54 protein-coding genes (1 of these 54 only partly in view) are annotated in these 56,148 nt (G+C 63.4%); 27 read left to right on the top strand and 27 right to left on the bottom strand.

All coding sequences use genetic code 11. From position 1 onward, the window contains the following. Positions 1-196: 196 nt before the first annotated feature. Together hrcA and J2X54_RS24450 are read right to left on the bottom strand one after the other, a co-directional pair. Positions 197-1,213: a heat-inducible transcriptional repressor HrcA gene (hrcA, locus tag J2X54_RS24445; protein WP_310184389.1), complete on the bottom strand. Its 1,017-nt coding sequence runs from the start codon at positions 1,211-1,213 to the stop codon at positions 197-199. An 11-nt stretch (positions 1,214-1,224) separates the two neighbouring features. Further along, a complete protein-coding gene (locus J2X54_RS24450; RefSeq protein WP_070249189.1) occupies positions 1,225-1,959 on the bottom strand; it encodes an HAD family hydrolase in 735 nt (244 codons plus the stop codon). Between the two features lie 227 nt (positions 1,960-2,186). Between J2X54_RS24450 and J2X54_RS24455 the strand changes: the two genes are divergently transcribed. Continuing rightward, positions 2,187-2,792: a hypothetical protein gene (locus tag J2X54_RS24455; protein ID WP_310184390.1), complete on the top strand. Its 606-nt coding sequence runs from the start codon at positions 2,187-2,189 to the stop codon at positions 2,790-2,792. 34 nt (positions 2,793-2,826) lie between these two features. Next, positions 2,827-3,462, top strand: coding sequence for a hypothetical protein (locus J2X54_RS24460; protein WP_310184391.1), 636 nt, complete (start codon positions 2,827-2,829; stop codon positions 3,460-3,462). A 200-nt stretch (positions 3,463-3,662) separates the two neighbouring features. On the opposite strand, the gene rsmA is transcribed toward J2X54_RS24460, so the two are convergent. The 4 genes from rsmA to J2X54_RS24480 form a co-directional block, all read right to left on the bottom strand. Then, on the bottom strand, positions 3,663-4,439 hold the full coding sequence (gene rsmA / locus J2X54_RS24465) for a 16S rRNA (adenine(1518)-N(6)/adenine(1519)-N(6))-dimethyltransferase RsmA (protein ID WP_310184392.1): 777 nt from the start codon (positions 4,437-4,439) through the stop codon (positions 3,663-3,665). Positions 4,440-4,451: 12 nt separating this feature from the next. Then, on the bottom strand, positions 4,452-5,546 hold the full coding sequence (gene pdxA, locus J2X54_RS24470) for a 4-hydroxythreonine-4-phosphate dehydrogenase PdxA (protein ID WP_310184471.1): 1,095 nt from the start codon (positions 5,544-5,546) through the stop codon (positions 4,452-4,454). Between the two features lie 62 nt (positions 5,547-5,608). Continuing rightward, positions 5,609-7,054, bottom strand: a complete 1,446-nt coding sequence (locus tag J2X54_RS24475) for a peptidylprolyl isomerase (protein WP_310184393.1) — start codon at positions 7,052-7,054, stop codon at positions 5,609-5,611. Between the two features lie 145 nt (positions 7,055-7,199). Beyond that, the gene (locus J2X54_RS24480; protein WP_070249194.1) at positions 7,200-9,473 is read right to left on the bottom strand and encodes an LPS-assembly protein LptD; all 2,274 of its coding nucleotides are present in this window, start codon (positions 9,471-9,473) and stop codon (positions 7,200-7,202) included. Positions 9,474-9,572: 99 nt separating this feature from the next. Here J2X54_RS24480 and J2X54_RS24485 point away from each other — a divergent pair, with 99 nt between their 5' ends. The 4 genes from J2X54_RS24485 to J2X54_RS24500 are packed head-to-tail and all read left to right on the top strand — an operon-like array spanning position 9,573 to position 13,795. After that, a complete protein-coding gene (locus tag J2X54_RS24485) occupies positions 9,573-10,616 on the top strand; it encodes a phosphotransferase (RefSeq protein ID WP_310184394.1) in 1,044 nt (347 codons plus the stop codon). Positions 10,617-10,626: 10 nt separating this feature from the next. Beyond that, positions 10,627-11,373: an N-acetylmuramate alpha-1-phosphate uridylyltransferase MurU gene (gene murU / locus J2X54_RS24490; RefSeq protein ID WP_310184395.1), complete on the top strand. Its 747-nt coding sequence runs from the start codon at positions 10,627-10,629 to the stop codon at positions 11,371-11,373. Positions 11,374-11,375: 2 nt separating this feature from the next. Beyond that, entirely contained in the window at positions 11,376-12,614 is a 1,239-nt protein-coding gene (locus J2X54_RS24495; RefSeq protein WP_310184396.1) for an aminopeptidase P N-terminal domain-containing protein, read from the top strand. After that, a complete protein-coding gene (locus J2X54_RS24500; protein WP_310184397.1) occupies positions 12,611-13,795 on the top strand; it encodes a UbiH/UbiF/VisC/COQ6 family ubiquinone biosynthesis hydroxylase in 1,185 nt (394 codons plus the stop codon). Before J2X54_RS24495 ends, J2X54_RS24500 begins: the two co-directional genes overlap by 4 nt. A 13-nt stretch (positions 13,796-13,808) precedes the next feature. Here the strand turns inward: J2X54_RS24500 and J2X54_RS24505 are convergent, their stop codons facing one another. Genes J2X54_RS24505 through J2X54_RS24515 form a run of 3 tightly spaced genes read right to left on the bottom strand, consistent with a single transcriptional unit; the run spans position 13,809 to position 16,715 of the window. After that, positions 13,809-15,278 (bottom strand): NAD(P)(+) transhydrogenase (Re/Si-specific) subunit beta, encoded by a 1,470-nt coding sequence (locus J2X54_RS24505; protein ID WP_310184398.1) that lies wholly within the window; start codon positions 15,276-15,278, stop codon positions 13,809-13,811. Continuing rightward, the gene (locus J2X54_RS24510; RefSeq protein ID WP_070249200.1) at positions 15,275-15,589 is read right to left on the bottom strand and encodes an NAD(P) transhydrogenase subunit alpha; all 315 of its coding nucleotides are present in this window, start codon (positions 15,587-15,589) and stop codon (positions 15,275-15,277) included. The genes J2X54_RS24505 and J2X54_RS24510 overlap by 4 nt, the downstream gene beginning before the upstream one ends. Positions 15,590-15,602: 13 nt before the next feature. Next, complete coding sequence (locus tag J2X54_RS24515) at positions 15,603-16,715, bottom strand: Re/Si-specific NAD(P)(+) transhydrogenase subunit alpha (protein WP_310184399.1); 1,113 nt, start codon at positions 16,713-16,715, stop codon at positions 15,603-15,605. Between the two features lie 312 nt (positions 16,716-17,027). On the opposite strand from J2X54_RS24515, the gene J2X54_RS24520 reads away from it, so the two are divergent. Next, positions 17,028-17,525 carry an NUDIX hydrolase gene (locus J2X54_RS24520; protein WP_070249202.1) on the top strand — a complete coding sequence of 166 codons (498 nt, stop codon included), beginning with the start codon at positions 17,028-17,030 and terminating at the stop codon, positions 17,523-17,525. 16 nt (positions 17,526-17,541) lie between these two features. Continuing rightward, complete coding sequence (gene mnmA, locus J2X54_RS24525; protein WP_310184400.1) at positions 17,542-18,645, top strand: tRNA 2-thiouridine(34) synthase MnmA; 1,104 nt, start codon at positions 17,542-17,544, stop codon at positions 18,643-18,645. Here mnmA and J2X54_RS24530 read toward each other — a convergent pair whose 3' ends face one another. Next, a complete protein-coding gene (locus J2X54_RS24530; RefSeq protein WP_310184401.1) occupies positions 18,646-19,086 on the bottom strand; it encodes a response regulator in 441 nt (146 codons plus the stop codon). 1 nt (position 19,087) lies between these two features. Beyond that, positions 19,088-19,864 carry a 5'-3' exonuclease H3TH domain-containing protein gene (locus J2X54_RS24535; RefSeq protein WP_310184402.1) on the bottom strand — a complete coding sequence of 259 codons (777 nt, stop codon included), beginning with the start codon at positions 19,862-19,864 and terminating at the stop codon, positions 19,088-19,090. 122 nt (positions 19,865-19,986) lie between these two features. On the opposite strand from J2X54_RS24535, the gene J2X54_RS24540 reads away from it, so the two are divergent. Together J2X54_RS24540 and J2X54_RS24545 are read left to right on the top strand one after the other, a co-directional pair. Next, positions 19,987-20,211: a hypothetical protein gene (locus J2X54_RS24540; protein WP_310184403.1), complete on the top strand. Its 225-nt coding sequence runs from the start codon at positions 19,987-19,989 to the stop codon at positions 20,209-20,211. Further along, positions 20,208-20,603: a type II toxin-antitoxin system VapC family toxin gene (locus tag J2X54_RS24545; RefSeq protein ID WP_310184404.1), complete on the top strand. Its 396-nt coding sequence runs from the start codon at positions 20,208-20,210 to the stop codon at positions 20,601-20,603. Before J2X54_RS24540 ends, J2X54_RS24545 begins: the two co-directional genes overlap by 4 nt. An 11-nt stretch (positions 20,604-20,614) precedes the next feature. On the opposite strand, the gene J2X54_RS24550 is transcribed toward J2X54_RS24545, so the two are convergent. From J2X54_RS24550 to J2X54_RS24565, 4 genes are all read right to left on the bottom strand, one after another. Further along, the gene (locus J2X54_RS24550) at positions 20,615-21,286 is read right to left on the bottom strand and encodes a glutathione S-transferase family protein (protein ID WP_070249208.1); all 672 of its coding nucleotides are present in this window, start codon (positions 21,284-21,286) and stop codon (positions 20,615-20,617) included. A gap of 85 nt (positions 21,287-21,371) precedes the next feature. After that, the gene (locus tag J2X54_RS24555) at positions 21,372-21,677 is read right to left on the bottom strand and encodes a DUF6587 family protein (protein ID WP_310184405.1); all 306 of its coding nucleotides are present in this window, start codon (positions 21,675-21,677) and stop codon (positions 21,372-21,374) included. 1 nt (position 21,678) lies between these two features. After that, a complete protein-coding gene (locus tag J2X54_RS24560; protein WP_310184406.1) occupies positions 21,679-23,580 on the bottom strand; it encodes a ferrous iron transporter B in 1,902 nt (633 codons plus the stop codon). Positions 23,581-23,586: 6 nt separating this feature from the next. Further along, complete coding sequence (locus tag J2X54_RS24565; protein WP_056138224.1) at positions 23,587-23,853, bottom strand: FeoA family protein; 267 nt, start codon at positions 23,851-23,853, stop codon at positions 23,587-23,589. 258 nt (positions 23,854-24,111) lie between these two features. On the opposite strand from J2X54_RS24565, the gene J2X54_RS24570 reads away from it, so the two are divergent. Together J2X54_RS24570 and J2X54_RS24575 are read left to right on the top strand one after the other, a co-directional pair. Further along, positions 24,112-24,333, top strand: coding sequence for a bacterioferritin-associated ferredoxin (locus J2X54_RS24570; protein WP_070249211.1), 222 nt, complete (start codon positions 24,112-24,114; stop codon positions 24,331-24,333). 37 nt (positions 24,334-24,370) lie between these two features. Continuing rightward, positions 24,371-25,060: a TonB family protein gene (locus tag J2X54_RS24575; protein WP_310184407.1), complete on the top strand. Its 690-nt coding sequence runs from the start codon at positions 24,371-24,373 to the stop codon at positions 25,058-25,060. On the opposite strand, the gene J2X54_RS24580 is transcribed toward J2X54_RS24575, so the two are convergent. Beyond that, positions 25,061-25,594 carry a pyridoxamine 5'-phosphate oxidase family protein gene (locus tag J2X54_RS24580; protein WP_070249212.1) on the bottom strand — a complete coding sequence of 178 codons (534 nt, stop codon included), beginning with the start codon at positions 25,592-25,594 and terminating at the stop codon, positions 25,061-25,063. 261 nt (positions 25,595-25,855) lie between these two features. Here J2X54_RS24580 and bfr point away from each other — a divergent pair, with 261 nt between their 5' ends. Next, positions 25,856-26,329, top strand: a complete 474-nt coding sequence (gene bfr / locus J2X54_RS24585; RefSeq protein WP_070249213.1) for a bacterioferritin — start codon at positions 25,856-25,858, stop codon at positions 26,327-26,329. A gap of 30 nt (positions 26,330-26,359) precedes the next feature. On the opposite strand, the gene J2X54_RS24590 is transcribed toward bfr, so the two are convergent. The 6 genes from J2X54_RS24590 to J2X54_RS24615 all read right to left on the bottom strand — a co-directional run bounded on the left by J2X54_RS24590 (position 26,360) and on the right by J2X54_RS24615 (position 34,948). Beyond that, positions 26,360-27,682: an MFS transporter gene (locus J2X54_RS24590; RefSeq protein WP_070249214.1), complete on the bottom strand. Its 1,323-nt coding sequence runs from the start codon at positions 27,680-27,682 to the stop codon at positions 26,360-26,362. Next, complete coding sequence (locus J2X54_RS24595) at positions 27,679-28,659, bottom strand: PfkB family carbohydrate kinase (protein WP_310184408.1); 981 nt, start codon at positions 28,657-28,659, stop codon at positions 27,679-27,681. The genes J2X54_RS24590 and J2X54_RS24595 overlap by 4 nt, the downstream gene beginning before the upstream one ends. Before the next feature lie 57 nt (positions 28,660-28,716). Next, positions 28,717-30,582: an alpha-amylase family glycosyl hydrolase gene (locus J2X54_RS24600; RefSeq protein WP_310184409.1), complete on the bottom strand. Its 1,866-nt coding sequence runs from the start codon at positions 30,580-30,582 to the stop codon at positions 28,717-28,719. Positions 30,583-30,600: 18 nt separating this feature from the next. Continuing rightward, positions 30,601-32,931: a TonB-dependent receptor domain-containing protein gene (locus J2X54_RS24605; protein ID WP_310184410.1), complete on the bottom strand. Its 2,331-nt coding sequence runs from the start codon at positions 32,929-32,931 to the stop codon at positions 30,601-30,603. A gap of 310 nt (positions 32,932-33,241) precedes the next feature. Continuing rightward, entirely contained in the window at positions 33,242-34,300 is a 1,059-nt protein-coding gene (locus J2X54_RS24610; RefSeq protein ID WP_310184473.1) for a LacI family DNA-binding transcriptional regulator, read from the bottom strand. A 39-nt stretch (positions 34,301-34,339) separates the two neighbouring features. Further along, on the bottom strand, positions 34,340-34,948 hold the full coding sequence (locus J2X54_RS24615) for a glutathione S-transferase N-terminal domain-containing protein (RefSeq protein WP_310184411.1): 609 nt from the start codon (positions 34,946-34,948) through the stop codon (positions 34,340-34,342). Between the two features lie 145 nt (positions 34,949-35,093). Here J2X54_RS24615 and purB point away from each other — a divergent pair, with 145 nt between their 5' ends. From purB to J2X54_RS24640, 5 genes are all read left to right on the top strand, one after another. After that, positions 35,094-36,470 (top strand): adenylosuccinate lyase, encoded by a 1,377-nt coding sequence (purB, locus tag J2X54_RS24620; RefSeq protein ID WP_070249220.1) that lies wholly within the window; start codon positions 35,094-35,096, stop codon positions 36,468-36,470. Positions 36,471-36,621: 151 nt separating this feature from the next. Next, positions 36,622-37,149 carry a cytochrome b gene (locus J2X54_RS24625; RefSeq protein ID WP_070249221.1) on the top strand — a complete coding sequence of 176 codons (528 nt, stop codon included), beginning with the start codon at positions 36,622-36,624 and terminating at the stop codon, positions 37,147-37,149. 24 nt (positions 37,150-37,173) lie between these two features. Continuing rightward, positions 37,174-37,725 carry a YceI family protein gene (locus J2X54_RS24630; protein WP_070249222.1) on the top strand — a complete coding sequence of 184 codons (552 nt, stop codon included), beginning with the start codon at positions 37,174-37,176 and terminating at the stop codon, positions 37,723-37,725. A gap of 44 nt (positions 37,726-37,769) precedes the next feature. Then, the gene (locus J2X54_RS24635) at positions 37,770-38,342 is read left to right on the top strand and encodes a YceI family protein (protein WP_070249223.1); all 573 of its coding nucleotides are present in this window, start codon (positions 37,770-37,772) and stop codon (positions 38,340-38,342) included. A 120-nt stretch (positions 38,343-38,462) separates the two neighbouring features. Further along, a complete protein-coding gene (locus tag J2X54_RS24640; RefSeq protein ID WP_310184412.1) occupies positions 38,463-40,622 on the top strand; it encodes a S46 family peptidase in 2,160 nt (719 codons plus the stop codon). Between the two features lie 53 nt (positions 40,623-40,675). Here J2X54_RS24640 and J2X54_RS24645 read toward each other — a convergent pair whose 3' ends face one another. Beyond that, complete coding sequence (locus J2X54_RS24645) at positions 40,676-41,404, bottom strand: GAF domain-containing protein (protein WP_310184413.1); 729 nt, start codon at positions 41,402-41,404, stop codon at positions 40,676-40,678. A gap of 148 nt (positions 41,405-41,552) precedes the next feature. Here J2X54_RS24645 and J2X54_RS24650 point away from each other — a divergent pair, with 148 nt between their 5' ends. After that, positions 41,553-43,205 (top strand): methyl-accepting chemotaxis protein, encoded by a 1,653-nt coding sequence (locus J2X54_RS24650; protein WP_310184414.1) that lies wholly within the window; start codon positions 41,553-41,555, stop codon positions 43,203-43,205. A gap of 71 nt (positions 43,206-43,276) precedes the next feature. Here the strand turns inward: J2X54_RS24650 and J2X54_RS24655 are convergent, their stop codons facing one another. Together J2X54_RS24655 and J2X54_RS24660 are read right to left on the bottom strand one after the other, a co-directional pair. Next, positions 43,277-44,317 (bottom strand): patatin-like phospholipase family protein, encoded by a 1,041-nt coding sequence (locus J2X54_RS24655; protein WP_310184415.1) that lies wholly within the window; start codon positions 44,315-44,317, stop codon positions 43,277-43,279. A 9-nt stretch (positions 44,318-44,326) separates the two neighbouring features. Next, the gene (locus J2X54_RS24660; protein WP_310184416.1) at positions 44,327-44,815 is read right to left on the bottom strand and encodes a hypothetical protein; all 489 of its coding nucleotides are present in this window, start codon (positions 44,813-44,815) and stop codon (positions 44,327-44,329) included. A gap of 158 nt (positions 44,816-44,973) precedes the next feature. Here J2X54_RS24660 and J2X54_RS24665 point away from each other — a divergent pair, with 158 nt between their 5' ends. After that, positions 44,974-45,540, top strand: a complete 567-nt coding sequence (locus J2X54_RS24665; protein WP_070249229.1) for an NADPH-dependent FMN reductase — start codon at positions 44,974-44,976, stop codon at positions 45,538-45,540. Here the strand turns inward: J2X54_RS24665 and J2X54_RS24670 are convergent, their stop codons facing one another. Next, the gene (locus J2X54_RS24670) at positions 45,541-46,293 is read right to left on the bottom strand and encodes a hypothetical protein (RefSeq protein WP_310184417.1); all 753 of its coding nucleotides are present in this window, start codon (positions 46,291-46,293) and stop codon (positions 45,541-45,543) included. It lies immediately after the preceding gene. A 196-nt stretch (positions 46,294-46,489) separates the two neighbouring features. Here J2X54_RS24670 and J2X54_RS24675 point away from each other — a divergent pair, with 196 nt between their 5' ends. The 3 genes from J2X54_RS24675 (at position 46,490) to J2X54_RS24685 (ending at position 50,846) form a co-directional block, all read left to right on the top strand. Beyond that, positions 46,490-48,178 (top strand): M14 family zinc carboxypeptidase, encoded by a 1,689-nt coding sequence (locus J2X54_RS24675; RefSeq protein WP_310184418.1) that lies wholly within the window; start codon positions 46,490-46,492, stop codon positions 48,176-48,178. Positions 48,179-48,270: 92 nt separating this feature from the next. Next, positions 48,271-50,415, top strand: coding sequence for an FUSC family membrane protein (locus tag J2X54_RS24680; RefSeq protein ID WP_310184419.1), 2,145 nt, complete (start codon positions 48,271-48,273; stop codon positions 50,413-50,415). 188 nt (positions 50,416-50,603) lie between these two features. Further along, positions 50,604-50,846 carry a hypothetical protein gene (locus J2X54_RS24685; protein ID WP_070249233.1) on the top strand — a complete coding sequence of 81 codons (243 nt, stop codon included), beginning with the start codon at positions 50,604-50,606 and terminating at the stop codon, positions 50,844-50,846. A gap of 310 nt (positions 50,847-51,156) precedes the next feature. Here J2X54_RS24685 and J2X54_RS24690 read toward each other — a convergent pair whose 3' ends face one another. Then, positions 51,157-52,635: an amino acid permease gene (locus J2X54_RS24690; RefSeq protein ID WP_310184420.1), complete on the bottom strand. Its 1,479-nt coding sequence runs from the start codon at positions 52,633-52,635 to the stop codon at positions 51,157-51,159. 276 nt (positions 52,636-52,911) lie between these two features. Here J2X54_RS24690 and J2X54_RS24695 point away from each other — a divergent pair, with 276 nt between their 5' ends. The 4 genes from J2X54_RS24695 to J2X54_RS24710 form a co-directional block, all read left to right on the top strand. Then, the gene (locus J2X54_RS24695) at positions 52,912-53,052 is read left to right on the top strand and encodes a hypothetical protein (RefSeq protein ID WP_167359070.1); all 141 of its coding nucleotides are present in this window, start codon (positions 52,912-52,914) and stop codon (positions 53,050-53,052) included. Between the two features lie 143 nt (positions 53,053-53,195). Further along, the gene (locus J2X54_RS24700) at positions 53,196-53,726 is read left to right on the top strand and encodes a sigma-70 family RNA polymerase sigma factor (protein ID WP_310184421.1); all 531 of its coding nucleotides are present in this window, start codon (positions 53,196-53,198) and stop codon (positions 53,724-53,726) included. A gap of 69 nt (positions 53,727-53,795) precedes the next feature. Further along, complete coding sequence (locus tag J2X54_RS24705; protein WP_310184422.1) at positions 53,796-54,854, top strand: FecR domain-containing protein; 1,059 nt, start codon at positions 53,796-53,798, stop codon at positions 54,852-54,854. Positions 54,855-54,943: 89 nt separating this feature from the next. After that, a protein-coding gene (locus J2X54_RS24710; RefSeq protein ID WP_310184423.1) for a TonB-dependent siderophore receptor crosses the window boundary here: on the top strand, positions 54,944-56,148 show its beginning. It continues 1,231 nt past the right edge of the window; 1,205 of the gene's 2,436 nt are visible here — the first part of the coding sequence; the start codon lies at positions 54,944-54,946; its stop codon lies off the right edge, out of view.

Consider the following 56,148-nt stretch of genomic DNA (forward strand, 5'->3'; position numbering starts at 1 on the left):
CCGCCCGCGGGGACGTTTTCCACCCCCTGTTCCTCGAGAGGGCCGGCGGGGGGGGCCCGGCCCGCGCCCCCGCCCCCGGCCCGGCCCCCCGCCCGCCCCCCCGTCCCCCCCCCCCGCGCGCCCCCCCGCCCCCCCCCCGGCCCCCGGGGGGGGCGCCCCCCGCCGGGGCCCCCACCCCAGGGTTGCAGTGCGGGTTTCAGTTATGGCTCAGCGCGTTCGATAACAGCTTGGCCGTAATATCCACGATCGGTATCACCCGCTCGTACGCCATGCGGGTGGGGCCGATCACTCCCAGCGTACCGACGATCTTGCCATTGGCCGTGTACGGCGCGGTCACCACGCTCATTTCGTCCATCGGCACCAGGCTCGATTCGCCGCCGATATAAATCTGCACGCCGCTGGCCTTGCTCGACATGTCGAGCAGCTGCAGCAAGCCGGTCTTTTGCTCGAACATGTCGAACATCTGCCGTAGCGACGACATATTGCTCGACAGGTCGCTGACCGACAGCAGGTTGCGCTCGCCCGAAATCACCATGTCGTCCTTGTCGTCAGCCATCGCTTCGCTGCCCGCTTCCACCGCCACCTGCATCAACCGGCTCATATCGTCGCGCAACTGGCGTACTTCGCCCGCCAGGCGGCGGTGCACTTCGTCGAGCGACAGGCCGCCGTAGTTCTGGTTGATGTAATTGGCCGACTGCACCAGCTGCGACGGACTGTAATCGACATCGGTGAGCAGCATGCGGTTCTGGACGTCGCCGGTCGGGCCGACGATGACCAGCAAGATGCGTTTTTCGCCCAGGCGCAAGAATTCGATCTGCTGGAACACCGATTCGCGGCGCGGGCTCAGTACCACGCCGGCAAACTGCGACAGCGACGACAACATCTGCGCCGCATTGGAAATCATTTTTTGCGGCTGCGGCGCCTGCAGGCGCATGCGCGACTCCACCGACTGCTCGTCGAACGGCTGCACAGTGAGCAAGGTATCGACAAAGATGCGGTAGCCGCGCGGCGTGGGCACGCGCCCGGCCGACGTGTGCGGACTGGCCACGTAGCCGAGGTCTTCCAGGTCGGCCATGATGTTGCGAATGGTGGCCGGCGACAGGTCGAGGCCGGAGATCTTAGACAGGGCGCGCGAGCCCACCGGCTGGCCGTCCGCAATATAGCGTTCGACCAGGGCTTTGAGCAGGGTTTGGGCGCGGGTGTCGAGTTGCATGGTGATTATCTTCAGTGTCCCTTGGGTTCTTGATCTTCATTATGCCGCATCTGCGCCTTCACCCACACCAGCAGTTCGTCGAAACTGGCGCAGATGGCGTCCGGCACGATGCCGGCCTCGAGATGGGCGCTGCTGCCGCTGCGGTTGATCCACACCGCGCGCATGCCCACCGCCTGCGCACCCTGCACGTCGAGCCGCAAGTCGTCGCCCACATAGATGGCGTGCTCGGGCGCCACGCCCAGCGCCGTGCAGGCAGCCAGGAAAATCTCGGGGGCCGGCTTGGCGCGGCCGAAGCTGTGCGAGGCCAGCGCCACTTCAAAGTGGTGGTGCAGGCCGATGACTTCAAGGTCGGCGTTGCCGTTGGTGATCACGCCCAGGCGCAGCATGGTGCGCAGCTCTTCCAGCACGGGCAGCACATCGTCGAACATGGTGACGGCGTTGCGCAGGGTATGGAAGTGGGCCATGGCGCCGTCGATATGGGTACTATCGGCGCCGGTTTCGAGAAACACGGCTTCGAGCGCGGCGCGGCGCAATTTGTACAGGTCAGCCACCATGTCGGGCTGGCGTTCGAGCAGCGCCATGCGCAGCGCGCGCAATTGCTCTACCGTATATTTGTCGGTCACCACCGGCGCGCGCTCGGCCAGCCAGGCATGCCAGCCCAGTTCGGCCGCAGCGATCACCGGGCCGATCGGCCACAGGGTGTCGTCGAGGTCGAACAGCAGGGCTTGCGGGGGACGGTGGTTCATCATGGCAGCGTTATGTATAGGGGGGAAGCCGCTATTGTCGCACCGATCGCACCGATCGCACGCAGAGCCGCAAGCGGTACTAACACGCTGTTACATCCGTGGCGGCGACCGCTGTTACCAAATGCACTAAAATACCGTCCAAACCCGTGTAAGATGCTGCACCCGTGCGGCCCGCGTGCCACCGTTGTGCAAGCTGCCGGCCCCTATTCGTTTTGGAGAAAGATCTGATGAAAAATACGACTCTGCGCTCGAGCCTGGCGCTGCTGTGCGGCGCCATCCTGAGCGCCTGCGGCGGCAGCGATGGCAGCCTGCAAATTGCCGGCAGCATCAACGGTTATACCAAGACCGGCTTACAACTGATTAACAACGGCAACGGCGAAACCTTGGACGTGGCGACCGGCGCCGTCAACTTCAACTTCACACGCCAGGTATCGGTTGACGACAACTTCGACGTACAGATCAAAAACCAGCCGGCCAATGCCAAGTGCGTCGCGACCAACAACCAGGGCAAGGCCAATGTCTACAATGCCTATTCTGTCGTGATCACCTGCACCAACACCCCCCGCACGCTGGGCGGCAAGGTCGCTGACCTGACAACCGATGGTTTGGTGGTAGCCAACGGCTCGGACACGATAGCCGTACCCCGCGGTGCAACCTCCTTCGTCTTCCCACGCACGGTGGGGGATGGCTCCAACTACGGCATCAGCGTGCTGAGCCAGCCAACCGGACAGACCTGCACGATCCCGGCCGCTACCAGCACCGGCAACATCACTGGTGGCGATCGCCTTGATGCAGTGACGGTCTCGTGCGTCAACACGTCCAGCGGCCAATAGTCGGCACGCAACCATTTAAAATCCGGAGAACTACATGAAATTTTCGTACGTGGGCGCGCTGGTCGCGCTGACCCTGGCCAGCCTGCTCACCGCCTGTGGCGGCAAAGCCCAATACACGGTGCAAGGTTCGGTGTCAGGCGTGACCGTGGATGGCCTGGTCATCTCGAACGGCGGCAATACGCTGACCGTGCCCAAGGGCGCCACCTCGTTCGCCTTCCCCCAGCAGATCGACTACGGCTCGGAGTACAACATCACGATCACCCAACAGCCCGAATTCTTCACCTGCGAGGTGCTGGGCCCCAAGGGCACGGCCGGTTACACGGTCACGATCGCCGCAGGGATCAGCTGCACGCCAACGGCGTTCACGGTGGGCGGCAAGTACTCGGGACTGGTGTCGGTGGAAAAGCAAAGGCTTGAAGGTGCAACGGTTGACACCGACGTCCCTAACATAGTTACCCTGATCAACGGCAGCGGCACTCAGGTACAGCTGAGCAGCGCCACCGCCACCAGCGGTGACTTCGCCGCTGCGAGCCTAACCAACGGACAGGTGTACAGCATCAGTATCCTGACACAGCCGAAAAACCTGGTGTGCACCTTGACGAACCCGAGTGGCGTGATCCGTGGCGCATCGGTCACCAACCTGGTGCTTACCTGCGCCCCACCGGCCTGAGTAACAATGCAAGGAACGGCACAGCCAAACCGGCTGTGCCGGCATGGACGAGGTGACATTCACATTGATGATGTTGGATATGTGAAAAATAAAGTAGCATGATATGCCGCGACGCAGCATACTGCACTTGTCTCCTCCACTTCTTGCAAAGGAATTGGATTTAGCCCGCTCCCTGAGCGGGCTTTTTTTTGCCTGTGGTGTTAAACCGGCTTGAGGATATTGGCCAGCGCCACGTACTGCGCCAGGCCCACCACTTCCGGGCGGTGGGTAGGATCGATGCCGGCGGCGATGATCTGTTCTTCGGTAAACATGCCAGCCAGGCAGTTGCGGATCACCTTGCGGCGTTGCGAGAACGCTTTTTGTACCACCGCTTCCAGCGTCTCGCCGTCGCACGGCAGTTGCTCGGCGACCGGGATCATGCGCACGATGGCCGATTCCACCTTCGGTGGCGGATCGAACGCTTCCGGCGGCACCACGAACAGCAGCTTCATGTCGTAACGCCATTGCAGCATCACCGACAGGCGGCCGAAGGTCTTGCTGCCCGGCTCGGCCACCATGCGCTCCACCACCTCTTTTTGCAGCATGAAGTGCTGGTCTTCGACCACGCTGGCAAACTCGGCCAGGTGAAACAGCAGCGGGCTCGAGATGTTGTACGGCAGGTTACCGACGATGCGCAGCTTTTTGCCGGCCGGTACGGGAATCGCGCCGAAATCGAATTTCAGGGCGTCGCCGGCGTGGATGGTCAGCTGTTCGCGCGGAAAATCCTTCTCCAGCCGGGCGACCAGGTCGCGGTCCAGTTCCACCACGTGCATGTGCTTGAGCGTGCGCAGCAGTCCCTTGGTCATGGCCGCCAGGCCGGGGCCGATCTCGACCATGGTATCGTCTGGCGCCGGGCCGATGGCCGAGGTGATGTCTTCCAGAACGTATTTGTCGTGCAGGAAATTCTGGCCAAAGCGTTTGCGGGCTACGTGTTTCATATTGTTCTATCTTTAAGTCGAAGTGTGGGAGCGGGCATGGCGCACCGCATCGGCCATGCCGAGCGCAGCGGTGATGGCGGCGTCCATGCTGCCGCAGTCGGCGTGGCCAAGGCCGCGCGCAGCCAGGTCGAGCGCGGTGCCGTGATCGACCGAGGTGCGGATCAACGGCAGGCCCAGCGTGATGTTGATGCCATGGCCGAAGGTGGCGAACTTGAGCACCGGCAGGCCCTGGTCGTGGTACATGGCCAGCACGCAGTCGGCGTCTTGCAGGTACTTGGGCTGGAACAGGGTGTCGGCCGGGTACGGGCCCAGGGCGTCGATGCCGCGCGCGCGCGCCGCGTCCAGCGCCGGGGTGATGGTGTCGATTTCCTCGCGGCCCAGGTAGCCACCCTCGCCCGCGTGCGGATTCAGGCCGCACACCAGGATGCGCGGCGCGGCGATGCCGAACTTGGTCTTCAAGTCACGGTCGATGATGTCGAGGATGCGGCCCAGGCCGTCCTGGTTCAGCGCGGCCGGCACATCTTTCAAGGCCAGGTGGGTAGTGGCCAGCGCCACCCGGAACTGCTGCCCGGCCTGCCCAGCTTGACTGAAGGCGACCGGCATCGGCCCGGCCAGCATCATTACCACCTGGTCGGTGCCGGTGCGCTCGGCAAAGTATTCGGTATGGCCGGAAAACGCCACGCCGGCGTCGTTGATCGTGCTTTTTTGCAGCGGCGCGGTGACCACGGCCTCGAACCAGCCGGCCTTGACGCCCTCGATGGCGGCGTCCAGCGTGGCCAGCACGGCGCGGCCGTTGTCGCGGTTCAGGGTGCCTGGCACCACGTGGGCGCCCAGTGGCACGTCGATCACGCTGATACGTTCGGGACCGAAATGCGGCAGGCCGCCGTTGCGCACCGCCATCAAGGACAGCGCGGAGACGCGAATCTCGGGATCGATGGCGGCGGCCGTCATGGCTAGGAATGCGGCGTCGCCGAGCAGCACGCAATTGACTTCGTGCCGCCGCGCCCAGGCGGCGCGCAGCGCGATCTCGGGGCCGATGCCGGCCGGTTCGCCCACCGTCACGGCAAGCGCCGGACGGCTGCGCCGTGGCGGGGTGGAAGGCGGCAGGCCGGTGTGCGCAGTATGCGCGGTGTTCGCATGTGCGCTCACGGATGCTCCTGGTTGAATGATTATTTCGGCGGGGTGGCGACGGTGCCGTCTTCGTTGCGGAACTCGACGAAGGCGCGGTCGCGCACTTCGCGCTGCCAGCTCTCGGTCGCTTCTTCCAGCTTCTGGTCGCGCAGGGCCTGGCGGGCCATGTTGCGCTCGCGTTCCTTGGAGGCGTCGTCCGATTTACGTTCGAGCACTTCGATCAGGTGCACACCGAAGCTGGTTTCCACCGGGTCGCTGATTTCGCCGATTTTCAGGCCGTTCATGGCCGACTCGAATTCCGGCGTCAGGTCGCCCGGGTAGAGCCAGCCGATGTCGCCGCCCTTGGCGGCCGAGCTGTCGTTGGAGAACAGGCGCGCCAGCTCCTCGAAGGTGGCGCCCTTGTTGACCAGGCGCTCCTTGAGTTCGGCCAGCTTGCGCTTGGCGTCGGCCGCGCTCATGGTGGGCGTGACCTTGATCAGGATGTGGCGCGCATGGGTTTGCTGCACGACGGCGGCCGCTTGCGCTTCGGCCACGCTGCGGCGATCGACGGCTTTCAGGATGTGGAACGCGCCCACGCTCTTGATGATCGGCGTCACCTGGCCCGGGGTGAGCTTGGACAGCGCTTCAGCAAACACCGGCGGCAGCCGCTCGGGCTGGCGCCAGCCCACCGCGCCGCCCTGCAATGCATCGCTGGCGTCGGAATAGGTGGCGGCGGTCTTCGCGAAGTCGGCGCCGGTGCGCAGCTGGCGCATCACTTCTTCGGCGCGCGCGCGGCGCTGGGCGATCACCTCGGCGGTGGCATTGTCGGGGATGCGTACCATGATTTGCGAGATGTTGATCTCGTACTGCTGGGCAGCAGCAGCCTTCTGGGCGGCCAGGTAGCTGTCCACTTCGGCATCGGAAATCTGGATCTTGGCATCGACCTCGTGCTCGCGCAGGCGCTGCATGATGATTTCTTCGCGGATCTCTTCGCGGAATGCGGCGAACGGCGTGCCGTCCTTCTCCATCTGGTTGCGCAGGTCTTGCACCGTGGCTTTTTGCGCCTCGGCAATCCGGGCGATGGCGCGGTCGAGCTGGTTGTCGTCCACGCGCACGCCCATTTCCCTGGCCAGTTGCATTTGCGCGCGTTCGACGATCATGCGCTCGAGCAGCTGGCGCTCGAGATCGACGGCCGGCGGCATCTGCACGTTCTGCTGCTTCATGCGGGCGGTCACGGTCTTGATGCGGTTGTTCAGTTCACGGCGGGTGATAACGTCGTCGTTGACCACCACCACGATCGAATCGATCGCCACGTTGCTCGACGAACCAGGCGGCACGAAGCCGGAACCGTCGGCCTTGGCCACCGGCTTGGCGGCCGGCTTGGCGACGGGCGCGGCAGCGGCTGCCGGTGCGGCCGGGACGGCTGGCGCCGGCTGGGGCTTTTTCGAGAACAGGCTGCAACCGCTCAGGGCTACGCTGCACAGCAAGACGGCGAGGACTTTCATTTGGTACGCATTACGCATGGGGGAACGCTCATGAGTCAGGTAGTAAAAATCACGCGGCGCAAACAAGCTACGCCGCGTGCCTTGCTGGAAAATATCGCAAAGCGCATCATACCGTGCGCTTTGTTACATCTGCTTAAGTTGAACTTTATCTGCCCTCGTTCAGGCGCTGGTAACCGGGAATGCTGTTCTTCATGGCATCGAGCGGACTGCCCACGCCCAGGTGCGACAGGCCGTTGAGTTCGAGCTGGAAGAAGATCGGCGTGGACGCCTTGGTCGAGGTGGTCACGAAGCGCTGCGCGCCCATGCGGAACACCCAGCAGTCATGGCTGTACTCGAGGCCGATCAGGCTTTCGAGGATCTTCTTGTCCTGGGCCGAATAGCTGACGCGGCCCACGCCGTACCAGCGCTTGAACAGCGGCCACTGGCTCGACAGCTCGATATTCTTGAAGCTGTTGCGCAGGTAGCGGTAGCCGAGGTTGAGCACTTTCTTTTGCGCCGGCGTCCACTGGAACGTATAGCTTTGCGACGACACCTGGCTCAGGCTCGGATTGTATTGCACCGCGCTGTCGAAGGTCCAGTGCTCGGAAATGCGGCCGCTGGCGGCGAGCAGGATATCGGAGTGGGCATCGACCACCGGCGTGGACGAATCGAGCTGCACGCGCTGGTCTTCGAAGTAGAAGCGCTGGCCGAACGACAGGCGCAGCTGCTCGGCGCCCGAGCTGTCGAGGAAGCGCGACACCAGCGCGGCGGTCAGCTGGTTGGCGTCGCCGATACGGTCGGAGCCGACGAAGCGGTTTTCGCTGAAAATCTGGCTGAAGTTGAACGTGGCCGCGTCGGTGTCGAAGGTGGGGAACCGGGTCTGGTCGCGGTACGGCGTGCGCACGTAGAACAGGCGCGGCTCCAGGGTCTGGGTCATTTCCTTGCCGAGGAACTTGGCGTCGCGCTCGAACACCAGGCCCGAATCGATCGACACCGTGGGAATCGCGCGCGACAGGTTTTGCGAACCGCCGCCGGCCTGGTTGTCGAGCTGGTAGCTGGCCGCGTTGAGCATCACCTTGGGGGTGATGAAATAGCTGGGTCCGATGATCGGGTAGCTGATCTGCGGTATACCCACCAGGCGCGTGCCATTGAGCAGGGTCGGATGGTGGAAGCGCGTGAGTTCGCTGTCGAAGGCCCAGTCGAAGCCGCCCATCACGTCGTACTGCGCGGCGTGGAAGTTGATCGCCGGCAGGCGGTCGTACGGCCGCGAGACGAACAGCGACGGATCGATGCCCGCTTCCGGATCTTGCAGCACCTGGTACTTCTGCACGCGCGCAGTCAGGGTCCAGAAGTCGCCGTGGTAGTCGGTGCGCAGCTCGCGCAACAGTTGCCGCTCGGTCGAGCTCGATACCGACTTGGAGAAATCGTTGGGATAATTGTTATCCGACGAAGCGCGGACATTCCAGCCATACGACCAGTCTTCCGACAAGGCCTGCTTGTGCACCGACTTGATGGTCCAGCGGTCGGTGGAGTCGCCCGGGTCGACCGGCACGTATTTTTTATCGTGCGGCAGGTATTCGAGGTAGGTTTCGCCGGCGTACAGGCCGCCATCGGTTTCGCCCATGTAGCGGCCCTTGGCGCCCATTTGCAGGCCGCGGCGCAGGATCACTTTCGGGTACAGGGTCAGGTCGCGGTTCGGTGCGATGTTGACATAGTACGGCACCAGCAACTCGGCCTCGCCCTTGGAGCCGAAGCCCGGCGTGGGCGACAGCCAGCCCGAACGGCGCGCGCCCGACAGCGAGAACGACAATGCCGGCGTGCCCAGGATCGGTATGTCCTTGAAGTAAATCACGGTATGGCCGGCGGTGCCGACGTCGCGCCCGTTGTCCAGGTTGAGCGTGCTCGAACGCAAATACCAGTCGGGATCGTCCCCCTGGCAGGTGCTGTAGGTGCCGTTGACAACTTGTGCTTCGTCGGCGTTGATGAAGTTGATGCGCTCGGCCTTGCCCTGCGCATTGTTGGCCTCCATCTTGTAGGTCGGGTTGAGCATATAGCCCTTGCCGCTGTCCATGTTCAGCTTGAGCTGGTCGCCGGTGAAATAGTCGCCGAAACGCCAGATCTTGACGTTGCCATCGGCTTCCACTTCATTCTCCACCTGGCGGAAGCAGGCCGAGTCCGATTGCACCTTGGTCTGGTCCTTGACGATTTCGGCGTCGCGCACGAGGTTCAGTTCACGCTCGGGGCGGCCATTGATTTCCTCGGCCTTGACGATGGTGGGGGCGTTGACATCCTCCACCCGCGGCACGCGCTGCTTGCCCGGCACGGCAGGCTGAACCTGGGCTTGAGCCTGGGCGTAAGTAGGCACTGCGGAAACAGTGACGATGGCAGTCAGGGCAGAGGCCCAGCGGTGCGAGGGTGTGGGGGGCAGAAGCCAGCGCATGCAACTCATGAAAAGAAGGGTGGAAACACCGGGCGATTTGAAATTAATCCCTTATTATATGGGAATCTATCCTCAACGCCGGTTTCAACCGCTCGCTTCATGTCTTTATTACAGAATTTAACTCCCGACCTTCGTCTCGAGGCACTTACCGCCTGGCTCGCCACCCTCAACGTCGTCGATGCCGCCTCCGCGCGCCCGGCATCAAGCGATGCCAGCTTCCGCCGTTATTTCCGTGTCAACGTTTTACCCGAGCACCAGGCCAGCCTGGGCGCCACCCTGGTCGTGATGGACGCCCCGCCCGAGCGCGAAAACGTGCTGGGCTTTGTTAAAGTTGACGAAATGCTCACCCATGCCGGCGTCTCCGTGCCGCGCATCGTCGCCACCGACTACGAACGCGGCTTCATGCTGATGTCCGACCTCGGCAACACCACGTACCTGCAGGTGCTCGACCACGACAACGCCTCGGCCATGTACGCCGATGCACTCGAAGCGCTGGTCAAGTTCCAGCTCACCAGCGAGCCGGACGTGCTGCCCGAGTACGACCGCGCCTTCATGGAGCGCGAGCTGGGCATCTTCACCGAGTGGTACCTGGGCCGCCACCTGAAGGCCACGCTCAACGACAAGCAGCAGGCCGAACTGAAGTCCGTGTTCGACGCCATCCTGGCCAACGTCACGGCTCAGCAGCAGGTGTATGTGCACCGCGATTTCCATTCGCGCAACCTGATGCAGATCGACGCCGGCAATCCCGGCGTGCTGGACTTCCAGGATGCGCTGTACGGCCCGATCACCTACGACGTCGTCTCGCTGCTGCGCGACGCGTACGTGCAGTGGGACGAAGAGCTGGTGCTGGACTGGGCCATCCGCTACTGGCAGCACGCCAAGTCGGCCGGTCTGCCGGTCAACAAGGACATCGACAGCTTCTACCAGGACTTCGAGTACATGGGCCTGCAGCGTCACCTGAAGATCCTCGGCATCTTCTGCCGCCTGCACTACCGCGACGGCAAGGACCAGTACCTGGCCGACCTGCCCACCGTGATGGACTACGTGCGCAAGACCGCCGGCCGCTACCGCGACCTGAAACCGCTGGTGCGCCTGCTCGACCTGCTGGAAGACGTGCAGCCGCAAGTCGGCTACACGTTCTGAGGCCGGGCTGATGAAAGCCATGATCTTTGCCGCCGGACGCGGCGAGCGCATGCGTCCGTTGACGGACACCTGCCCCAAGCCGCTGCTCAAGGTGCGCGGCCGCCCGCTGATCGTCTGGCACATCCTCGCTCTGGTGCGCGCCGGCATCACGGAAATCGTGATCAACCACGCTCACCTGGGTGACCAGATCGAGCAAACGCTGGGCGACGGCAGCAAGTACGGCGCAAAACTGCTGTACTCGCGCGAAGAGACCGCGCTGGAGACGGCCGGCGGCATCGCCAACGCCCGCCACCTGCTCGGCGATGCGCCGTTCGTGGCGATTTCGGGCGACATCTATTGTCCGCACTTCGACTTCGAACAGGTCAAGGACGTGCTGCACGACGAGGACATGTGGGGCAACCCCTATCCGGCCGACCAGCGCGACATCTGCTGGCTGTACCTGGTGCCGAACCCCGACTTCCACCCGGAAGGCGACTTCGGCCTGTCGATGTACACGCTCAATAACGACGGCGCGCCGAAATTCACCTTCGGCAATATCGGCGTGTACCGGCCCGAGATGTTCGACACCATCACGCCCGGCGCGCGCGCCAAGCTGGGCCCCTTGCTGCGTGAATTCATCGACAAAAAACTCGTCGGCGGCGAGGTGTACGAGGGCGAGTGGCACAACCTGGGCACGGTGCAGCAGCTCGAGTTGCTCAATGCGCCGAGGGCCGCACTTGCTCACCCGTTGGCACCCGGCCCCAAGGCTGCGCAGTGACGATGGTGGCTGCTTGCGCAAACCGGCGGACACGCCTGCTGGCGCAGCTGCCGCCCGGCGCGGTGGCGGTGCTGCACACGGCGCCCGAGGTGGCGCGCAACGGCGACAGCCACTATCCTTACCGCTACGACAGCGCGTTTTACTACCTGACCGGTTTCACCGAGCCGGAAAGCGCGCTGGTGCTGGTTGCCGCGCGCGGTGACAAACCGGCACGCAGCATCCTGTTCTGCCGCGCCAAAAATCCTGACCGTGAAATCTGGGATGGCTTGCGCCATGGGCCGCAGGCTGCGCGTGCCGCCTTTGGCTTCGATGAGGCCTACCAGATCGAAGAACTCGATAGTTCCCTGGTGCGGTTGCGCGACCACGCACCGTCCGGGATTGACCTGCTGCCGCTGCTGGCCGAGATGCGCCTGGTGAAGGACGATGTCGAGCAAGCCACCATGCAGCGCGCCGCCACCATCTCGGCGCTGGCCCACGTCCGGGCGATGCAGCACGCGCGCGCCGGCCTGCATGAATACGAAATCGAGGCGGAACTGCTGTACGAATTCCGCCGCCACGGCGCCCAGGGCCAGGCGTATCCGCCGATCGTGGCGGCCGGCGCCAACGCCTGCGTGCTGCACTACAGCGCCAACAACGCCCTCGCCCGCGACGGCGACCTGGTACTGATCGACGCCGGCTGCGAGCTCGATGGCTACGCCTCCGACATCACCCGCACCTGGCCCGTCAACGGCCGCTTTACCGCGCCGCAGCGCCAGCTGTACCAACTGGTGCTGGCTGCGCAAGGCGCCGCGCTGGACGCCGTGGTGCCGGGCCGGCCGTATGCCCGCATCCACGCCGCAGCGCTGGACGTGCTGGCGCAGGGCATGCTGGACCTGGGCCTGCTCGATCAAAACACCTGTGGCAGCGCGGCCGACGTCATCGCCGACAAGCGTCACCTGCAGTTCTACATGCACGGCACCGGCCACTGGCTGGGCCTCGATGTGCACGACGTGGGCGCGTATCGTCACACGGGAAACGCGCAGGCCGCCGACCAGCCCCAGCCCTCACGCGCGCTGCAGGCGGGCATGGTGCTGACGGTGGAGCCGGGCATCTACGTACGCCCGGCGCCCGGCGTGCCCGAACAATACTGGAACACCGGCATACGCATCGAAGACGATGTGCTGGTCACCGCAACCGGCCATACGATATTGAGCGCAGCCGCGCCCAAGTCCGTGGCTGACATCGAAAAGCTGATGCAATGACCGACCAAGACACCCCGCCCCCACCAGTTACCCTGTCCTGCGATGTGGCCATCTGCGGCGCCGGCCCGGCCGGCATGGCGCTCGCCGCCCTGCTGGCCAAGCGCGGCATTCCCGCCCACCGCATCGCCCTGATCGATGCCAAGACGCTGGCCCAGTCCAGCGCCGACCCGCGCTCGCTGGCGCTGTCGTGGGGCAGCCGGCAAATCCTCGAAGACATCGGCGCCTGGCCGGTGGCCGGCACGGCGATCAACGAAATTCACGTCTCGCGCCGTGGCCAGTTCGGCCGCAGCATGATCACCAGCGCCGAGCAGGGCGTGCCGGCGCTGGGCTACGTCACGCGCTACGGCGACATCGTCAAGGCGCTCGGCAGCGTGGTGAATGCGGCCGGCATTGCCACCCAGCGCCCGGCGCGGGTGGCGGCGCTCGACGAACTCGATAACCAAGTAGTGCTTACCATTACCGACCTGGCCACCGGCGCGGCGCGCGCGCTGCACGCAGGCGTGGTGGTGCAGGCCGAAGGTGGCCTGTTCAACGAACAGCAGGACCGCGCCCGGCGCCGCGACTACGGCCAGACCGCGATCATCGCGCAGGTGCGCAGCAACCGCCCGCAGCCACAACGCGCCTACGAGCGCTTCACCGACGAAGGCCCGCTGGCGCTGCTGCCGCAGGGCGAAGCCCAGCTTGGCGAATACTCGATGGTGTGGTGCGTGCGCCCGGCGCGCGCCGAGCAGTTGCTGGCGCTGGACGATCAGGCATTTTTGGCGCAACTGGGCGAGGCGTTCGGCGACCGCGTAGGCCGGTTTACCTATGCCTCACCGCGCCTCGGTTTCCCGCTGGGCCTGAACGCCGATGCGCGTGCCACCGCGCGCACGGTCGCCATCGGCAACGCCGCGCAAACGCTGCACCCGGTGGCTGGCCAGGGCTTGAACCTGGGCCTGCGCGACGTGACGGTGCTGGCGCGCCTGCTGGCGCAAGGCGCCACGCCGCAAATGCTGGCGCAATTTACCGCCGCGCGCCAGCAGGACCGCAGCACCACGGTGCGCCTGACCGACACCATGGCCCGCGTGTTCGCCAACAACTCGCCGGCGCAGGCGCTGCTGGGATTGTCGCTGGCGGCGATCGATGTGGTCGGACCGGCGCGCAGCGTGCTGGCCGAGTTGATGATGTACGGCCGGCGCTAGTTATCCCACCGCTTTACTCGACCGCCTTCACCATGTCCTCGATCACCTTCTTGGCGTCGCCAAACACCATCATGGTATTGGCCTGGTAAAACAGCTCGTTGTCGAGCCCCGCATACCCGGACGCCATCGATCGCTTGTTGACGATGATGCTCTTGGCTTTATACGCCTCCAAAATCGGCATGCCGGCAATCGGCGAGCCCGGATCCTTGGCGGCCGGATTGACCACGTCATTGGCGCCCAGGATCAGCGCCACGTCGGCCTGGCCGAATTCGCCGTTGATGTCCTCCATCTCGAACACCTGGTCGTACGGCACCTCGGCTTCGGCCAGCAGCACGTTCATGTGGCCCGGCATGCGCCCGGCCACCGGGTGGATCGCGTATTTCACCGTCACGCCCTTGTGGGTCAGTTTCTCCACCAGTTCCTTGAGCGAGTGCTGGGCGCGCGCCACGGCCAGGCCGTAGCCGGGCACGATGATCACGCTCTCGGCGTTGGCCATGATGAACGCGGCATCGTCGGCCGAACCGGATTTGACCGGCCGCTGCTCCTTGGCGCCGCCGGCGCTGGTGTCGGCCGGGGCGCCGCCAAAGCCGCCCAGGATCACGTTGAAGAACGAACGGTTCATGGCCTTGCACATGATGTACGACAGGATCGCGCCGGACGATCCGACCAGCGAGCCGGCGATGATCAGCATGGCATTGTTGAGCGAGAAGCCGATGCCGGCCGCCGCCCAGCCGGAGTAGGAGTTCAGCATCGACACCACTACCGGCATGTCGGCACCACCGATCGGGATGATGATCAGCACCCCGAGCACAAAGGCGATCGCGGTCATGATCAAAAACGGCGTCCAGGCAGGCGCCACGCCGTCGGCCAGGCAGAACGCCAGCCCCAGGCCCACCATCAAGATCGCCAGCGCCAGGTTGAGCATGTGCTGGCCGGGAAAGCTGACCGGCGCCCCCTGGAACAGCCGGAACTTGTATTTGCCCGACAGCTTGCCAAACGCGATCACCGAGCCCGAGAACGTGATGGCTCCCACGAAGGTACCGATGAACAGCTCGATGCGGTTACCGAACGGCAGCGGCTCGCCGGTGGCGGCAATGCCGAACGCGTGCGGCTCGGACACGGCTGCCACCGCGATGCACACGGCAGCTAAGCCAATCAGCGAGTGCATGGCTGCGACCAGTTCCGGCATCTTGGTCATCTCGACCTTTTTGGCCAAAATGGCGCCAATCGCCCCGCCCACCACCACGCCCACCGCGACCAGCGCCAGTCCCATGCCACCGTTGAGGCCCGCCTGCAACGCCTCCTCGCGCAGCTTGAGGATCAGCGCCACGGTGGTAATGAAGGCGATGGCCATGCCGGCCATGCCGAAGGCGTTACCCGAGCGCGCAGTGGCCGGCGACGACAACCCTTTGAGCGCCTGGATGAAGCACACCGAGGCGACCAGGTACATCATCGTCACCAGGTTCATGGTGATGAAGCTCATGGCTGGTCTCCCTTCTTCGCCTTGGGCTCTTTTTTACGGAACATCTCGAGCATGCGCTGCGTGACCAGGAAACCGCCAAACACGTTGACCGCTGCCAGCGCCACGGCCACCGTGCCGGCGATTTGCCCGACCAGCCCTTCGGTGAGCGCGGCGGCCAGCATGGCGCCGACGATGATGATCGCCGAGACGGCGTTGGTAACGGCCATGAGCGGCGTATGCAGCGCCGGCGTCACGGTCCAGACCACGTGGTAGCCGACATAGATGGCCAGCACGAAGATGATCAGGTTGATGATGGTGTGGCTCACTTCCATGGCGGGTCCCCTCTTATTGTCGTAACAGTTGGCCGTCCGCGCACAGCAGCGTGGCCTTGATGATGTCGTCCTCGCGGTCGATGACCAGTTGCTCGTCCTTGTCGATGATCAGCTTGAGGAAGTCGAGCACATTGCGCGCGTACAGCGCCGAGGCGTCCGCCGCCACCAGCGTGGCGAGGTCGGGCTCGCCGACGATGTGCACGCCGTGCTTGATCACCGTTTTGTTGAGTTCCGACAGCGGGCAGTTGCCGCCTTGTGACACCGCCAGGTCGACGATGACCGAGCCGGGTTTCATCGCCTTGACCGTCTCCTCGGAGATCAGCACCGGGGCCGGGCGGCCGGGAATGAGCGCGGTGGTGATGATGATGTCGGCCAGCTTGGCCCGTTCGTGGACCAGCGCCGACTGGCGCGCCATCCAGTCCGGCGGCATCGGGCGGGCATAACCGCCCACGCCCTTGGCGATTTCGCGCTCCTCGTCGGTGAGGAACGGCACGTCGATGAACTTGGCGCCCAGCGACTCCACCTGCTCTTTGACCGGCGGCCGTACGTCGGACGCCTCGATCACCGCGCCCAGGCGCTTGGCGGTGGCAATCGCCTGCAAACCGGCCACGCCCACGCCCATGATCAGCACCCGCGCCGCCTTGACCGTGCCGGCCGCTGTCATCAGCATCGGCATGAAGCGCTGGTAGGTGTTGGCGGCAATCATGACGGCCTTGTAGCCGGCGATGTTGGCTTGCGAGGACAGCACGTCCATCGACTGCGCACGGGTGATGCGCGGCACGGCCTCCAGCGCCAGCGCACGCAGGCCGGCGGTGGCCATGGCGACGTTGTTGGCGGAGTCAAAAGGATTGAGCATGCCGATGACGACCGTGCCGGGCTTGATCAGCGCGCGCTCGTCGTCGGACGGCGCGCGTACCTTGAGCACCACGTCGGCACCAAAGGCCTCGGCCGCGTTGCCGATGGTGGCGCCGGCCGCCGCGTAGGCGTCGTCGGTGATCGAGGCGGCCAGTCCGGCGCCGGCCTGCACGATCAATTGATGTTTCGCAGATAACTTCTTGATGGTTTCGGGCGTCGCCGCTACCCGAGTCTCCCCCGGCCTTGTCTCGGCCGGTATGCCTATTCTCATGGTGCCCCCTTGGCGGATGTCGAAAACCTACTGCGCCACCCGCTCTCGCTTCTCCGTTGCTCAGCGTACGTCCGTACGCCTCCGCTACTCGAAGCGACAGCAGGTCGCTCGCTACGGTTTTCGCCAACCCGCAATGATTAACAAACTGACTACCCAATCTAACATGGTTTTTTGAGCAAAAGTGGCTATCTGCCGTTGTTTATCCCATGAAATGTTGCGTAAGTTCAAAGCAAACGCTGGTTTTAAGCACAGGGGTTTCAAGCCAACGCTGCCAGAACAGGCTAAAATGTCGGCTCTTTTCAAGGATGACTCATGCCGCGTATCTGGAAACCCTCTGTGACTGTTGCCGCCATCGTCGAAAAAGACGGCAAGTTCCTGCTGATCGAAGAAGAGACCAGCGACGGCATCCGCATCAACCAGCCTGCCGGCCATCTGGACCCCTACGAATCGCTGGAACAGGCCGTGATCCGCGAGACGCTGGAGGAAACCGCGTACGACTTCACGCCCACCGCGCTGGTGGGCATGTATATGTCGCGCTACACCTCCAACCGCACCGGCGAGGAAGTGACGTACCTGCGCTTTACCTTCTGCGGTGTACCGGGCGTCCAGCACGACCGCCCGCTCGACGAAGGCATCCTGCGCACCATGTGGCTCACGCGCGACGAACTGGCCGCCTGCGCCGACCGTCACCGCAGCCCCACCGTGCTGCAATGCGTGGACGAATACCTGGCCGGCATCCGCGCCCCGCTGGCGTTGATACAGACCCACGCTTCGGTCTATAAAGAGGCAATCAGCACTGCAGTCGGTTAAACCAAGGATAGACGCAATGAGCAAGAAAAAAGTCGTGATCGGTATGTCGGGCGGGGTCGATTCCTCGGTCGCGGCGTGGATGCTCAAGGAGCAGGGCTACGACGTGGTGGGCCTGTTCATGAAGAACTGGGAAGACGACGACGATTCCGAATACTGCTCCACGCGCCAGGACTGGATCGACGCGGCCAGCGTGGCCGACGTGATTGGCGTGGACATCGAGGCGGTCAACTTCGCCGCCGAATACAAGGACCGCGTGTTCGCCGACTTCCTGCGCGAATACCAGGCCGGCCGCACGCCCAATCCCGACGTGCTGTGCAACGCCGAGATCAAGTTCAAGGCGTTTCTCGATCACGCCATGCACCTGGGCGCGGACCTGATCGCCACCGGCCACTACGCGCGCGTGCGCCAGAACGGCGGAAAATTCGAACTGCTCAAGGCCGTCGACCACACCAAGGACCAGAGCTACTTCCTGCACCGGCTGAACCAGTCGCAGTTGTCGCGCACCCTGTTCCCGCTCGGCGAAATCCCGAAAACCGAAGTGCGCCAGATCGCCGAAAAACTGGCGCTGCCCAACGCCGCCAAGAAGGATTCGACCGGCATCTGCTTTATCGGCGAGCGGCCGTTCCGAGAATTCTTGAACCGCTACCTGTCATACAAGCCGGGCCCGATGAAAACCCCGGACGGCAAGGTCGTGGGCGAGCACGTCGGCCTGTCGTTCTACACGCTGGGCCAGCGCAAGGGCATCGGCGTCGGCGGCATGAAGGCGTACAAGAACCCCGACGGCAGCAGCGACGCCTGGTACGTGGCGCGCAAGGACGTAGCTGAAAACACGCTGTACATCGTGCAGGGCCACGACCATCCGTGGCTGCTGTCGTCCACGCTGCGCGCCGACCAGGCCAGCTGGATCGCCGGCGAAGCGCCCTCCCCGCGCGCGCTGTCGGCCAAGACCCGCTATCGCCAGGCCGACGTAGCCTGTGAAGTGGCGCCCGAGGGCGACTCGGACTTTGCGTTGCGCTTCATGGAAGCCCAGTGGGCGGTCACGCCGGGACAGTCGGCCGTGCTGTATGACGGCGACGTTTGTCTCGGCGGTGGAATTATCGACAGTTCGACGACGTCCTGATTACTCCGCAGCGGCCTGATCGCCGCTGCCCTCTTCCGGCTTGGGCGCGCTGGCCGCCATCGCCGCGCGCTGGCGCTTGACCATCGCGATCACCACGTTGCGTATCGTATTGAGTACCGTGTCGGCTTTAAAAGGCTTGACGATAAAGCCGTTGACGCCCATCGCGTGCGCGGACTGGATGGTGGCCGCGTCGAGCTGGCTGGAGACCATGAAGATCAGCGCCTTGGGCCACTTGCTCTTGATCTCGCGCATGCCGTCGAGGTCGCTTTCAACCTGTTCCAGCGCGATGCACACGATGTGCGGATTGTGCTTGATCATCAGGGCCACGCCGGCCGCACAGGTATGGCCCTGGCCCGCCACGTCGTAACCGCCGTCCAGCAACACCGTATTGAGCAGGCCACGCGCGACCGCGCTCGAATCGATAATTATCGCTTTTAACATCTTAAAACTGCTCCCAGGCCAGCATATTCCAGGTGACGCCTACCTTTACGTCGGTTTTCAGCGCCACCAACTGTCGAGAAAGATACAGCATTTCACGTTCTTTTCGTAAAGTTTCACCCAGAGAATCTTTAAGAATGCCGGCGCCGGCCATGATGGCGTCGAGAGTGCCGTAAGTACGCAACAGCCGGGCTGCAGTTTTCACGCCGACCTTCGACACGCCCGGTATCGCGTCGGTGACATCGCCCATCAGCGCCAGCAGGTCAGGCAGTTGCTCGGGCGGCACGCCCCACTTGCGTTCGACCCAGGCGTGGTCGTGCCATTCGCCCTTGAAGTGGTCCCACACGTGGGCGCCGTGGGCGATCAGGCCGTGCAAGTCCTTGTCGGTACTGGCGACGGTGGCGTCGCCGCGGCTGTCCGCCAGCCAGCGCAGCACCACGGTGCCGATCACGTCGTCGGCCTCCACTTCGGGCACGCACACCACGTGCATGCCGATGCCGCGCAGCTTGTCGTAAAACGCCGGCAGCGCCGCGCGCAGCGGCTCGGGCATTGGCGCCCTGCCCTCGCGGTAGCCGCCAAACAGGTCGTGGCGCCAGGTCCGGCCGCCAAAGTCGAATGCAGGCAGCACGTGGGAGGGCTGGTGATCGTTGATCAGGTTACGCAATGAAGAAAAGGCGTGGCGCAGCGCGATCTCGGCCTTCTCGGGGCTGTCGGGTTCGGGGCTGGCTTCATAGACACGGCGCACGATATTGAGGCCGTCGATGGCAAGGAGTCTACCCATGTTAAAAATCGTCCGGGCTACTTGGTCAAGCCGCCATTCTACCCGAGCGGGGTGCGGTGGCGCTTGCTTGAAATCGGTGACAGACAGCGTAAGATCGATGCATACCTGTAACGGAGGCGATCATGTGGCCGACAATTGCTTTGGAAGAGTTTCTGGCAGACCCGCAGAAGGCGATTAAAAAAATCGCGGCGTCGAGCGACATCTATTTCATCACTGAAAACGGCAGGCCAATACTGGATATCCGCCCATTTCGTTCCGTACCGGACGAGAAAATGCGCGGCAGCGTATTGACCGAAGGCGACATCGTGTCGCCTATCGAAGCTGACGGCTATGCACCCTTCCGATGATACTGCTCGATACCCATGCATTGATCTGGTGGTTTGAAGGCAGCCCCAGGCTTTCCCTCGCCGCCAAGGCAGCGATTGAAAACGCCCGGCGACTTAGCCGGGTCACAATTTCGTCGCTGTCGTGCTGGGAGATCGCGCTGTTAAACGCTCACGGAAGAATCGACCTATCCGCTGAACTGCATGACTGGATTACGGCAATCGAAAAACTTCGTCGCGTCCGGTTTATCCCCGTCAATAACGACATTGCCATCGCATCGGTTGAGCTGCCGGGCCAATTCCATAAAGATCCCGCCGATCGCATCATCGTGGCCACGGCAATCACGATGAATATTCCGCTCGTTACCGTCGATCAAAAAATCCGCGCCTACCCTCACGTGCAAACCATCTGGTAGCGCCACCCAGGTTACTTCAGCAACGCATACTCGCCACCACGCTCGATCGCCCGTTTGTATGCCGGCCGCGCATGGATGCGTTCGAGGAAACTCATCAAGCGGGGGCGACTGCTGTCGAGGCCGGCTCGGGCAGCGGCCGCTTCCAGGGGGAAGCTCATCTGGATGTCGGTGGCGGTGAATTCGGGGCCGGCGAACCATGGCGACCTGGCCAGCTCGGCTTCGAGGTAATCGAGGTGGGTGGCGATTTGCGGTTCCAGGTAGCTGCCTTTGACCTTGCGGGCGATGCCGCGCATGATCGGCTTGACGAAAAATGGCGCCGGGCTGGTTTCCACCCGGTCGAACACCAGCTTCATCAACAGCGGCGCCATGGCCGAGCCTTCGGCGTAGTGCAGGAAATAGGTCCAGCGGCGGCGGTCTTCGGTGCCGGCCGGCGGGATCAGGCGGCCGTTGCCGTAGGTGTCGATCAGGTATTCGACGATGGCGCCCGATTCGGCCACCACGATGCCGTTATCGACGATCACTGGCGACTTGCCCAGCGGGTGGATGGCGCGCAGCTCGGGCGGCGCCAGCATGGTCTTGGCGTCGCGCTGGTAGCGCACGATCTCGTAATCGAGGCCCAGCTCTTCGAGCAGCCAGAGCACGCGCTGCGAGCGCGAGTTGTTAAGGTGGTGAACGACGATCATCTGGAATCCTGGGAAAGAACGGCGGTGCCGCGATTTCCCAGCTTAGCATTGTTGGCTGCCAGGCGCCGCTACCCGATGGAGGGAATCAGCGCTGCACGTGCAGCGGAATCACCCGCTTGAGTGGTGGCGAGGCATCGGCGCCAGAAGCACCGGCGGCACCGGCGGCACCGGCAGCCGGCGCCTTGGCATCGGTGCCGCACGAACCGCACGAACCGCAGCCGCTGCCGCAGTCCGGCGTGGTCTTGAAAAACCTGGCGGCCTTGTCCTGGTTCACGCCACGGCGCGCCAGCAGGTACACGATCTGGCGGCGCCAGGCGGCCGGCAAATACTTGGTACTGAAGTGCAGCAAGGCTGCCGCCACGATCACTGCCACGATAAGGTTCTGCCACATATCAGCCTCCGATGATTGCCGTCGAAATGCGGAACGTGAGGAATGCCGCCACGTACGCCAGCGCAAACAGATATCCGGCCATGAACCAGGCGGCTTTCACGCTGTTGGTTTCACGGCGCACCGTACTCAGGGTGGCCAGGCACTGCGGCGCAAACACGAACCACGCCAGCAGCGACAAGGCTGTTGGCAGGCCCCAGCTGGCCGCCAGCACGGGTGCCAGCGAATTGGCCAGCTCGTCGCCGGTTTGCGACATCGCATACACGGTGCCCAGTGCGCCAACCGCCACTTCGCGCGCAGCCATGCCCGGCACCAGGGCAATGCAGATCTGCCAGTTGAAGCCGATCGGCGCGAAGATGTATTCGAGCCCGCGGCCGATGATGCCGGCCACGCTGTAGTAGATGGCCGGCTGGGTGGCGCCTTCCGGCGCGTCCGGGAACGAACTCAGTGCCCACAGGATGATCGTCAGGCTCAGGATGATGGTACCGACGCGGGTGACGAAAATCTTGGCGCGCTCCCACAGGCCCAGCGCCAGGTTGCGCAGGTGCGGCCAGTGGTAGGCCGGCAGTTCCATCATCAGCGGGTGCTTGCCCTTGCCGCCCATGGTGCGCTTCATTACGTACGCCACCAGCATGGCCGAGACGATGCCGGCCACGTAGAGGATGAACAGGACCAGGCCTTGCAGGTTCATGATGCCGAACACTTCGCGGCTCGGGATGAAGGCGGCAATCACCAGCGCGTACACCGGCAAGCGCGCGGAACACGTCATCAACGGCGCGATCATGATGGTGACAAAGCGGTCGCGCCGGTTTTGAATGGTGCGCGCGGCCATCACGCCGGGAATCGCACAGGCAAAGCTCGAAAGCAGCGGGATGAAGGCGCGGCCCGACAGGCCCACGCCGCCCATCAGGCGGTCGAGCAGGAAGGCGGCGCGCGGCAGGTAGCCGCAGTCTTCGAGGATCAGGATGAAGAAGAACAGGATCAGGATCTGCGGCAGGAACACCAGCACGCCGCCCACGCCGCCGACGATGCCGTCAACCAGCAGGCTGCGCAGGTGGCCCTCGGGCACGTAAGCGCCCAGCAGGCCGCCCAGGTGCTCGAACGCGCCGGTGATCATGTCCATCGGGGTGGCGGCCCAGCTGAACACGGCCTGGAACACGAAGAACATCAACACTGCCAGGATGATCGGGCCAGCGACCGGGTGCAGCACCACGCTGTCGATTTTCTCCGACGTGGACGATGCCTCGTCGTCGCCGCTGACGGCGGCAGCGATGATGCGGCGCACTTCGCGCTGGGTCTCTTCCACCGACACCGCATCGATCGCGGACAGTGGCTTGGTGACGACCTGCGGCAACGGCAGCATGGCGTCGAGCGCGGCGACCAAGGCTTTTTCGCCGCCCGGCTGCACGGCCACGGTTTCCACCACCGGCATGCCCAGTTCCTGCGCCAGGCGCGCGGTGTCGATCACCACGCCGCGCTTCCTGGCCACGTCCACCATGTTCAGCGCCAGCAGCATGGGCAGGCCCAGGCGCTGCACTTCTAGCACCAGGCGCAGGTTCAGGCGCAGGTTGGTGGCATTGACCACGCAGACCAGCACGTCGGGTGCGGCGTCGCCGCGGCGCAGGCCGGCCACCACGTCGCGCGTGATCGCCTCGTCCGGGGTGTGGGCGGTGAGGCTGTAGGCGCCAGGCAGGTCGAGTACGCGAAAGGTGTGGCCGGCCTGCGAGTTGAAGGCGCCTTCCTTGCGTTCGATGGTGACGCCGGCGTAGTTGGCCACTTTCTGGCGCGCGCCGGTCAGGCGGTTGAACAGCGCGGTCTTGCCGCAGTTGGGATTACCCAGCAGGGCCACGACTGGCGGCAAGGAGTTTGCGGGAGAGTTGTGCACCGCTTTTTCTACGACAGCCATTGGTAATTATTCCGGTTGGATCGAAATTAGCGCAGCTTCGAAGCGGCGCAAGGCAAAGGTGGAGTTGCCCACCTTGATGGCCAGCGGTTCACCGCCGGGCATGCCGCGCTTGAGCAGGCGGACTTTTTCGCCGGGCACAAAACCCAGCTCCATCAGCCGGCGCGACAGCGACACGCCGTCTTCGGCAACATCGCCAGGGGCCACCTGGGTGACGATAGCGGAGGCGCCTACAGCGAGCGCATCGAGAGTGAGGAAGGGAACAGCTTGCGTCATGGGAAAATCCAGGCTGGTGAGTCGGCACCTTGTCGGCTGCGCGCAACAAACTTTTAGTGCGGCAAAGAACAGGATACTAGCATTATATTCGTTAATGCGAATGACTACTATTTAGGCTTGCATCTCCAACAGAACTGAGGCAGTATACGGCTAATGATAATGATTCGCATTAAGTTAGTAGCAAGCTTGTTCTGAGCCAACTAACCGTCTGCCGTCATCAACCCGCTTAGTGTCGTAGCCTAGCCAGAAGGTGTGTCAATGATTGTATGTGTCTGCAACAACATATCTGATCGTGAAATCCGTCAAGCCATGGAGTTTGGGATCACGTCGATGGAAGAACTGCGCCGCGATCTGGGCGTGGCCACCTGCTGCGGCCAGTGCTTCAGCTGCGCCGAAGACATCCTGAACGAGCACCTGGCCAGCACGCAGGCTGTCGCCATCGAAGAAACTGTGCTCAAGCGCCCAGTATTTACCAACTGATATGAATACTATGTTCTATGAACGGACCGCGAATGCGATGTCCGTGGATGGCTCCGGCCTGATGTGGCGGGCCAGGCGATTCTGGCGCGTGCGCGGACGCAAGGCAGCCCCACTGGCCGCAATTGTGGCAGTCCATGGAGTGCTGTTCTGGATGATGAGCAACGGTATGCTCAACAAGGTGGCGCAGGCCGTCATGCCCAAGGTGGTCACGGTCAGTTTCGTGGCTTCGCCCGAGCCATTGAAGCCACCGCCGGAACCGAAGACCGTGCCGTTGGTGGTGCAGGTGCCGAAGTTTATTCCGCCGATGCCGATGCTGCCCACGCCGCAAACGCAGCCGACCATCACGGTCGCGCCGCCGTCGCCGCGCAACGTCGAACCCACGCCCCCCACCGCGCAAGCACCGGTCGCCGCGCCGACGCCAGCGCCGCCAGCACCGGCGCCTGCGGCACCGAAAACCATCAACGGCGCCGACTACATCCGTGCACCGCAACCGGTCTATCCCAACATCGCCCGCCGCATGGGCGAGAGCGGCGTCGTGCTGCTGCGCGTGCTGATCGGCGAAAAAGGCTTGCCCGAGCAGGTCGTGATCCAGAAATCGTCAGGATCGACCAATCTGGACGAAGCTGGCCGCCAGGCCGTTCTGAAGGCGTTGTTCAAGCCGTATGTCGAGGATGGCAAGGCCATCCCCGTGTATGCGCTGGTACCGATCAACTTCCAGCTCGGCTAATTACAAATCCAAACGGCCCTCGATCGAGTCATCGAGGGTCTTGCCGGTAATGGCGCCCACCAGCATTTTCACACCTGCCACCGCACGTCCGTGCTTGGTATCCCAGTAGTAGCCGTAGGTTGGCGCGAACTTGATCAGCGTGATGCGCGGGTCGTCTTCGCCTTCGGTGAACCACGTCTTGAGCGTGAAGTTCCACAATTCCTTTTGCTTGACCGGGTCGCGCAGCACGGTGGCGATGCCTTCGAGGTGCAGGAACTCGTGCGATGCGCCCTGGAAGTACAGCGTGGCCGACGGATCGGCTGCCAGTTCGCGGTTTTTCAGGCTGTCGCTGGCGCTGAAGAACCAGACATTGCCCAGGTCATCGACCTGCATTGCGTGCATCGGGCGCGAGTCGCCGGGACCGCCGCTGGCGTCGCTGGTGACGAAGAAGCATTCGGGCGTGCTGTCGACCAGGTCGCGGATTTTCTTGATGGCGTCCTGGCCCATCAGGTCTTCGTGGTTATGTTCTGGCTGGTTGGCGTTGATCGAGTCCATGGCATGCTCCTGTTGGGTGAAAAGTTGGAACACCCATACTAGCGCCGACCGCTGCCACACTAGGTTGGCTGCTTCACACCCGGACAATTGACTTGGTTGCGTTGACTTCAGATGCGCATGCTAATTGTTCTCATTATTTTCACTGGTCTCGTTACGCGCAATTAAATATGTTATTTCTGCTTTTACGCGAAATTAACTACACATAGCATCCGACTTCGTGGCAGAATGCGGGCATCCGTAACTATTTGAGAGAGCTCCATCATGAAGGGCGACGCCGAAGTCATCCGCTTGCTGAACGCACAGCTGACCAACGAACTGACCGCAATCAACCAGTACTTCCTGCACGCGCGCATGTACCGCCACTGGGGCCTGGAAAAAATCGCGAAGAAGGAATACGAGGAATCGATCGGCGAAATGAAGCACGCCGACAAACTGATCGACCGCATCCTGATGCTCGACGGCCTGCCGAACCTGCAAGCGATGCACAAGATCATGATCGGCGAGAACACCGAAGAAATGATCGGCTGCGACCTGAAGCTGGAAAAAGCCGCCCACATCACGGTCAAGGAAGGCATCTCCACCGCCGAGAAAGCCGGCGACTACGTCTCGCGCGACCTGCTGCTGATGATCTTGGAAGACACCGAAGAGCACATTGAGTGGCTGGAAACCCAGCAAGACCTGATCGCCAAGGTCGGCATCCAGAACTACCTGCAAAGCCAGATGCACAGCGAATAAAAAAACTGCCCGACGCATCGGGCAATTTCATCAAGCCGCAGCCGGAGCCAGCTCCGCCTGCGGCTTTTTTATTTTCACGAACAGCACCGCCACCGCGCCGCACAGCATCAGCACCCCTGCCAGGCGGATGACGTTTTCCGGATTGCCGCCCAACAGGCTGCGGTAGTACAGCGGCAGCGTGAAGATCTGGATGATCATCGGCAGCACGATGAACATATTGAAGATGCCCATGTACACGCCGGTGCGCTCCGGCGGTATGCAGCCGGCCAGCATCACGTAAGGATTGCCCATGATGCTGGCCCACGCCAGGCCGATGCCGATCATCGGCACGAACAGCAGCGCCTCCGAGTGGATCGACGGGATGCTCATCATGGCAAAGCCGGCCAGCGTCAGGCAAATACTGTGCGTGATCTTGGGACCGTAGCGGCGCGTAAAGGGCACCAGCGCCAGCGCGCCGACGAACGCGATGAAGTTGTAGAACGCCCCCACCTGCCCGGACAACAGGCCGGCATCGCGGAAGCCTTGCGAGGCCTGGTCGGTGGTACCGTACAGGGTGGTCGACAGCGACAGCATGATGTACTGCCAATAGCAGAACATCGCGTACCACTGGAACAGCTTGACCCAGGCCAGCTGGCGCATGGTGGGTGGCATCTCGCGCACTGCCGTGACGATGTCGCCCAGCGTGTGGCGCCAGCCTGCCGGGCGCGCGCGGATCTCGGCCAGCTCGACCGGCGTCAACGGATGCTCGGGCGTGGTTTTGAGGGTCCACAGCACCGACGTGATCGAGAACACGGCGCCGATCATGAAGGCGGCAATCACGATGTGCGGAATATGGCTGCCATTGACGGCATCCTTGTTCATGCCCATCCAGACCAGCAGCGACGGCGTCAGGTAGGCGAGCGTCTGTCCCAGTCCCGTAAACGCGCTTTGGGTGAGAAAACCGAGCGAATGCTGCTTGGGCGCCAGCTTGTCGGAGACGAACGCGCGGTACGGCTCCATGGTGACGTTGTTGGCGGCGTCGAGGATCCACAGCAGGCTGGCGGCCATCCACAAGGTGGGGCTGAACGGCATGGCCAAGAGGCCCAGGCTGCACAAAATCGCGCCGATCAGGAAGTACGGCGTACGCCGGCCCCACCGCGTGACGGTGCGGTCGCTCATGGCGCCGATCAGCGGCTGCACCAGCAGGCCGGTCATCGGGCCGGCCAGCCACAGGTAAGGCAGGCTCGCTTCGTCCGCGCCCAGGTACTTGTAGATCGGACTCATGCTGCTTTGCTGCAGGCCAAAGCTGAACTGGATCCCGAAGAACCCGATGTTCATGTTGACGATCTGCCAGAACGACAAGTGCGGCTTCATGCGGCCACTCCTGGCACCTGGGCCAATTCGATGTTCGGCAACACCGCACCGGCATGCCACGCGGCCAGCCACGGTGCATAGAAGCCGATATCGGCTGGCACCGCGCCGGCTACGCCGCAAATGGCGCCGGCAAACGCATTGGCGCGCGCCAGGGTCAACGGCAGCGGCCAGCCCTGCGCCTGGCCATACAGGAACACGGCGGAAAACGCGTCGCCTGCGCCCACGGTATCGACGATGTGCGCCGGTGCGTGGCATTCCTGGTTGATGGTAACGCTGCCGTCGGCCCCGAACACCATGGCGCCGCGCTCGCCGAGCGTGACGATCAGGGTTTGCAGGGTGAAGGTGCGCATCAGCGCCTGGCAGGCGTCGGCCATTGCGCGGCTCTCGACCGACCGGGTGCCGGGCTGGGTGTGGGTGTACCACTTGAACAGGTCTTTCAACTCGTCCTCGTTGACCTTGACGATGTCGGCCAGGTGCAGCGACTCGAAGGCGCAGCGCTCGGTGACCTGGCCGTCGCGCACATTGAGGTCCAGGTAGCGCCTGGCCGGTGACGCCTCGAGCATGGCGCGCACGGTGGCGCGCGAGCACTCGTGGCGCTGGGCCATGGTGCCGAAGTACAGCACCGAGGGCGTGGCTGCGGCCAGGGCTGCCAGCGCCGGTGCGGCCTGCACGTAATCGTAGGCCTGGTCGGGCAGTATGATGAAGCGATGGCCGGCGTCATTGCGCTCGACCACCACGCGGCCGGTGGCATCAAGTGCGTCGATCTGCAGGCCGGCCTCGCTCATGCCGAAGCGCGCGAACTCGCGCCGTACCAGCGCGCCGTTCTTGTCTTCGCCGATGCGGGTGACCATCAGGGTGGCCACGCCGAACGCCGCCAGGTTGCGCGCCACGTTGAACGGCGCGCCGCCCACCACCTGCTCGGTGACGAAGTCGTCCACCAGCGATTCGCCGAATACGGCGATGGTTTGTTGGTTCATGCTTGTCTCCGCGCCCTTGCAGGCGAGTTTATCCCAACCCTTAAGGCCAGATTCTAATTATTCGCGTACCAGCCAGTGCATCGCGTACGGCGCCAGCGTCAACGTCCCGCTCAACAGCCCCGGTTTGGCGCAGTCGCTCCACGCACCATCGAGCGCGTACTGCTGCGGCGCGGCCGAGAAATTGAACAGCGTGAGAAACCGTTCGCCGCGCGCCAGCGCCAGCACGCCGGCCGGCGCCTCGGCCAGCAAGGTACGCGGCGCGCCGGCGGCCAGCGCATCGTGGGCGCGGCGGACGCGCAGCAGCTGCGCCAGTCCTTCGTACATCGCGCCTTCGGTGGTGCCGGCATCGTGACGGTGTTCCCAGCGCTGCTGATCGAACACGGGGCGGTGCAGCCAGCGGCTGTCCATCGCGTGCTCGGGGCGGGCCAGGTAACTCTCGTCGTTCTGCATCGCCAGCTCGTCGCCCATGTACAGCACCGGCAGCGCGCCAAAGCTCAGCGCCAGGCCGTGCAACAGCAACATGCGGCGCAGCGCCAGTGCGTGCTCCACCACGGTATCGGCGGTCTGCAGCCCGGTCAGCGAAGCGGCCATGCCGTTGCTGCCGTGCGCCGCGTCGGGATCGGTGCTCTGGAAGATGGCGCCGCGCGCATAGCTGCCCGGCGTGACGCCGGCAAAGAAGCGCGAGGCAGCGGCCAGCCGTGCAGCGCTGTTCTCACCGGCCTCGGCGCGCAGGACGTTCCAGCCGATGTCGTCATGGCAGCGCACATAACTGAGCCAGGTCGCCGCGCGCGGCAGGTCCGGCGTGTTGTTGACCACCGCGCGCAGCACCTCGGTATTTTGTTCGGCCAGCGCCACCCAGCCGGCTGCCATCAGGCTGCTGTGATACGCGATGTGGCACTCGGGCGCTTCGGCGCTGCCCAGGTAGGCGGGCAGTTCGCGCGTGGGCACGATCGCTTCGGCTTTGAGCAAAACGCCTGGCGCGACGATATCGACGATGGCCCGCAACGCCTGCAGCAGCTGGTGCGCCTCGGGCTGGTTCATGCTGTTGGTGCCTTCGCGCTTCCACAGGAAGGCGGTGGAGTCGAGGCGGAACGCTTCGATGCCACGATTGGCCAGGCGCAGCATCACCGCCGCCATCTCGGCAAACACCTCCGGGTTCGACCAGTTCAAATCCCACTGGTACGGGTAGAACGTGGTCCACACCCAGCCCTGCACTGCTTCCACGTAAGTGAAGTTCCCCGGCGCCACCTGCGGGAACACCTGGCCCAGCGTACGCTCGTGGCGGTCCGGCAGGTCGCGGTCCGGGAACACGTGGAACCTGGCGCGGGCCTGCGCATCGCCGGCCTTGGCGGCCAGCGCCCAGGCATGGTCGTCGGCCACGTGGTTGAGGATCAGGTCCGAACACAGGCTCACACCGGCGCCGCGCAGTTGACTGGTCAGCGCTTCCAGGTCGGCATTGCTGCCGAGGCCAGGGTCGACTTCGTCGAAACTGGTGACGGCAAAGCCGCCATCGTTTTCGCCAGCGCGCGGCCGCAGGAACGGCAGCAGGTGCAAATACGTCACGCCCAGCTCTGCCAGGTATGGAATGCGCTGCGCCACGCCATTCAGGTCACCGCCGAACTTTTGCACGTAGGTGCAGTAGCCGAGCATGCGCTGGTCGAGGAACCAGTCCGGCTCGGCCGCGCGCGCGGCGTCCTGCGCGTGCAACTCCGGCGAGCGCTGGGCGTGCAGCCGGCCCAGCGCTTCCATCAGGTCGCCGAACCAGTCGTCGAAGCCTGTCGCGTCGGCAAAGGCGTCGCCGTACAACCATGCCAGCAAGCTGCGCAGCACCGGGCCACTGGTGGCCAGCCGCTGCGCCGCCGGTGCACGCAGTTCGTCGGGAAGGACCGCCAGCAGGCGGTCGGCAAAAACATCAGAAGCCATGGTCGGGTGCTTGGTTGATTAGAACGCGTAAGAGACAGTGGCTTTCACGGTGCGGCCGGTGACCGAGCGTGCGGCATGGCCGTCGCCTTCGATCTCGGTGTAGCCGATCTTGTTGAACAGGTTATTCGCGCTCAGGGCGATGGTGGCTTTTTCGGTCACGCGGTAGTTGACGAAGGCGTTGACGATCGCATACGACGGCATGATGATGGTGTGCGCATCGTCGCCCCACGATTTGCCGGTGCCGACCACGCTGGCGCCCACGGTCGCGTCGCCGAAGGTGTAGGTCGGTGCGACCTGGTAAATCCACTTGGCCTGGCGGCGCGGGGTGTTGCCGATATTGGCCACGTCGGCCGCGGCGGTGCCAACGATCTTGGCGTGGGTGTAGGTGGCGCCGCCGGTGATGCGGAAGTCGCCGAGGCTGTAGGCGCCTTCCAGTTCCACGCCCTTGGCGTCGTAGCGGTTCGAGGTGCTGCGCTGGGTGGTCGCTTCGTAGTTGCTCTCGTCGGTCTTGGCCTGGAACAGGGTGACGAAGGTGCTCACGCCGCCGCTGCGCCATTTCACGCCGCCCTCGTACTGCTTGACGGTGTTGATGTTGATCGGCGCGCTGCCGTCGAGCGGGGTGCCGAACAGGATGCGGTCGGCATTGAAGGCCACGCCGTCGCTGACGCGGGCAAACGCCGCCAGGTTGTTGGTGATGCGATAGTTACCGCCGACCGAGTACGAGGTGTGATCCACCTTGTAATTGACCATCTGCTCGGTGGCCGGGTTGTACAGCAGTCCGTTGACAGCGTTCGGCGACGTGCTGGCCGAAGCCTGGTTGGCGGTGCCGGTGGCTTTCTGGTTGTCGCGGCGTACGCTCGCGTCCAGGTTGACCGGACCCATTTCGTAACCCACGTTCAGGTATGGCGACGTGGTCTTGTATTCCATGTCCACGGCGCGCGAGCAGCAGCCGCTAAAGGCCGGGCCGACCAGGCCAGGGGTGGCGCTGGTCGTGGTGGCGTTGGAGAGCAGCGCCGGCTTGTCGCCGGTAGCCTGCATCAGGTATTCGTTGAAGTTCCAGGTCAGCGCCAGCTTCTGGTTCGACAGGTACAGGCCGGCCGTGGTGGTCAGCTTGGCGCCGCCACCGAGGGCAAAGGTCTTCGACAGCTTGGTGTCGTTGAGGGTGTTGCCGGCGTCGTCGATCGAGGTATTGAACACCACGGCCGAGAAGGCACGGCCATTGTAGGCCTGGCCGCGATTGGGGCCGGTGGCCACCGTGTAGTTGCCCACCACGCCGTTGTTGCCGGCGAAGATGCCGGTAAAGCGGCCGCTGTTGTCGGCGGTGCGGAAGTTGTTCGACAAGGTCCAGCCATCGCCGAGCTTGAACGAGCCTTCGAGGCCGAAGGTGTTGCTCTTGACGTGCAGGCCGTCGTTGACGTCGGTGGAGACCGGCGTGTTGTTCTTGCCCAGGGTGACGTCGCGGACCCAGTACGGCGAGTAGAAGCTCACGGTGCGCGGGTCGATGCCCGGAACTTCGCTGATGTGCTGGTTGTTCACGCTGACCGGTACCGGCAGCGCGGTCGGGGTCTTGTCGTCGAGATGCTTGAACGACAGGCGGATGAAGCCGTTGTCGAGTTCATGGGTGATGTTGCCGCGCACCTGGCCGCCGCTGGCGGTGCTCATGCCGGTGTCGCGTACGCCTTCGCCGGTGCGGTAGTTACCGCCGATGAAGAAGCGGGTCTTTTCCGAGATTGGCGCGCCGTAGCTGAAGTCGTAGCGGGTTTCGTCGTAGCCGAGGCCACGGCTAATCGCAATCTTGCCGCCCTGCTCTTCGCCGGTCTTGGTGATGAAGTTGATGATGCCGCCCGGGGCGTTGGTGGCCAGGGTGGAGGCCGAGCCGCCGCGCACCACTTCCAGGTGGTCGAGCGTGCTGTCGATTTTCACGAAGCTGTCGGGCGTGGTGAAGTTAATGTCGCCAAATTGCAGCACCGGCAGGCCGTCTTCCTGGATTTGCACGTAGCGCGCGCCGCCGGCCGAGACCGGCACGCCGCGCACGGTGATGTTGGCATTGCCTTCGCCACCCGACGATTCGGCGCGCACGCCAGGAACCGAGCGCAGCACTTCAGCGGCGCTCAACGGCGCGGCGTTCTGGATGGCGTCGCCTTCGATGGTACTAAGCGAGACGCTCGATTTCATTTTCGATGAACCGAGCGTGGTGCCGGTGACGACCACGCGCTCCATGTTCAGGCCGTCGGGTTGGGCGGCCGGTGCGGCAGCGGTCGTGGTGTCTTGTGCGTGGGCGCCCAGGTGCAACATGGCGATGGCGACAGCGGCAGCGATGCCGCCCAGTTTGGGGGTGCGTTGAATCATGGTGATCTCCAGTGTTGTTGTCGTTTTGCTCTGCTGCATTATTGAGCAGAGCCGCCATTATTCACCGGAATGACATTTAATGCAATCGATTGCATACCGCGCTGCAGCAATGCTAGCAGGCGCGTGATTCGTCATCCTCGCGTACGCGGGGATCCATGCTGAGTAACAGATCAGGCGGTCTATGGATCCCCGCTTGCGCGAGGATGACGGAATTAATGTTGACAACTAAAGGGAGCACGATGGCGTAGTACGTTACGCTGCACCGCAGCAAAAAATAATTATGCAATCGGTTGCATAAACCCGACAGTCTTCAGACTGCCCGGCTGCTGCTGCGCACGACCAGGGTGGTCGGCAGTTGTTGTGACGGCGCTTCGCGGCCTTCGATCAACTCCAGCAGCGAGGTCACCAGCGCCCGGCCCGCTTCGCGGATCGGCTGGCGGATCGTGGTCAGCGGCGGGTGGAAGTAGCTGGCCAGTTCGATATCGTCGTAACCGACCACCGCCACCTGGCCCGGCACGAACAGGCCGTGCTCGCGCATGGCGTTGATCGACATCATGGCCAGCAAGTCGGAGCCGGCAAAGATGGCGTCGAACGCCACGCCCCGGCGCAGCAGCTCCTCGATCGCCAGCTGCCCGCCCGACGGCAGAAACGATGCCGGTACCAGCAGTTCGGGATCGATGCCGATCCCGGCGCGTTGCAGGGCGCGGCAGTAGCCGGCGTAGCGCAGCCCCACTTCGGGCAGGTTGATGTCGCCGAAGAAGGCGATCCGACGGCGGCCTTCTTCCAGTAAATGGTCCACCGCCAGTGCGCCGCCGGTGACGTTGTCGCCGCCCACGGTGCAGTACAGCTGCTGCGGCAGTTGCGCACCCCACACCACGATCGGCACGTGGCGCGCGGCCAGCTGGTTCAACTGGTCGTGGTGGCGCCACTGGCCGATCAGCACGATGCCGATCACGCGGCCGGTGTCGAACGGCGCGGCGGCCGCGTCGAGCTCGTCGGCATCCACGCGCGAGACCAGCATGTCGAAGCCGAGTTCGGTCAGCGCATCGGCCAGGCTGCCGAGCATGCCGAGGAAGAACGGATCGGACAGGTGCTGGCGCGTGTTGTGGTCGTACGGGATCACCACGCCGATGGTGCGGTTCTGCTTCATGCGCAGGTTTTGCGCACCGATATTGATGGTGTACTTGAGCGAGCGGGCCAGCTCCATGATGCGCACCCGCGTCTCTTCACTGACGAGCTTGCTGCCGGCGAGCGCACGCGACACGGTGGACGTGGACACCCCGGCCAGGCGCGCAATGTCGGCCATCTGCAGGCGCCGCTGCTGGGCGGCGGAGGGGTTGCTGTCGCTCGCGGATGTGGGGTCGGCCATCAGTTTGGGGTCGGCCAGCAGTTTGGGGTCGGCCATCACTCAGGCGGACGGGAACGTGTCCTTGAACGACTGGCGCTCGGACAGCTTGTCGAACAGGCGCGCCAGGTTGGCGTGGTCGTCGCGCCAGCCGATGTCGGGGAAGCGGAACGCCAGCCAGCCCAGGGTGCAGCCGACGGCGACGTCGGCCAGCGAGTAGTTTTTGCCCATGCAGTAAGGCAGGTCGCCGAGCTTGTCGGACAGCGTGGCCAGGCCCAGCCGCACCTTGCCCAGCTGGCGCGCCACCCAGTCCTCGCTTTGCAGCTCGATCGGCCGCAGGCGCTCGAGGCGCACGATGACAGCCGCGTCGATGATGCCGTCGGCCAGCGCTTCCCAGCACTTGACGTCGGCACGGTCGCGGCTGTTGGTGGGCAGCAGCTTGCACACGGGCGTGAGGGTGTCGAGGTACTCGACCATCACGCGCGAGTCGATCATCACCGAGCCGTCGTCCATGATCAGGCTGGGCACTTTGCCCAGCGGGTTCCATTTGCTGATGGCGGTATCGGAGGCCCAGACATTTTCCAGTTCGAACTGGTAGTCGAGTTTTTTCTCGGCCAGCACGACGCGTACTTTGCGGACATAAGGACTGCCAAAGGAACCGATGAGTTTCATAGCGCGCTAAAGTAAGGGCCGAGTAAGAGCGAAGGCCGGGGTTGAAGATCGGTGGTGAGTATAACATCGGGAGCCACGGGTCGGACTGCCAGAGCGGCCAATGGTAAAATCTGTCTTTGCGCATTTTCCACTCTACCCTGCCATCATGACCACTACTCCTTACTCCACGCTGTCGGCGCTGTCCCCGCTGGACGGCCGCTACGCCGGTAAAACCGATCTGCTGCGTCCCATCCTGTCCGAGTCCGGCTTTATGCACCACCGCGTCAAGGTGGAAATCTCGTGGCTGCAAGCGCTGTCGCTGGCAGGTTTCGACGAGATCAAGCCGTTCTCGGCCGAAGGCTCGGCCCTGCTCGACAAGATCGCCTCCGGCTTTACCGAACAGGACGCCGCCCGCATCAAGGAAATCGAAGCCGTCACCAACCACGACGTGAAAGCCGTGGAGTACTGGCTCAAGGAACAGGTAAAAGATGTGCCGGAACTGGTGGCCGCGTCCGAATTCATCCACTTCGCCTGCACCTCGGAAGACATCAACAACACCTCGCACGGCATGATGTTGAAAGCCGCGCGCGACACCGTGATGCTGCCATCGCTGCGCAACGTCGTCGCCCGCCTGACCGAAATCGCCCACGCCAACGCCGAGCTGCCGATGCTCTCGCGCACCCACGGCCAGACCGCCAGCCCGACCACCCTGGGCAAGGAAATGGCCAACGTCGTGGCGCGCCTGCAGCGCGCCATCAAGCGTATCGAGCAGGTTGAAATCCTCGGCAAGATGAATGGCGCCGTGGGCAACTACAATGCCCACCTGTCGGCATACCCGTCGTTCGACTGGGCGGCGTTCTCGAAAGACGTGATCGAAACGCGCCTGGGCCTGGAATTCAATCCGTACACGATCCAGATCGAGCCGCACGACTACATGGCCGAACTGTTCGACGCGTTTGCCCGCGCCAACACCATCTTGCTGGACCTGAACCGCGACATCTGGAGCTATGTGTCGCTGGGCTACTTCAAGCAGAAGCTCAAAGCCGGCGAAATCGGTTCGTCGACCATGCCGCACAAGGTTAACCCGATCGACTTCGAAAACTCCGAAGGCAACCTGGGCCTGGCCAACGCGGTGCTGAAACACCTGTCGGAAAAGCTGCCGGTCTCGCGCCTGCAACGCGACCTGACCGACTCGACCGTGCTGCGCAATATCGGCGTGGGCTTCGGCTACACGCTGCTGGCCTACGACAGCTGCTTGCGCGGCCTGAACAAGCTGGAAGTCAATCCGGCCCGCCTGGCAGCCGACCTCGACGCCAACTGGGAAGTGCTGGCCGAGCCGGTACAAACCGTGATGCGCCGCTACGGCATCGAGAACCCGTACGAGCAGTTGAAGGAACTCACGCGCGGCAAGGGCATCTCGAAAGACGCGCTGCGCGACTTCATCACCGGCCTGGCGATTCCGCAGCAAGCCAAGGACGGCCTGCTGGCGATGACCCCCGCCAATTACATCGGTATCGCCGCATCTCTGGCAAAAGCCATCTGATGTTGTAAGCGCATGTCGCTGACACTGGCCCCCGCAACTGAAAAAGTTCCGGGGGCTTTTTTATTCTGGTTTAATGCGTTGTTAAGCAAAAGAATTATTTGTTTGCTATAGTCCGATTTAGTCCTAACACGTACTAATTTTTGGAGCATCTATGCAACGCTATACCAAGACAGCCATGCTGCTGCACTGGCTGATCGCCCTCCTGATCATCTCGGCCTTTTTCCTCGGGCTGACCATGGTCGCCATTCCCGGCTTCTCGCCCACCAAGCTCAAGTATTTTTCGTGGCATAAATGGCTCGGTGTGACCGTGCTGGCGCTGGTGGCGATACGCCTGTTGTGGCGCCTGGCAAACAAGCCGCCGGCGCCGCTGGCCAGCATTCCGCCGGTCCAGCACAAGCTGGCCGAAGGCATGCACTACCTGCTGTACTTCCTGATGTTTGCCGCGCCGATCTCCGGTTACCTGTTCAGCAGCGCGGCCGGCGTGCCGGTCGTGTACCTGAAACTGATCCCGCTGCCAGTGATCATCGGCCCCGATCCCGAACTGAAGGCACTGCTGTCCACGGTGCACTACGTGCTGGTCATGACCATGGCCGCCGCAGTCGTGGCCCATGCTCTCGCTGCCCTCAAGCATCACTTTTTCGACCGCGACGTCACGCTCAAACGCATGCTGCCGTTCTAATTTTTTTTACTTATTGGAGTTCCTATGAAAACCGTCAAAAAAATCGCCTTCCTGTCCCTGCTTGGTGTGAGCCTGATCGCCGGCGCCGCCGTCCTGAAAACCGATCCGGCCAAGTCGACCGTTTCGGCCACGTTCAAGCAAATGAATGTGCCGATCGAGTCGAAATTCAAGAAGTTCACCGCCACCATCGACTACGATGCCGCCAAGCCGGATGCCTCGAAAGCGACCGTGGAAGTGGACACCGCCAGCCTCGACATGGGCGACCCGGACTACAACAAGGAAGTGGCCAAGAAGGAATGGTTCAACGCCGCCCAGTTCCCGAAAGCGACGTTCGTCTCGAGCTCGATCAAGGCGGCCGGCGCCGGCAAGCTGACCGTGGCGGGCAAGCTGACCGTCAAGGGCAAGACCACCGACGTCACCTTCCCGCTGACCGTGAAAACCGAAGGCGGCAAGCAAGTGTTTGACGGCGTCCTGCCGATCAAGCGCCTGACCTACAACATCGGCGAAGGCGAATGGAAAGACACCAGCATGGTTGCCGATGAAGTGGTGCTCAAGTTCCACGTCGTCGCCGGCTAAATACAACTAAATACAACTAACCACCACCACAGGAGATACATCGCATGAAGCTGAAGTTACTGATCGCCACGCTGTTGACCGCCGCTACCGCCTCGTCCATGGCGGCAAGCACGACCTACAATCTCGATCCGACCCACACGTTCCCGAGCTTCGAGGCCGACCACATGGGCCTGTCGGTCTGGCGCGGCAAGTTCAACAAGACCAGCGGCACGGTCACCCTCGACCCGGTCGCCAAGACCGGCTCGCTGAACGTGAAGATCGAGGCCGATTCGGTCGACTTCGGCCTCGATGCGATGAACAAGCACGCCAAGGACGACACCATGTTCAACGTCGCCAAGTATCCGACCATGACCTACACCAGCAAATCGTTCAAGTTCGACGGCGACAAGCTGGTGGGCGTGGAAGGCGAGCTGACCATGATGGGCGTGACCAAGCCGGTGGCGCTCAAGGTCGACAAGTTCAAGTGCATCATGCACCCGCGCTACAAGAAAGAAGCGTGCGGCGCCGACGCCACCGCCGAATTCAAGCGCAGCGACTTCGGCCTCAATATCGGCCTGCCGAACTTCTCGCCCGAAGTCAAGCTGGCGATCCAGATCGAGGCGATCAAGGCCGACTGATTTCCTGGCATTTGCAACAAAGCCCCCGCCATCCACTGTCCGTGGATGCGCGGGGCTTTTTTTTGTTGATATACTCGCTGCGCTGTTCCCAATCACCATTTTGGAAAACGAACTAAAACAATGCATAAGACACTGATCGCGCTCGCCATCCTGAGCACCACCGCCGCAGCCCACGCCGACGAAGGCATGTGGATGCCACAACAGCTGCCACAAGTAGCCAACCAACTGAAAGCGGCCGGCCTGGCGCTCGATCCCGCCGCGCTGACCAAGCTGACCGAGTTCCCGATGGGCGCCATCGTCAGCCTGGGCGGCTGCTCGGCGTCGTTCGTCTCGCCGCAAGGCCTGGTCGCCACCAATCACCACTGCGTCTATGGCAGCGTGGCCCACAACTCCACGCCCGAGCGCGACCTGCTGGCCAACGGTTTCCTGGCCAAGACCCTGGGCGAGGAACTGCCGGCCGCGCCCGGCAGCCGCATCTTCGTCACCAAGGCCGTGACCGACGTCAGCCAGCAGGTGATCACGCCAGCCGTCGCCAAGTTGAACGGCAAAGCCCGCCTCGATGCGATCGAGAAAAACACCAAGACCATCCAGGCCGAGTGCGAAAAAGACGCCGGCCACCGCTGCACCGTGTCGTCGTTCTATGGCGGCCTGGAGTTCTACCTGATCAAGCAACTGGAAATCCGCGACGTGCGCCTGGTGCACGCGCCGCCTGCAGGCGTGGGCAAGTTCGGTGGCGACACCGACAACTGGATGTGGCCGCGCCACACCGGCGACTACGGTTTCTACCGCGCCTACGTCAGCAAAGATGGCAAGGCCGCCGACTTCAGCAAGGACAACGTGCCGTACGTGCCGCAGCACTTCCTGAAACTGGCCAAGGAAGGCAGCAAGGAAGGCGACTTCGTCATGGTACTGGGCTACCCGGGCCGCACCAACCGCCACCGCCTGCCGTCGGAAGTGGCATACACCTTCGACTGGAGCTACCCGGCGTTCGTCAAATCGTCGGCCGAGAGCCTGGCGATCATTGCCGAGACCACCAAGGACAACAAGGACACCGCGCTCAAGTACGCGTCGCAAGTGGCCGGCATCAACAACTACTACAAGAACCGCCAGGGCATGCTGGACTCGTACGCCGGCAGCGACATGCTGGCGCGCAAGACCGCCGAGCATGAAGCGCTGAAGCAGTGGATCAGCGCCGACGCCGCCCGCAAAAAGGCATACGGCGCCGACATCGCCACCGTGGAAAAGCTGATCGCCGAGCGCGACGCCGAGACCAAGCGCGACTACTTCCTGTCGTCGTCGAAACCGCGCCTGCTCAACACCGCGCGCATGTTGTACCGCCTGGCTAACGAAAACGCCAAGCCGGACACCGAGCGCAAGTCCGGCTACCAGGTTCGCGACGTGCCACGCATCAAGGCTAGCGTGGCCGCGCTGGTGCGCAACTACGATGAAAAAGTCGACAAGGCCCTGGTACTGAACAGCCTGGCCAAGTACGCCGCGCAACCGGCCGCCCAGCGCAACGCCGCTTTCGACAAGGTGATGGGCATCAAGGACGGCATGGACAAGGCCGGCCTGCAGGCGGCACTGGACAAGATCTACGCCGGCAGCAAGCTTGGCGACGCTGCCACCCGCACCGCCTGGATCGACAAGAAACCGGCCGACTTCAAGGCCAGCGACGACAGCTTCATCCAGGCTGCCGTGGCGCTGTACGGCCCGGACCTGAGGGAGGAAGCGAAGGAAGAAGAACTGGCCGGCAAGCTGCAAGAGTCCTACGCCAACTACATGAAGGCAAAAATCGCCTACATGAACAGCAAGGGCCAGGCCGTGTATCCGGACGCCAACAGCACCCTGCGCGTGACGTTCGGCCAGATCGCCGGCCGCCAGCCGGGTTCTGACGGCACCGACTGGAAAGCGTTCACCACCGTTGCCGGCGTCGCCGCCAAGGCCACCGGCACCGGCGAGTTCAATGCGCCGAAAGCGCAGCTCGATGCGATCAAGGCCAAGGACTTCGGCAAGTATGTCGACCCGGCGTTGAAATCGGTACCGGTCGCCTACCTGGCCACGCTCGACATCACCGGCGGCAACTCCGGTTCGGCTGCGCTCAACAGCAAGGGTGAATGGATCGGCCTGGCCTTCGACGGCACGCTCGACTCGATCATTTCGGACTGGGATTTCAACAAGGCGATGACGCGTTCGATCCAGGTCGACCTGCGCTACATCCTGTGGAACATGAAGCACGTGGACCACGCCGATAATCTGCTCAAGGAAATGAACGCCGAATAAGCGCTTCTGCTCTCTCGAAAACCACGCTGCGGCGTGGTTTTTTTATGACTGTTTTATCGCTGCTGCCTGATTTCACGGCAGGCGATGCCACCGAGCTCACGCAGCGCACGCGCCTGCTGGCCGGTCAGGCGGCGCGGCTCGGTATCGATCACGCACAGCGAACCGAGCTTGAAGCCATCCGCATCAATCAGCGGCACGCCGGCATAAAAGCGGATATGCGGCGCGCCGGTGACCAGCGGGTTGTCGCGAAAACGCGGATCGTCGAGCGTGTCGGTCACGAAGAACAAATCGTCCTGGGCAATCGTGTAATTGCAAAAGGCCCAGTCGCGCGGGGTGCCCGTCAACGCCACGCCCTGGCGCGACAAAAACAGCTGCTGCGACTGCGTGAGCAAGGTCAGCAGAGCGATCGGCGCTGTCGTGACCGTGGCCGCCAGCCAGGTCAGCGGGTCGAAGATCGGGCCGATCGCGCGCTCCCGCAATCCAGACCGGTCCACCGCTGCCAGCCGCTGCGCCTCGGCAGGCGTCGGCGCGGCGCCACTGAGCGGGACCACCTCTGGTTCGCCGGCGTCATGCGCCAGGCGTTGTTGCAAGCGCCGCACCGACGACAGCTGCACACGGCGATGACCGCCAGGCGTCTTCCAGGACGGCAAATTGCCGTTTTCCATCCACAGTTGTGCAGTCGAGATGGAAATGCCCAATAGCGCAGCCACGCCTTTGCTGGTCAGGATCGAGTCTTGGTCGGTATCGGCTGGGGTGCCGGGAGCGGAAAGTGTGATGGCCATTCCGGACTGTAGCGCAATCAATGTGGTGTAACAAGAACTCAATCTCGCAAAAATTAATGAATTCAATAGAAAAATCTGACGAATTCATCCTATGATGCTATAGTGCAACCCTAATTAACCTTGTATCATCAATTTTCGTAAGGCAATCATGCTGTCCAATATCAAAATCAAGCACCTGGTGATTGCCGCGTTGGCAGCACTGATGACCGTCATCGTGCTCATCGGAAGCTATGGCATCTATGCAGCCGACCGCTCTGTCGCGCTGATCAACGACGTCACGCTGGCCGACCAGGCCCGCGCCGGCGAGCGCAACGCTATCCGGCTCGACATGGAAACCAACCGCAGCCAGATCCTGCAGGCGCTGCAACACAACACCGAATTCGAATGGGCCAAGCTGCACGACCACGAGCTGAGCGTGCACTGGGGCGTGATCGATGCGGCCAGCGCGCGCATCACCGAGCGCTGGACGCGGTATCTCGACAGCATCGACAACGCCGAACAGAAAGCCCTGGCGCAAGAGTGGTACCGCACCAGCGATGGCCTGGGCGTGGCGCATATTGCCGCTGCCGTCGCTGCCATCAAGAACGGCGACTGGGACGATGCCGAGCTGGTGCTCATCAAGAAAATCAACCCCACCTACCGCGTCGGTGACGTGGCCCTGGCAGCGCTGAAAAAATTCAGCGACGAGCGCGCCGAAGCCAACCACGACATCGTGCAGGACAGCCTGTCCACCATGCGTTACAGCACGATTGCGGCACTGCTGCTGGGCGCCGCACTGGCGCTGGCCGTCGGCTACCTGCTGATCAGGGCGATTGCCCAGCCGCTGCAACAGGCCATGGCAATTGCCGAGCGGGTGGCGGCAGGCGACCTGCGTGGCGACGCCACCATTCATAGCACCAACGAAATCGGCACCTTGCTGACCGCGCTCGACACAATGAAGGACAACCTGGCCGGCATCGTGGCCGAAGTGCGCGGCAGTACCAGCCACATGGCCAGCGCCTCGGCGCAGATTGCCGCCGGCAACCACGACCTGTCGCAGCGCTCGGCAGAACAGGCCGCCTCGCTCGAGGAAACCTCGTCGTCGATGGAGGAAATGACCGCCACCGTCAAGCAGAATGCCGACAGTGCGCGCCAGGCCAACACGCTGGCGCTGTCGGCCTCCGAAGTGGCGGTCAAGGGCGGTGTGCTGGTGGCGCAGGTGGTCGATACCATGGGCTCGATCAGCGCCTCGTCGAACAAGATTGCCGACATCATCGGCGTGATCAACGGCATTGCGTTCCAGACCAATATCCTGGCGCTCAACGCCGCCGTGGAAGCGGCGCGCGCTGGCGAACAGGGGCGCGGATTTGCCGTGGTGGCGTCCGAAGTGCGCAACCTGGCGCAACGCTCGGCGGCGGCGGCACAGGAAATCAAAGTGCTGATCGAAGACTCGGTGCAAAAAGTGGGCAGCGGCGCCAAGCTGGTGAACCAGACCGGCGCGACCATGCAGGAAATCGTCGGCAGCGTGCAGCGCGTGACCGGCATCATGGGCGAGATCACCGGCGCCAGCCAGGAGCAGGCTACCGGCCTCGACCAGATTCGCGCCGCCATCGTGCAAATGGACGGATTGACCCAGCAGAACATGGCGCTGGTGGAAGAAGCCAGTGCTGCAGCCGATTCCCTGCACGAACAGGCGCAAGGCCTGGAGACGGTCGTCAGCGTGTTTCAACTCGACGGCGTGAAGCAGGCGCCGACGCCAGTGGCGGCGACGCTGAGGCCCCGCACGCAGCGCCGGTCCGGTCTGCAGTTGCAACTGGGCTGACTGGACTGACTGGCCCGGGTGTATGGCCTGCGGCGTGCCTGCATGCACCTTGCCGGTCTGCCCGCAGCAGTTCAGGTTGCCGTGCGTACCCTGCCGTATGCGGTCGCCGGTAACGGCGTATCGGCCACGCCGATTTGCTCCTTATGTTCGCGCAACCAGGCCTCGGCTGCGGCCACGCCCGCCTCATGCAAGTGCAGCAGGAAACCGAGCTCGCCATTGAGCTTGCTCGAGATACTGTAGTCGGCCAGCATGTCGATGCCGCTGATCAGGTGCAGGCGCGGGCGATCGAACGCCATCGTGTCGCCCCGCTCTTCCAGCGGCACACCCTGGCCGTGCTGCAGGGCGGCGATCTCGCGCAAAAAGCTCATGTTGAAGGCGATTTCATTGGTGCGATTGGCAATGTCGGCCACGCTGCGCGGCGCCCGGCTGCGCGAGACGGGGTTGTTCTGTACCACCAGGATATCGCGCGCGCCGTGCTCGAGAAACGGCGCCAGCGGCGGGTTGGCCACGAAGCTGCCATCCCAGTAGCTCTCGCCGTCCACCTCGACAGCGGCAAACACGGTAGGCAGGCAGGCCGAAGCCAGTACCCGTTGCGGGTCGAGCTCTTCCCTGGTAAACATGCGGCCGGCACCGGTGCGCACATTGGTAGCCGCTATAAATAATTGCAGCTCGGTGCAGGCGCGCACGCGCCCGAAGTCCACCATGGTGGTGAGGAAGTTGCGTAGCGGATTTTGCGTGAGCGGCGCTTCCCATACCGGCCCGTGGAACGCCGCGCCCATCTCCAGCAGGTGATAGATGGGTGAATGTTCGAGCGTCCAGCTGCCGGTCAGGCGGTCGAACGGCGTGCGTTGCAGCGGGCTGAACGTCATGGTCTGCCCCAGCGTGGTCCAGTAGCGGCGCAAGGCGGCCTGCGCGCCGCGCCGGCCGCCGCCATGGGCATAACCATCGGCCAGCACCACGGCGTTGATGGCGCCCGAGCTGCTGCCGCTGATCTTGTCGAACACCAGGTCGTCTTCATCGAGCAGGCGGTCGAGTACACCCCAGGTGAAGGCCCCGTACGTGCCCGCGCCTTGCAGGCCGAGGCTGACGGTCTTGCGGAGCGGCGTCGTCATGCGCGGCCCTTACGACAAATCGGCGCCATCGTCATGGCGATGGTTGAGCCAGGCGCCAGCAGCCAGGCCAACGCCGAACGCCACGTACACCCACGCCAGCGAGCTGCGCGAGACGCGCTGCTCGAAGCCGGGCTGGAATCTTTTAGGCGTGAGCTTGTAGTCGACAACGCAGGCCACGGCAGTGGCTGCCGCCGACGCCGCCACCGTGGCGGCCGGCGATTTCTTACCCAGCACGCGGCCGGCCAGTTGCTCGAAGATACTGCCCCAGAAATGTGAGCTGGCGTGGTGGATGCCGTAGCCGACCAGCGTATATTTCAAGGTGGGCCGGTCCTGCTCGAAGGCGCGGTCGCCCCACAGCCAATGGCTGATGGCGTTGGCGCCCGCGAACGGGCTGCCGGCCTCCTTCTTCGAGAACAGCGCCAGTACCGCCGTGGACGCCAAACTGGCCAACAAGCCCGGCGCCATGCCCTTGCCAACAATAACTTTCCAGTTATCCATAACGTCTCCCGAGTGCGTTAATCGATACGCCAGCCTATCCAAAAATTCGGCATCACGGCGCACCCCTCCCAAAAGGCTGGCGCGCGCCCTGTGGCGGTGGGGATCGGTTACAGTAAGCGGTCTTTTTTTCCCCTATCGACCCACCTACTGGAGTTCACATGCCCGCCAAGAAAATCGCTGTCATCATCGGCAGCCTGCGCAAAGATTCGATCAACCGCAAATTTGCCCACGAAGTCATTGCCCTGGCGCCCGAATCGCTGAACCTGGAAATCGTCGAGATCGGCGAACTCGCCATCTATAACCAGGACCTGGAAGAAAACGGCGCGGTGCCGCCGCAGGCCTGGACCCAGTTCCGCGAACGCATGCAGGAGTTCGAAGGCGTGCTGTTCTTCACCCCGGAATACAACCGCTCCACCACCGCCGCCCTGAAGAACGCGCTCGACGTCGGCTCGCGTCCTTACGGCAGCAGCGTGTGGACCGGCAAGCCGGCCGGCGTGGTCAGCATCACCCCTGGTGCGACCGGTGCCTTTGGCGCCAACCACCACCTGCGCCAGTCGCTGGTGTTCCTCGACATGCCGGTGCTGCAACAGCCGGAAATGTACATCGGCAGCGCCGCCAAGCTGCTCGGCGATGACGGCAAGGTCAACAACGAAGACACCAAAAAATTCCTGAAGAAATTCATCGATACCTACGCCGTGTGGGTCGAGACCAACGCCAAAAAATAATCAGCGCCTGATGGCGGTAAACGCGTAGCCGGCACGGGTGAGTACCGTCGGCGCCAGTTGGCGCTGCTGGTGCCCCGGTTGCAGGGGCAGCAGGCGCGGCGCCGGTTCTGCCGGCACCGGCAGCAACGCCAGGTCCGCCCCCGGCAGCCGCGCCGGCAGCGCCTCGAGTTCCGCGTCTTCCAGCGGCGTACAACTGATATACACCCGGTACGACGCCTGCCCCGCCCCCAGCTCCAGCACGAAACCCGCAATTTGCGCCATCCCAGCGGGCCCCGGCATGGCCGTCACGCGCAGCAATGCCTTGCCCTTGCGCAGGTGTAGCACATCCCAGGTGTGCATCGGATAGAAGCGCGGTCCCGGCGGCACGGGAGTGCCATCGACTGGCGCGGGCAACAGCACGTTCAGGCCATGGAGCGCTGCCAGCGGCGCCAGGCCGCTGTAGCGCCCCGTCAACGCCGGGCTCATGACCAGCAGGTCGGCCTGCGGCCAGTCACCGACGGCTGCGGCGCTGTAAGCTTCCGCGTCCGCACCCACGGTGAGGATGCGCAGGCCATCGTAGCGGATCAGCGTCAGCCCCTTGCCGACCAGTTCCAGCCGGCCCTGCTGCGCCTTGCCCGAGCCGCCGTGCCAACCTTTGCCGGTCATGATGTCCACCGTGTAGCGCGGCCCGATCTGCGCCAGCCCCAGCCGGCATCCCAGCGCCAGCACCAGCGCTACCGCGATACCCGCGGCCATCCCGGTCTTGTTTCGCATCATCGCCTCCTCCCTGTGTACAGGACCCCAGTACACCATCGATGACGATTATTTTCCTTAATGCAACTCAAGCGACGGCCGGCAAGCGCTCAAAAAACGGGCAGCGATGATACAATTGTCGCCCTTGAAACGTGCCGGCAAGCTCACAAGGCACACCGCACGCACCGCCAACATGCCTCCTGAGAACCAGACCGCCATGCACCCAGAAATGCCGACACCCTACGAACAGGGCAATCAAAACCAGACCACCTTGCACAGCGAATGCATCGCCTTCTACGAGCAACTGGCGCAGCGCTTCCCGCAAGTGCTGCGTTTTGAACAGATCGGCACGTCCGATGGCGGCGTGCCGATCCACGCCGGCGTGGTCAGCGCCGACGGCGTATTCGACCGCCACCTGATCAAGGCGCAGAACCGCCCGGTGTTCTTCAACAACAATGGCATCCACCCCGGCGAACCCGAGGGCGTCGATGCCTGCATGGCCATCGTGCGCGACCTGTGCTTCGATGCGGACAAGCTGGCCGCGCTGGGCACCACCGTGCTGCTGTTCGTGCCGCTGTATAACGTCGATGGCGCCCTCAACCGCGCAAACACCTCGCGCGTGAACCAGGACGGCCCCGAACAGTTCGGCTTCCGTGGCAACAGCCGCCACCTGGACCTGAACCGCGACTTCATCAAGTGCGACACCCTCAACGCCCAGCTGTTCAACCAGCTGGTGAGCACCTGGGACCCGGACGTGATGGTCGATACCCACACTTCCAACGGCGCCGACTACCCGTACACGATGACCCTGATCCACACCCAGGCCGACAAGCTCGGCTATGGCCTGGGCCCATTCCTGCGCGACACCATGCTGCCGTACATCTACGCACAGATGGCCGCCAAGGGCTGGCCTACCTGCCCGTACGTCAACCCGGTGCACGACACGCCCGACGACGGCATTGCCGAATTTCTGGAAGTGCCGCGCTTTTCCACCGGCTTCGCCGCCCTGCACCACGTGATCGGCTTCATGCCGGAAACCCACATGCTCAAGCCGTTCAAGGACCGCTACGAGTCGATGCGCGCGCTGCTGGACGTGACCATGGCCTTCACCACCGCGCACGGCGAACAGATCATCAAGCTGCGCGCCGATGCCCGCGAGCAGGCCGCCAACGCCAGCGAATGGACCGTCAACTGGAAGATGGACGAAGCCAACCCCTCGACCTTCCGCTTCAACGGTTACGCGGCCAAGCGCAGCCCTAGCCTGCTGGGCAACTACCAGCGCCTGTCGTACGACCGTACCCAGCCGTGGGAAAAGGACATCGCCTACTACAACAGCTTCGTGCCAGCGGCCACCGTGCGCGCCCCCAAGGGCTATATCGTGCCGCAAGCGTGGCGCGAAGCGATCGAGCGCCTGAAGTGGAACGGCGTGGAAATGGCGCCGTTCGACGAGGCCGCCACCATCGAGGCGCAGTACTATCACATCGTCTCGGTCACCTCGCGCCCGAACGCCTACGAAGGCCATCTGTACCACGACGCGGTCGAGCTCGAAGCGCGCACCGGCAGCTTCACGGTACAGGCCGGCGACTGGTTCATTCCGCTCAAGCAGCACAACGCCCGCTACGCGGTAGAAACCCTCGAACCGCTGGGCCACGACTCGTTCTTCCGCTGGGGCTTCTTCAACAGCGTGCTGGAAAAGAAGGAAGCGTACTCGGACTACGTGTTCGAAGACCTGGCGCTGGAGATGCTCGAGACCGAGCCTGAATTGAAAGCGAAGTTCGACGCATGGAAGGCGGCCAACCCGGCGCTGCTGTCGCAACAGGATGCGGTACTGGGCTTTATCTTCGAACACGGCCAACGCCACGCGGAGCCGGAGTGGCGCCGTTACCCGGTGTTGTCGGTCTTCTAAAGCCGCACAAAGTTTGCGTTTTTCCGATGCACGCAGCGGCGATCCCGCCGCGTGCATCTTGTCGCTTGTTTCGCCGCCCACAAGGTCACCGCATGCATTACGCACTCAACCTGCGCACGTTTTTCTATAGCCACTATTTTTACCTGGGGCTGCGTTTTGCCGCCGGCCTGGTCGGCGTCACCCTGATCTCGCTGCAGTTCACCAACCTGCACACCGCGATGACGGTGTGTATCGGCGCGCTGTGCACGGCGCTGATGGATATGCCCAGCCCGCTGCGCCACAAGTTCAACGAGATGAGCGCGTCGGTACTGCTGTGCAGCTTCGTCACGCTGTTGATCAGCCTGTGCGCGCCGCTGCACTGGCTGTTAATGGTCATGCTGGTGCTGATCAGCTTTTTCGCCTGCATGATGGTGGTGTACGGCAAAAAGTCGATGCCGCTGCAACTGGCCACGCTATTCATCATGACCATGTCGATGGAACACTCGATGACGGCCAGCCAGTCCTTCATCCATACCGCCTGGTTCACCTCGGGCGCGGTGGCCTACCTGGCCTATGCGATGGGGGTATCCTGGATCTTGCGCCACCGTATCAAGCAGCAGGTGCTTGCCGAGGCGCTGTTCGAGCTGGCCCATTACATCGACATCAAGGCCGATTTTTACGACACCCGCTTCAACCTTAACGAACAGTTCAACAAGCTGGTGCGCCAGCAAAGCGTGCTGGCCGACCGCCAGCAGGCCTCGCGCGACCTGATCCTGCGCGCCCACTTGAATGCCAAGGACGCCATCGTGGTGCAAACCCACGTGTGCATGCTCGACCTGTACGAACTGGTGCTGTCCACTCACACCGACTACGCCCAGCTGCGCCTGCACCTGGCCGACTCGCCGGTGATGACCACGCTGCACGACCTGGCCTGGAAGTGCGCACGCGATATCGAATCGGTGGCCTACGATGTCACCCGCAAGAAAGCCTCGTACCCCGAGATTAGCTACGGCCCGGAACTCGACGCCGTCGAAGCCGAACTGGCCGCGCTGCAGGCGCGCATTGCCGCCGGCAAACCCCAGCAGGAGGCGCTGGCCGTGCTGCGCGCGCAGCGCAACAAAATCCGCGCCATCATCAGGATGATCGGCGAGCTGCACCAGGCCAGCCAGAAGGCCTACGCGACCACGCCGTTCTGGGTCGATGCCGACATGGGTCCGTTCCTGTCGCAGCAGAAATATGAACTACGGATGATCCTATCGCACCTGCGGCTCGACTCGCCGATCTTCCGCTTCTCGCTGCGGGTGGCGATGGCGATCTCCGTGGGCCTGGCGGTGGCGGCGCTGCTGCCCTACGCGGCGCACAGTTACTGGATCGTGCTCACCATCGTCATCATCCTCAAACCGAGCTTCAGCATGACCAAGCAGCGCCGCACCGACCGCATCATCGGCACCATCATCGGTTGCGTGATCACGGCGGTGGTGCTGCACGTGATCAGCAACATGGCGGTAATCCTGGCCATGCTGGTGCTGGCCACGGTGGCCACGCCCACCTTCATCTACCTGCGCTACCGGTACGCGGCAGTGGCGGTGTCGATCATGATCCTGTTGCAGATGCACCTGATCGCGCCCGGCAACAACGACCTGATCATGGAGCGGCTGGTCGATACCTTCATCGGTGCAGCCGTGGCCACCGCCTTCAGCTTCGTGCTGGCCAACTGGGAATACCAGAGCGTGCCGCGGCTGGTGCGCGGTGTGCTGGAAGTAAACCTGCGATATATGCAGGCCAGCTTCGACCTGCTGCAAGGCAAGGGCAAGGACGACTTCGCCTACCGCATCGAGCGCAAGCGTTTGATGGACAGCCTGGCGGGGCTCAGCTCGGCGCTGGTGCGCATGTTGGATGAGCCGGCCAGCAAGCGGCGCGCGGTGGAAGATATCAATTTGTTCATCGTGCAGAACTACCTGCTGGTGGCGCACGTGGCGGCCCTGCGCGCCATCCTGCGCCGCCACGTGGTCGAATTGCCCACCGAACCGGTCAACGCCATGCTCGGCATCAGCCACGACCAGGTGGTACGCACCTTGAGCCAGGCGCTCGATCCGCAAGCCGCATACATCCACGTCGACGCCTTGCCCGATGCGCCTGCTGCGGATGCGGTGCCGTGGTCGGGCTGGCCGCTGGTGCAGCGCCGCATCCGCCTGTTGCAGGCCGATGCCGTAAAAATCATCGGCTACAGCCAAGCTGTACTGCGCAATATTGCCTGATGAATAAACGAAAGCGAAAGTAGCCGCACCATCGCGCCAGTTATCACGATAGCGAATATCATACCGTGCGGCAACACGATAGTGTTATACGGTTTTTCTATCGCATGCATCACAAAATGAAAGTATATTTATTTCTCCGAGAGGCGCATACTGCACTGCATCAAACAGACATTCTCAAGGAGCTCCACATGACCACTACCGTTTTCAACTACCACACCAACGTTACCGACTTCGCCAGCGACGTTACCAACGCAGTGCGCAAGTTGTTCATCGCGGTATTCGTCAAGAAGCCCGTTGCCGTGGCCGAGCAGATCGCCGCTGAAGAGAGCGCCGAAGAAACCATCTGGTGGCTGAGCAGCACCGCCAACGAAGTGGCGTCGCACTCGCCGAGCCTGGCATCGGAACTGCGTTACGCCGCAGCCCGCGCTTAAGCCTGAACCCTGTTTGACTGACCGAATTCAAGGAGAAACACCATGCTGACCATCATCGAAAACCTGCCAGTTGCCGTTGCCCTGACCGCTGTTGCTCTGCGTCTTTACCTCGGCGCCAAGCCAGGCAGCGCAAAGTAAGAGCGCGTAACATAACCTCCATGGCTTCGTTGCAGCTCCTCGCCGTACATTCGTACTGTCTTCGTCGCTGCGCCTTGCCCTGCAGGTTGTGTTAAGCGCTCTGGCGTCTTGATCAAATGGGCAAAAGCCCCGGTCCGCTTACGCGGCCGGGGCTTTTTAACGTCTGGCCGGCTTACTGCCTATTCAAACGGGAGTTACGCATTCCATACAGAAAATAAGTGATGACGGCTGCCGACATCCAGATCGCAAAGATCGTGTAAGTCGTCAGCGACAGGCCGAACATCAAGTACAGGCAGGCGCTGATGCTCAGCCCCGGCACCAGGTAAGGACCGAACGGCACGCGGAAGCCGGCGGTCGGGTTGGCGCGCTGCTTGTAGCGCAACACCGGCACCGCCAGCGACACCACGATGAACGCCGTCAAGGTGCCCATGCTGACCATGTCCCACAGGAAGGTCGCATCGACAAAGCCGGCCACCAGGCCAACGACCAGGCTGACGATCAGGGTGTTTTGCACCGGCGAAGCCGTACGTGGATTAACCTTCTGGAAGGTCTTGGAAATCAGGCCATCCTTGGAAATTGCGTACAGGATGCGGGTCTGGCCGTAAATCGTCACCAAGGTCACGCTGAACACCGAAATGACCGCGCCGGCCGCCAGCACCAGCGCCGGCCACTTTTGGCCGGTCACATTCTGCAAAATCACGGCCAGCCCGGCTTCCTGGCCGGCAAACATCGAGGCCGGCTGCGCGCCCATGGCAGCGAACGCCACCAGCATATAGAACACGGTCACAATCGCCAGCGCCGACAAGATGCCGATCGGCACGTTGCGGGTGGGATTGCGCACTTCCTCGCCGGCGGTGGCTACGGTGTCGAGGCCAATGAACGAGAAGAACACGGTGGCCGCAGCAGCAGTCACGCCGGCCATGCCGGTGGTATGCACACCGCCGTCAGGGCTGAAGAACGGGTGGAAGTTGTTAATATCGAAACCCGAGAACGCGATCACGATAAAGAATACCAGGATCGCCAGCTTGATCAGCACCATGATGGCGTTGGTGGTGGCCGATTCCTTGGTGCCGCGTATGAGCAAGGTGCAGCACAAAATCACCAGCAGGATCGGCGGCAGGTTGACGTGGCCGGGACGCAGCTCGATGCCGTGGCTGGCCGTGGCCACGATCATGGGTGAGCGCAACATTTCCGGGATATGCCAGCCGAATGCGTTGTTGAGGAAGTTGTTCAGGTAGTCGGACCAGCCGATCGCCGTGGCACTGGCCGCCAGGCCATACTCGAGCAATAAACAGGCGGCCATGATGAAGGCCAGGAATTCCCCCACCGTGGCATACGCGAACGAATACGACGAGCCCGATGCCGGGATGCGGAACGACAGCTCGGCATAGCACAGCGCGGTCAGACCGGCGGTAATGGCCGCGATCAGGAACGACAGCACCACCGACGGGCCGGCCTTGGGCACAGCCTCGACCATGGTAAAGAAAATACCGGTGCCGATGGTGGCGCCAACGCCGATCATCGTCAGCGGAAACAATCCCATCGATCGGTGCAGGCGGTTGCCGGAAGGCGCTTGATCGGCGCTGACCTGCTCAACGTGTGGAGCGACCGGCTTGGTACGGGTCAGCTTCTGGACCAGCGTTTGATTCACAGTGATTCCTTGTGGGAGATATGTTCGGGCAAAAAAAAACTAAGCGATTATAGGCCTTTACGCCTTCCACCAAGAAAGTTCTTGTGTGTGATCTATACAACTTAAATAAAGTGCTAACAATGCTATTGTCGTTACAGTTACTTACTTTTGATACAGCGAGAATGTAGATCGTGATCCATGTGCGCGCTACTCTTGGGTACAAGATTGATACTTAGCTTGATACTTGGTTTGATACTTAGTTTGATATTTACATAAGACTTCAGGGAGATTCGTGTTATGCCGGTTAAAAAAATCCAGTCCTATATTCCTACCGTTTCCCGCCGTGTCCATCCGGCCGTTACTGTTGCCGCCGCCCTGCTGGGCTTTGCCGCCACCCTTGCCGCCGTCCTCATCGTACGCGGCCAGAACTCCAACTAGCATTTACTGCTGACCTCCTCCCTGCCAGCCTGTAAAATTGGCGCGGTCGGGATAAGAAGGGGTATCCCTGACACCCAGGGTCAGCCAGTGCAGTCCAAGCCAGCCTGTGACGGGAGCCGTCGTCCCCTTGGCTTTGGACCTATGTGGTAACACGCTACTACCGAGAACTGCTCAATTTCCTGTCGCGCGCGGTGAACAACCGCGAGGCTGCCGCCGACCTGGCGCAGGAAAGCTACGCGCGCGTGCTGGCCATGCAGCAGGACGGCGTGACCATCGCCGAACCGCGCGCTCTGCTCTACCGCACTGCGCGCAACCTGGTCATCGACCAGCACCGGCGCGACACGGTGCGCGGCGTCGGTGCTGACCACGATTGCTATGACGTGCACGCCAGCGACGGCGACGCCAACTTCACTGCGCTCGATACGCTGGCCGCGCCGGCCGCCCTCGAACCCGAAACCGCCGCCATGTCCGCCCAGGGCGTGGCGGCGATGCTGGCCGTGATCGGCGAGCTGCCGCTGCGCTGCCGCGAAGCCTTCATCCTGCATAAATTCGACGGCCTGTCGCAGGCGGCGGTGGCGCAGCAGATGGGTATTTCGGTAACCATGGTCGAGCGCCATATCAAGCATGCCATGCAGGCGTGCCGCCGCTGCGCCGAAAGTCCACCGCATGAATGAATTATTCGCCGCCCGGGGTTGGGCTGGCGCCAACTCGCGCGTCTACATCGATATCCCCATGACTTTGCCATGAGCCCAAGCCCGTCATCCCCTAATCCTTTGAGCGACGTCGATCAGCAGGCGCTGGACTGGTTCGCCCGTCGCCAGCGCGCCTTGACGGCTGCCGAAGAAGCCGCGTTCCACGCTTGGCTGCAAGCCGATCCGGCCCACCGCGCGGCGTTGGCGCGCTGGCACGGCGACTGGCGCCAGCTCGACGACCTGCCGGTCGATGGCATCGCGCAGCTGCGGCGCCAGTTGGCGGCGGACCTGGCAGCGGCGAAGTGCGCCAGTACCCCGGCATCGCGCGGCAGGCGTGACTGGCTGGCGGGTGTGGCCGCCATTGCCCCACGGGCGGCGCTGGCCACGGTCGCGCTATCGGCAGCCGGCGGCGGCTACCTGGCCTGGAACCGCTGGCAACAGCAACCGCTGTACGCGGGCGACTTTCGCACCCTGCGCGGCCAGCAGCAGGACATCACCCTGCCCGACGGCAGCACGCTGCGCCTCGATACCGACACCCGCGTCGCCGTGGCCCTGTACCGCGAGCGGCGCGAGGTGCGCCTGCTCGGCGGCCAGGCGGTGTTCCATGTCCAGGGCGACCAGGCGCGCCCGTTCGAAGTGCTGGCCGGCGCCGTGCGCGTGACGGTGGTGGGTACCCGCTTCTCGGTGCGCCACACGCCGGAGATTCCGGGCGCCGAAGAAATCCGGGTGCAGGTCGAGGAAGGCCGCGTGCGCGTGGCCGGCGGCGCCGGTTCGCCGGTGATGGAACTGCGCGGGGGCCAGCGCATCGCGGCAGACGCCAACGGCCGGTTGGGATTGATCGGCCAGGTGGCCGAAGCCGGCATCGCACCATGGCGCGACGGCCGCATCACCTTCGACAACACGCCGCTGGCCCAGGTGCTGGCGGAGTTCGGCCGTTACGGCAGCACCGGCCTGCTGGTGCGCGATGCCGATGTTGCGGCCCTGCGCGTGACCGGCACGTTCGACCCGCACCGGCTGGAGAACTTCCGCCGCGTGCTGCCGCGCGTGCTGCCGGTGGCGTTGCGGCGCGAAGGCGCGGTCACCGAGATCGTTTCTACGCGCGCCCAATAATTTTTTAAATATTTTTGCAAACGGGGTTGGGGTTCTGCGTCACCATGCGTCTACATGAGAAGGATTCTTATTCAACCTCTGGAGAACGCATGTCCCGTTTCACTTTTCAGCCCGCGCCACTGGCGTTGGCCATCGCCCTCGCCTTTAGCACCGCCGGCGCCCACGCCCAGTCCGCGCCATCGCCATCGGCGGCGGTCGCCGTCGAGATTCGCATCGGCGCCCAGCCGCTGGCCCCTGCGCTCGACGCGCTGGCGCGCCAGACCCGCCTGGAACTGATGGTGCAGCCGGCGCTGGTGGCCGGTAAAACTGCGCCGGCCGTCAACGGCCGCATGACCGCGCGCGATGCGCTGCACATGCTGCTGACCGGCAGCGGCCTGGCCGCCGATATCGACGGCACCGTGATCACCATTCGTCCCCAGCGCCGCGAAGACGCCGCCGTGCAAACCCTGGCGACGGTCGCCGTCACGGCCCAGGCCAGCCCCACCACCGAAGGCACCGGTTCGTACACTACGCGCGCGGTCAGCATCGGCAAGGGCGAGCAGGCACTGAAGGACATCCCGCAATCGATCAGCGTGGTCACGCGCCAGCTGCTCGACGAGCAGGCCCTCACTACCGTGTACGACACCCTGGCCAGCACCACCGGCGTGACCATCCAGCAAAGCCCGCAGGGCGGCAAGTACATCTACTCGCGCGGGTTCGACCTGACCACGGTGCAGTACGACGGCGTGCCGCTCAATCGCGGCATGTACGGGCGCGCCAGCAATCTCAATGCCGGCACCGCCGTGTACGACCGGGTGGAAGTGCTGCGTGGCGCCGCCGGCCTGCTGCAGGGCGCGGGCAATCCGGGCGGCGCGGTGAACCTGGTGCGCAAGCGCCCATTGTCCACCGACGCCACCACCGTGGTGGCCAAGGCCGGCTCGTGGGACAACTACGGCCTGCAGCTCGACGCCAGCCGGGTGCTCAGCGACGACGGCAAGGTACGCGCCCGCGTGGTGGCCGACTACGAGGACAAGAAATCGTTCATCGACTACGCCGACCGCCGCAGCCCCACCCTGTTCGCCACGCTAGAAGCCGACCTCTCGCCGCAAACCACGGTGAACCTGGCGCTCAGTTCCGAAGAAGTGAAAGGCCGCCCGTTTCTCAACGGCCTGCCGCGCTACACCAATGGCCGCGACCTGGAACTGCCACGCTCGACGTTTCTGGGCGCGACCTGGAACCGCCAGGACAACAGCAACCGCGGCGCCTTTGCCGACCTGACCCACTACTTCAACGACGACTGGACCCTGAAGGTGAG

The sequence above is a fragment of the Duganella sp. 3397 genome, assembly GCF_031456625.1.
GTDB lineage: Bacteria > Pseudomonadota > Gammaproteobacteria > Burkholderiales > Burkholderiaceae_D > Rugamonas > Rugamonas phyllosphaerae.

Excerpts from the sequence above, each read along its gene's own strand:
- hrcA (WP_310184389.1), bottom strand. The coding sequence starts at position 1,213 with ATGCAACTCGACACCCGCGCCCAAACCCTGCTCAAAGCCCTGGTCGAA.
- J2X54_RS24450 (WP_070249189.1), bottom strand. The coding sequence starts at position 1,959 with ATGAACCACCGTCCCCCGCAAGCCCTGCTGTTCGACCTCGACGACACC.
- J2X54_RS24455 (WP_310184390.1), top strand. The coding sequence starts at position 2,187 with ATGAAAAATACGACTCTGCGCTCGAGCCTGGCGCTGCTGTGCGGCGCC.
- J2X54_RS24460 (WP_310184391.1), top strand. The coding sequence starts at position 2,827 with ATGAAATTTTCGTACGTGGGCGCGCTGGTCGCGCTGACCCTGGCCAGC.
- rsmA (WP_310184392.1), bottom strand. The coding sequence starts at position 4,439 with ATGAAACACGTAGCCCGCAAACGCTTTGGCCAGAATTTCCTGCACGAC.
- J2X54_RS24475 (WP_310184393.1), bottom strand. The coding sequence starts at position 7,054 with ATGAAAGTCCTCGCCGTCTTGCTGTGCAGCGTAGCCCTGAGCGGTTGC.
- J2X54_RS24480 (WP_070249194.1), bottom strand. The coding sequence starts at position 9,473 with ATGCGCTGGCTTCTGCCCCCCACACCCTCGCACCGCTGGGCCTCTGCC.
- J2X54_RS24485 (WP_310184394.1), top strand. The coding sequence starts at position 9,573 with ATGTCTTTATTACAGAATTTAACTCCCGACCTTCGTCTCGAGGCACTT.
- murU (WP_310184395.1), top strand. The coding sequence starts at position 10,627 with ATGAAAGCCATGATCTTTGCCGCCGGACGCGGCGAGCGCATGCGTCCG.
- J2X54_RS24495 (WP_310184396.1), top strand. The coding sequence starts at position 11,376 with ATGGTGGCTGCTTGCGCAAACCGGCGGACACGCCTGCTGGCGCAGCTG.
- J2X54_RS24500 (WP_310184397.1), top strand. The coding sequence starts at position 12,611 with ATGACCGACCAAGACACCCCGCCCCCACCAGTTACCCTGTCCTGCGAT.
- J2X54_RS24505 (WP_310184398.1), bottom strand. The coding sequence starts at position 15,278 with ATGAGCTTCATCACCATGAACCTGGTGACGATGATGTACCTGGTCGCC.
- J2X54_RS24510 (WP_070249200.1), bottom strand. The coding sequence starts at position 15,589 with ATGGAAGTGAGCCACACCATCATCAACCTGATCATCTTCGTGCTGGCC.
- J2X54_RS24515 (WP_310184399.1), bottom strand. The coding sequence starts at position 16,715 with ATGAGAATAGGCATACCGGCCGAGACAAGGCCGGGGGAGACTCGGGTA.
- J2X54_RS24520 (WP_070249202.1), top strand. The coding sequence starts at position 17,028 with ATGCCGCGTATCTGGAAACCCTCTGTGACTGTTGCCGCCATCGTCGAA.
- mnmA (WP_310184400.1), top strand. The coding sequence starts at position 17,542 with ATGAGCAAGAAAAAAGTCGTGATCGGTATGTCGGGCGGGGTCGATTCC.
- J2X54_RS24530 (WP_310184401.1), bottom strand. The coding sequence starts at position 19,086 with ATGTTAAAAGCGATAATTATCGATTCGAGCGCGGTCGCGCGTGGCCTG.
- J2X54_RS24535 (WP_310184402.1), bottom strand. The coding sequence starts at position 19,864 with ATGGGTAGACTCCTTGCCATCGACGGCCTCAATATCGTGCGCCGTGTC.
- J2X54_RS24540 (WP_310184403.1), top strand. The coding sequence starts at position 19,987 with ATGTGGCCGACAATTGCTTTGGAAGAGTTTCTGGCAGACCCGCAGAAG.
- J2X54_RS24545 (WP_310184404.1), top strand. The coding sequence starts at position 20,208 with ATGATACTGCTCGATACCCATGCATTGATCTGGTGGTTTGAAGGCAGC.
- J2X54_RS24550 (WP_070249208.1), bottom strand. The coding sequence starts at position 21,286 with ATGATCGTCGTTCACCACCTTAACAACTCGCGCTCGCAGCGCGTGCTC.
- J2X54_RS24555 (WP_310184405.1), bottom strand. The coding sequence starts at position 21,677 with ATGTGGCAGAACCTTATCGTGGCAGTGATCGTGGCGGCAGCCTTGCTG.
- J2X54_RS24560 (WP_310184406.1), bottom strand. The coding sequence starts at position 23,580 with ATGGCTGTCGTAGAAAAAGCGGTGCACAACTCTCCCGCAAACTCCTTG.
- J2X54_RS24565 (WP_056138224.1), bottom strand. The coding sequence starts at position 23,853 with ATGACGCAAGCTGTTCCCTTCCTCACTCTCGATGCGCTCGCTGTAGGC.
- J2X54_RS24570 (WP_070249211.1), top strand. The coding sequence starts at position 24,112 with ATGATTGTATGTGTCTGCAACAACATATCTGATCGTGAAATCCGTCAA.
- J2X54_RS24575 (WP_310184407.1), top strand. The coding sequence starts at position 24,371 with ATGTCCGTGGATGGCTCCGGCCTGATGTGGCGGGCCAGGCGATTCTGG.
- J2X54_RS24580 (WP_070249212.1), bottom strand. The coding sequence starts at position 25,594 with ATGGACTCGATCAACGCCAACCAGCCAGAACATAACCACGAAGACCTG.
- bfr (WP_070249213.1), top strand. The coding sequence starts at position 25,856 with ATGAAGGGCGACGCCGAAGTCATCCGCTTGCTGAACGCACAGCTGACC.
- J2X54_RS24590 (WP_070249214.1), bottom strand. The coding sequence starts at position 27,682 with ATGAAGCCGCACTTGTCGTTCTGGCAGATCGTCAACATGAACATCGGG.
- J2X54_RS24595 (WP_310184408.1), bottom strand. The coding sequence starts at position 28,659 with ATGAACCAACAAACCATCGCCGTATTCGGCGAATCGCTGGTGGACGAC.
- J2X54_RS24600 (WP_310184409.1), bottom strand. The coding sequence starts at position 30,582 with ATGGCTTCTGATGTTTTTGCCGACCGCCTGCTGGCGGTCCTTCCCGAC.
- J2X54_RS24605 (WP_310184410.1), bottom strand. The coding sequence starts at position 32,931 with ATGATTCAACGCACCCCCAAACTGGGCGGCATCGCTGCCGCTGTCGCC.
- J2X54_RS24610 (WP_310184473.1), bottom strand. The coding sequence starts at position 34,300 with ATGGCCGACCCCACATCCGCGAGCGACAGCAACCCCTCCGCCGCCCAG.
- J2X54_RS24615 (WP_310184411.1), bottom strand. The coding sequence starts at position 34,948 with ATGAAACTCATCGGTTCCTTTGGCAGTCCTTATGTCCGCAAAGTACGC.
- purB (WP_070249220.1), top strand. The coding sequence starts at position 35,094 with ATGACCACTACTCCTTACTCCACGCTGTCGGCGCTGTCCCCGCTGGAC.
- J2X54_RS24625 (WP_070249221.1), top strand. The coding sequence starts at position 36,622 with ATGCAACGCTATACCAAGACAGCCATGCTGCTGCACTGGCTGATCGCC.
- J2X54_RS24630 (WP_070249222.1), top strand. The coding sequence starts at position 37,174 with ATGAAAACCGTCAAAAAAATCGCCTTCCTGTCCCTGCTTGGTGTGAGC.
- J2X54_RS24635 (WP_070249223.1), top strand. The coding sequence starts at position 37,770 with ATGAAGCTGAAGTTACTGATCGCCACGCTGTTGACCGCCGCTACCGCC.
- J2X54_RS24640 (WP_310184412.1), top strand. The coding sequence starts at position 38,463 with ATGCATAAGACACTGATCGCGCTCGCCATCCTGAGCACCACCGCCGCA.
- J2X54_RS24645 (WP_310184413.1), bottom strand. The coding sequence starts at position 41,404 with ATGGCCATCACACTTTCCGCTCCCGGCACCCCAGCCGATACCGACCAA.
- J2X54_RS24650 (WP_310184414.1), top strand. The coding sequence starts at position 41,553 with ATGCTGTCCAATATCAAAATCAAGCACCTGGTGATTGCCGCGTTGGCA.
- J2X54_RS24655 (WP_310184415.1), bottom strand. The coding sequence starts at position 44,317 with ATGACGACGCCGCTCCGCAAGACCGTCAGCCTCGGCCTGCAAGGCGCG.
- J2X54_RS24660 (WP_310184416.1), bottom strand. The coding sequence starts at position 44,815 with ATGGATAACTGGAAAGTTATTGTTGGCAAGGGCATGGCGCCGGGCTTG.
- J2X54_RS24665 (WP_070249229.1), top strand. The coding sequence starts at position 44,974 with ATGCCCGCCAAGAAAATCGCTGTCATCATCGGCAGCCTGCGCAAAGAT.
- J2X54_RS24670 (WP_310184417.1), bottom strand. The coding sequence starts at position 46,293 with ATGCGAAACAAGACCGGGATGGCCGCGGGTATCGCGGTAGCGCTGGTG.
- J2X54_RS24675 (WP_310184418.1), top strand. The coding sequence starts at position 46,490 with ATGCACCCAGAAATGCCGACACCCTACGAACAGGGCAATCAAAACCAG.
- J2X54_RS24680 (WP_310184419.1), top strand. The coding sequence starts at position 48,271 with ATGCATTACGCACTCAACCTGCGCACGTTTTTCTATAGCCACTATTTT.
- J2X54_RS24685 (WP_070249233.1), top strand. The coding sequence starts at position 50,604 with ATGACCACTACCGTTTTCAACTACCACACCAACGTTACCGACTTCGCC.
- J2X54_RS24695 (WP_167359070.1), top strand. The coding sequence starts at position 52,912 with ATGCCGGTTAAAAAAATCCAGTCCTATATTCCTACCGTTTCCCGCCGT.
- J2X54_RS24705 (WP_310184422.1), top strand. The coding sequence starts at position 53,796 with ATGAGCCCAAGCCCGTCATCCCCTAATCCTTTGAGCGACGTCGATCAG.